Genomic DNA, 55803 nt, shown 5'->3' with positions numbered 1-55803 from the left:
GCAGCTCGCGGATTTCCTGGCGGGTGCCGCCGACACAGGAGAGATGAGGCGCCGCCTCGAAGCCGTGGTGCTGGTTGAGATGGCGCACGGTCTCGGAGGTGTAGCTCAGGGTCGAGCCACCGGCGCCGAACGTACAGGACACGTACTCGGGCGCGTAGTCCTTCAGCTTCGCCGCGGCACGGTCGAGCTGGCTGCGCTGTTCGTCGGTCTTGGGCGGATAGAACTCGAAGCTGATGGCGGTCATGGCACGGGCGATGGCGGCGGGTGCGAACCAGTATATCGCTTCATCAAGATGGATGTGCAATGAATGTGTGAAGCGCCTGCCGCGAAGGGGGAAGGGCGGGTACCCTGTGCCACTGAATTCCTGATCACGCCGCACACCATGTCCATCGTCCTTACCGATTTCGCCCGTCCCCGCCTGTTCCCGCGCGTGCCGCGCGGCAACACCATCCAGGACTGCACTGCCGAGCAGTTCGAGGCGTATCTCAACGCACACGCACCGCTGAAGGTGCTCGACGGCTACGCGCCGTTCTGCAAGCTGTTCGTCTACGAGAACTGGACCAGCACGCGCTGCCTGACCGTGCCGGTCACCGATGCCAACCGCCACCTGCTGCGCAGCGGCTACGAAGCGCGCAACCGCGATGAGCTGCCGGTGCTGGTGCGTTGGTTCGAAGGCGTCGAATCGCCGCGTGCGAACTACCTGGTGGTGATCCTGTACAGCGCCGAGCAGCTGGCCAAAGAGGGCTCACCGATCGATGCGGACTGGGGCATCGTCGGCTGCATCTACACTGCCGAACCAGAGGAGGTGCCGATGGCGCCGATCACGATGATGCGCAATGCGCTCGGTGTGGAGGAGGGGGGTTCCGGCGTGCCGCTGGACCGTGAGGCCTACCAGCGTTCGGTGGCGTTCTGGGAGAACAACGCCAACTGGCGGCCGTAAGCCCGGTCACGTGCGTCCGGCCGCGCTCAGCCGGAAAGCCATTCCCACCACGGGTAATGGTATTCGCGGTCGATTGCCTGCCAGTGCTGGCCGCAGTGTGCACAGGCGACCGTGTGGCAATCGCCCCAACCATCTTCGGCCTCCTGCAACGAGAGCAGCTGCATGTGGCCCTGTTCGAGCAGGCGCCGGGGATCGAAGAACGGGTAGGTGGGGTTGAGCGCGCACAGGCAACCCTCGCGCGCCTGCCAGTGGCGCAATCGTCGCAGCGCCGCCTTCAGGTGCGCCTGGTTGCTGACCAGCATGCCGCCGAGTTCGATGGGCTGGCAGTGTCGCTCGATCAGGTCGGCGTGCGATGCCAGAGCTTCCAGCGAGGAGGGGGTGAACAACCGTGCAACCGTACGCGCGGCGTCGGTGATGCGGCTGGCGTCGCGCGACAGCAGATCCTGCAGCAGCACGTCGGCCTGTGCATCGTCGAGCCGGGGTATCGGCGCTGCGGACCACGGCCAGCGCATCAGCGGGCCTTGCCGATGGCGGCGTAATGGCCGGCCGTAAGGCGCAGCAGGTCGGCCGGCGCCAGTTCCACTTCCAGTCCACGACGCCCGGCGCTGACATGCAGGCTGGGCAACACCTGCGCACTGGCATCCAGGAACGTGCGCAGGCGCTTCTTCTGCCCGAGCGGGCTGATGCCACCGACCACGTAGCCGGTGGCGCGCTGGGCGGCGTCGGCAGCGGCCATCTCACACTTCCGGCAGCCGGCTGCTTCCGCCAACGCCTTCAGGTCCAACTGGCCGGCCACCGGCACGATCGCCACCAGCAGCTCGTGGGTTTCGGTGCTGGCCAGCAGGGTCTTGAATACCTGTGCCGGGTTGAGGCCCAGCTTGTCGACGGCCTCGCCACCATACGATTCGGCGTGGGCATCGTGCACGTAGCTGCGTACGGTGTGGGCGATCTTCTCGCGCTTGAGCAGGGTGATGGCCGGAGTCATGGGCGCATCGTAGCGTGGGGCGACGCGGCTGCCTTGACCGAGGCTGTTGCCATGATCTGGTAGCGCCGGACCATGCCCGGTGGCGTGGAGATCGTATTGCCTGCGTGTCGATGAGCAGGCGCCCTGTACCCGCCGGGCATGGCCCGGCGCTACCGGCGTGCCGAATGCAGAACGGGCGCCCGAAGGCGCCCGTTCTTTCTGCTTCCGTTACCCCGGGCGCGGCATCAGTAGCGGTAGTGGTCCGGCTTGAACGGGCCTTCCACCGGCACGCCGATGTAGTCGGCCTGTTCCTGGGTCAGGGTGGTCAGCTTCACGCCGATCTTCTCCAGGTGCAGGCGTGCCACTTCCTCGTCCAGCTTCTTCGGCAGCAGGTAGACTTTCTTCTCGTAGCTGTCCTTGTTCGCCCACAGGTCGATCTGTGCCAGGGTCTGGTTGGCGAAGCTGTTGGACATCACGAAGCTCGGGTGGCCGGTGGCACAGCCCAGGTTCACCAGGCGGCCCTCGGCCAGCAGGAAGATCGCATTGCCGTTCGGGAAGACGTACTTGTCGACCTGCGGCTTGATGTTGACGTGCTTGATGCCCGGGTAGGACACCAGCGCATCGACCTGGATCTCGTTGTCGAAGTGGCCGATGTTGCAGACGATGGCCTGGTCCTTCATCGCGCTCAGGTGCTCGATGCGGATGATGTCCTTGTTGCCGGTGGTGGTGACGTACAGGTCGGCGCGGCCCAGGGTCGATTCGATGGTGTTGACTTCATAGCCTTCCATCGCTGCCTGCAGGGCGCAGATCGGATCGATTTCGGTCACGACCACGCGTGCGCCGTAGGCACGCAGCGAGGCGGCGCAGCCCTTGCCGACGTCACCGTAACCGCAGACCACGGCCAGCTTGCCGGCCAGCATCACGTCCATGGCACGCTTCAGGCCATCGGCCAGCGACTCGCGGCAGCCGTACAGGTTGTCGAACTTGCTCTTGGTGACCGAATCGTTGACGTTGATCGCCGGAATCAGCAGGGTGCCGGCCTGGGCCAGCTGGTACAGGCGGTGCACGCCGGTGGTGGTCTCTTCGGAGACGCCCTTCCAGTCCTTGACCACGCGGCCCCAGTAACCCGGGCGCTCCTTGGCCACGCGCTTGAGCAGGTTCTTGATGACCTGTTCCTCGTGCGAGGAGGAGGCGGTGTTGACCCAGTCACTGCCGTTTTCCAGCTCGTAGCCCTTGTGGATCAGCAGGGTGACGTCGCCACCGTCATCGACCACCAGCTCCGGACCGGTCAGGGTGCCGTCGGCCAGAGTGAAGGTCAGCGCGTCCAGGGTGCAGTCCCAGTACTCTTCCAGGGTCTCGCCCTTCCAGGCGAACACCGGGGTGCCGGTGGCGGCGATGGCCGCAGCCGCATGGTCCTGGGTCGAGAAGATGTTGCACGAGGCCCAGCGCACGTCGGCGCCGATGTCCTTCAGCGTTTCGATCAGCACCGCGGTCTGGATGGTCATGTGCAGCGAGCCGGTCACACGCACGCCCTTCAGCGGCAGCTCGGCCTGGTACTTGCGGCGGATCGACATCAGGCCCGGCATTTCATGCTCGGCGATGTCCAGTTCCTTGCGGCCCCAGTCGGCCAGGGTGATGTCGCGGATCTTGTAATCGCCTTCGGTGGAGAAGGTCTTGGCAACAGCGTTCATGCAGTAGCTCCGGTTGTGGGCGAGCGGGTGCTCGCATCTAGCCGGGCGCCGTTGTTACAGAGCCACCTCACCGAGCCTGGCCGGCCTCATGGGGGTCCGGTCGCAGCGCCCCTCGGGAGGGGAGAACGGCCATTATATCGCGCGCCCGGTGTTTCATCGGCGTGACCCAACCATCGGCAGATGGGCGCCTGTGCACGGACTGTTAAGGTCGGGTTTTAACGCACCCTCAGGTGGAACGATGAGCATGCATGTACGCCGCAACCGGCGCTTGACCGGCCTGGTCCTGTCCATGGCCCTGTTGGCGGTGGCCCCGCTGGCCTGGGCGGCAGCGCCGCAGCCTGCGGCGGCCCAGGCCCAGGGGGCAAACGGCTACGAGCTGCCCTCGGCCGAGCTGCAGGCGGTGGTCGACGCCCCGCGTGCGCCCTCGCTGTACCTGTCGCCGCGCCGCGATGTGGCCGCGCTGATGCAGATGCCGTCGCTGCCGTCGATCCAGGTGGTGGCCCAGCCGGAACTGAAGCTGGCAGGCCTGCGCATCAACCCGCGCACGTTCTCCGACAGCCGTTTCAGCTTCGGCGAGAAGCTGTGGCTGATGAGCGTGGCCGACGGCAGGGAGCGGCAGATCAGCGGCCTGCCGGGCACGCTGTCGATTGCCAGCCTGGCATGGTCGCCGGACCAGAAGTGGCTGGCCTTCAATCAGGTCGACGCCGCCAGTGGCGCCAATGAACTGTGGCTGGTGGATGTGGCCGCCGGCAGCGCCCGTCGCCTGGTCGCCGGCCTGAACACGGTGATCGGCAGCGGCTACCAGTGGCTGCCGGACAGCCGTGGTCTGGTGGTGTTCACCCGCCCGGCCAACCTCGGCGCCGCCCCGGCCGCCGACGGCATTCCCACCGGCCCCGCCGTGCAGCAGACCAGCCAGGGCGGCGGCGTGGTGTCGATCCGTACCTATCAGGACCTGCTGAAGAACGAGGCCGACGCGCGCCAGTTCGACTACTACGCCACCACCCAGCCGATGGAAGTCAGCCTGGATGGCCGCACCCGCGCGATCGGCGCGGCGGGCATCTTCATGGGCTTCTCGGTATCGCCGGATGGCCGCTTCGTGCTGCGCCAGCCGGTGCAGCGGCCTTACTCCTATGTGGTGCCGGTCAGCAGCTTCCCGCGCCGCATTGAAGTGATCGACCGTGCCAGCGGCCAACTGGTGCACACCGTGGCCGTGCGCCCGCTGGTGGAAGGCCTGCCGACCGGCAACGACGCCGAAGTGACCGGCGTACGCGACATCATCTGGCGCGGCGATGCCGATGCCACGCTGGTCTGGGCCGAGGCCCAGGACGGTGGTGATCCGAACCGCGACGCCAAGGTGCGCGACGCCGTGCTGATGCAGGCCGCCCCGTTCGACAGGCCGCCGGTGACGCTGGCCCAGCTCGGCAGCCGTCTGGCCGGCATCAGCTGGGGCCGTGGCGACCTGGCCCTGCTCACCGAGTCGTGGTGGAAGACCCGCAGGACCAAGACCTGGTTGATTGCCCCGGACAACGCCGGTACCGAGCCGCGCCTGCTGTGGGATCGTGATGCGCAGGACCGCTATTCCGATCCGGGCCGGCCCCAGCTGTCCAGCGACGATCGCGGCCGCTCGCTGCTGCAGACCAGCCCCGATGGTGGCAGCCTGTATCTGGTTGGTGCCGGTGCTTCGCCGGAAGGTGACCGTCCGTTCGTGGACCGCTTCGACATCGCCAGCGGAAAGGCCACCCGCCTGTTCCACTCGCAGGCGCCGAACTATTCGGTGCCGGTGGCATTGCTGGACAACCAGGGCAGCTCGCTGCTGCTGAGCCGTGAAAGCCCGGACGAGCCGACCAACTTCCATGTGCAGTCGCTCACCGATGCCGGCGCGGCACCGCGCGCGCTGACCCACTTCCCGCATCCGCTGCCGCAGCTCAAGGGCGTGCAGAAGGAGCAGATCCGCTACAAGCGTGCCGACGGCGTGGACCTCACGGCCACGCTGCTGCTGCCGCCGGGCTACGATCCCACCCGCGACGGCCCGCGCCCGCTGCTGATGTGGGCCTACCCGGGCGAGTTCAAGAGCGCCGCGGCCGCCAGCCAGGTCACCGATTCGCCGTACCGTTTCAACGCGATCAGCTACTGGGGGCCGCAGGCCTTCCTGGCCAAGGGCTATGTGGTGCTGGCAAGTCCTTCGATGCCGATCATCGGCGAGGGCGACAAGGAACCCAACGACACCTATATCGAACAGCTGGTGGCCAATGCCCAGGCTGCGGTGGACGAAGTGGTGCGCCGTGGCGTGACCGACCGCGACCATATCGCCATCGGCGGCCATTCCTACGGTGCGTTCATGACCGCGAACCTGCTTGCGCATACGCGCCTGTTCAAGGCCGGCATCGCCCGCAGTGGCGCCTACAACCGTACGCTGACGCCGTTCGGCTTCCAGGCCGAAGAGCGCAACTACTGGCAGGCGCAGGACGTGTATCAGAAGATGGCGCCGTTCAACTATGCGGACCGGATCAAGGATCCGATCCTGTTCATTCACGGCGTGGATGACAACAATTCCGGCACCTTCCCGATGCAGAGCGAGCGCATGTTCGCTGCGGTGAAGGGACTCGGAGGGACGGCGCGCCTGGTGATGCTGCCGAACGAATCGCACGCCTATCGTGCACGCGAATCGATCATGACCATGCTGGCCGAGAGCGAGCGCTGGCTGGAGCAGACCATCGGCCCGGCAGCCTCGGGCAAGACGAAGAAGAAGCGCTGACACGTGCATGCCGGCGGCCCCTGCGACGGGGCCGCCCCGGCCCGGTTGCCTCCCACATCGGCAGCGCTGGCGTTGCATGCAGATGAAACCATTTCTGCATCGCAGCACAGCCCCCGATCTGGGATAGGCTTGGATCCAGGATCCGTTGACCGAGGCCCGTGCGTCGCCGATGAACGAGTACCGCAGCAGCATCGAGTTTGCTTCTCCCGATCTTCCGCTCCGCGATGACGTGCGCCGGCTCGGCGCGCTGGTCGGCGACCTGCTGGTCGAGCAGGTTTCGGCAACCTTCCTCGACGATGTCGAGGATGTGCGCACGCGGGCCATCGCCCGCCGCGAAAACCAGGCGCCGCTGTCGGAGCTGGCCGATGGTCTGGCCGGTCGCACGCCGCAGCAGGCCGAGACGATGGTGCGGGCGTTCAGCACCTACTTCCAGGTGGTCAACATCGCCGAGCGCGTGCACCGCATCCGCCGCCGCCGCGACTACCAGCGTGCCGGTACTGCCGCGCCGCAGCCGGATGGCCTGCAGGATGCGCTGCAGCACCTGAAGGCGCAGGGCGTGACGCTGGATGAGTTGGCGCAGTGGCTGCCGCGCATCGATATCGAACCGGTGTTCACTGCGCATCCGACCGAAGCCGTGCGCCGCGCACTGCTGGAGAAAGAGCAGCTGATGGTGGCCAGCCTGGTCGACAACCTCGACGGCCAGCGCACGCCGGGCGAGGCGGCAGCGGATGCTGCACGCTTCCGCATGGCGCTGACCGCTTCCTGGCAGACCACCGACTCCTCGCCGGTGCGGCCGACGGTCGATGACGAGCGCGAGCATGTCGGCTTCTATCTGGTGCAGGTGCTGTACCGGGTGATACCCGTGCTGTACGAATCCCTGCAGCAGGCGCTGCGTGATACCTATGGCGAAGAACTGGCGCTGCCGCGCCTGCTGCGTTTCGGCACATGGGTGGGCGGCGACATGGACGGCAACCCGAACGTGGACGCCCGCACCATCCGCAGCACGCTCGATGCCCAGCGACAGGCCGTGCTGGGGCGCTACCAGAAGGAACTGCTGCAGCTGGCCAGCCTGCTCAGCCAGTCCACCGAGCGGGTGGGCGTGAGCGATGCGCTGCAGGCGCGCATGTCGCACTACCAGCAGCTGTTGCCGAAGGTGCAGTCGCGCCCGCGGCACGCCGACATGCCGTACCGGCTGCTCAACGACCGCATGCGTGCGCGCCTGCAGGCCACCCTGGACGATGCAGAGGGGGCCTATGCAGGTCCGGACGAGCTGATCGACGATCTGCAGCTGATCCTCGACAGCCTGCGTGCCAACCGTGGCGAGCATGCCGGCGGATTCGCCGTGCAGCGACTGTTGTGGCGGGTGAAGACGTTCGGCTTCCATCTGGCGCGGCTGGACGTGCGGCAGGAATCGAGCGTGCATGCGCGCGCGCTGGCGGCGGTGCTGGGCGGCGAAGCGGCGTGGGACGGATTGGATCCATTGGCCCGCGCCGGCCTGTTGGGGCCACACGCCAGCGGCGAGCAGCCGCTGCCGGTGGGCGATGACGAGGGCAACCAGCGACTGGATGCGGTGTTCGCGGCGCTGGCCGACGCGCGCGCGCGGCATGGCAGCGAGGCGCTGGGCAGCTACATCATCTCGATGGCACATGATCGCAGCGATGTGCTGGCCGTGCTTGCGCTGGCGCGCCGTGGCGGATTGGCTGACGAGGACGGCGCGGTGCCGTTGGACATCGCACCGCTGTTCGAGACGGTGGACGATCTCAAGCGCGGTACTGCGACGCTGCGTGACCTGCTGGCCGATCCGGTCTATCGCGCTCATCTGCGGGCACGCGGTGATGTGCAGATGGTGATGCTGGGTTACTCCGACAGCAGCAAGGACGGCGGCATCGCCGCCTCGCGCTGGGGCCTGCAGCGTGCGCAGGTGGAACTGCTGGACGTGGCGGCCGAGGCCGGCATCCGCCTGACCTTCTTCCACGGCCGTGGTGGTTCGATCAGCCGGGGCGGTGGCAAGACCACGCACGCGGTGGACGCGTCGCCACGTGGCAGCATCGATGGTCGCCTGCGCGTGACCGAGCAGGGCGAGGTGATCCACCGCAAGTACGGCATCCGCGCGCTGGCGCTGCGATCGCTGGAGCAGGCCACCGGTGCGGTGCTGCGGGCCAGTCTGCGTCCGCGTGCCGCGGAACCTCGCGAGGAGGGCTGGCGACCGGTGATGGACGTGGTCGCCGCCGCCAGCAGCGAAGTCTATCGCGCCTTCGTCGGCCAGGCCGGTTTCATGGATTACTTCCGTACGGCGACGCCGATCGATGTGATCGAGCGGATGACGCTGGGTTCACGGCCGTCGCGTCGTCTCGGCCAGGATGCGGCACTGGGCAACCTGCGTGCGATCCCGTGGGTATTCGCCTGGAGCCAGGCCCGCGCGGTGATTCCCGGCTGGTATGGCGTGGGCAGCGGCCTGCAGGCGGCGGTGGATGCCGGCCATGAACCTGTCCTGCGCGACATGGCGCGCGACTGGCCGTTCTTCCGCACCTTCCTGGACGACATCGCAATGGTGCTGTCCAAGGGCGATATCACCATCGCCGAACAGTTCTCGCGTCTCTCCGGTGACCTGCACGGGCGCTTTTTCCCGCAGATCCAGCACGAACTGGCGCTGACCCGCCGCTGGCTGCTGGCACTGATGGACCAGCAGACCTTGCTGGAGCACGATGCGCGACTGGCGCTGTCGATCCGCCTGCGCAATCCCTACGTCGATCCGATCAGCGTGCTGCAGGTGGACCTGCTGCAGCGCTGGCGCGCAAGCGGGCGGGAGGACGAAGAACTGCTGCGCGCGCTGGTGGCCTGCGTGAATGGTGTTTCGCAGGGCGTGCAGAACACCGGGTGATCCGCATCCGCCGGGCATGGCCCGGCGCTACCCGCCTCGGTGGGTGCGGAGCTTGCCCCGCACGCTCTCACTCTTCAGGCGAAGGCGGATTGGACGCCAGCAGTTCCAGGTGCCGTTGCTCCATTTCCTGCCGCAGCTGGCGCCGGATCAGCGCGGCGGCCTGCCGGCGCTTTTCGTCCGAACTGGCGGGCTGCAGCGGGGGGACAGGCGTTGGCCGCCCCTCTTCGTCCACCGCCACCATGGTGAAGAAACAACTGTTGGCGTGGCGCACGCTGCGCTTGAGGATGTCCTCGGCCACCACCTTGATGCCGATCTCCATCGACGAGGTGCCGGTGTAGTTCACCGAGGCCAGGAACGTCACCAGTTCGCCCACCGCGATCGGCTGCCGGAACATCACCTGGTCCACCGACAGGGTGACCACGTAGCTGCCGGCGTAGCGGCTGGCACAGGCGTAGGCGACCTGGTCGAGCAGGCGCAGGATGGCGCCGCCGTGGACCTTGCCGGAGAAGTTGGCCATCTCCGGCGACATCAGCACGGTCATGGACAGCTGGTGGGTTTTGAGTTCGGTCGACATGCACCGATTGTATCGGCGTGGCGCAGCTCGTGTAGAGCCGAGCCCGTGCTCGGCCGCTCTCGGCGCAGGCAAAAGAAAGCCGAGCATGGGCTCGGCTCTACAGAAAGCAGAAGGGCCGCTTGCGCGGCCCTTCGTGTTTCTTACTTCAGCTTCGCATCGGCGCGCAGGGCGGCGGCACGATCGGTCTTCTCCCAGGAGAAGGCCGTGGCGTTGACCGTCTCGCCGGCACCGTTGAGGTAGCTGAACTCCTTCGGCTTGCGGCCGAAGTGGCCGTAGGCCGCAGTCTGCTGGTACATCGGGTGGATCAGGTCCAGCATCTTGATGATGCCGTACGGGCGCAGGTCGAAGTGCTTGCGGATCAGCTTCTCGATCTTGTCGTCGCTGATTTTGCCCGTGCCGAAGGTGGTGACCGAGATCGAGGTCGGCTCGGCCACGCCGATGGCGTAGGAGACCTGCACTTCGCAGCGGTCGGCCAGGCCGGCGGCGACCACGTTCTTGGCGACGTAGCGGGCAGCGTAGGCGGCCGAGCGGTCAACCTTGGACGGATCCTTGCCGGAGAACGCGCCGCCACCGTGACGGGCCCAGCCGCCGTAGGTGTCGACGATGATCTTGCGGCCGGTCAGGCCGCAGTCGCCCACCGGGCCGCCGATCTCGAACTTGCCGGTCGGGTTGATGTGGAACTTGGTGCCCTTGTGCAGCCACTTGGCCGGCAGCACCGGCTTGATGATCTCTTCGCGGACGGCCTCGATCAGGTCCTTCTGCTTGATGCCCGGGGCGTGCTGGGTGGACAGCACCACCGCGTCGATGGCGGCCACTTCGCCGTTCTCGTAGCGCAGGGTGACCTGGCTCTTGGCGTCCGGGCGCAGCCACGACAGCGGCGAGTTCTTCTTCTTGCGGATCTTGGCCTGCTGCTCGACCAGACGGTGCGACAGGTGGATCGCGGCCGGCATGTAGCTGTCGGTCTCGTTGGTGGCGTAGCCGAACATCAGGCCCTGGTCGCCCGCGCCCATTTCTTCCGGCTTCTTGCGGTCCACGCCCTGGGCGATGTGCGGCGACTGCTTGCCGATCAGGTTCAGCACGCCGCAGGTGGCGCCGTCGAAGCCGACGTCGGAGCTGTCATAGCCGATGTCCAGGATGACCTTGCGGGTCAACGCTTCGAGGTCGATCCAGGCGCTGGTGGTGATCTCACCGGCAACAATGGCCACACCGGTCTTGACCATGGTCTCGCAGGCCACGCGGGCGCGCTGGTCCTGGGTCAGAATCGCGTCCAGCACCGCGTCGGAGATCTGGTCGGCAATCTTGTCCGGATGGCCTTCGGAGACCGATTCGGAGGTGAACAGGTAGCTGGACATCAGGCTTAATATCCCTTGATTCGGATGGAAAGATGGGCGCGCATCATACACGGGGTGCGCCGCCTGTGCATTGTGAACCCGTACGGGTTGCCGGTGGTTAAGGTGACGTGCCCTCTGGCACAAGGCCTGGCGGGCGTCTGCAGGACACGGTGCGCAGGCAGTGTTCCACTGGCGTGACCATTGCCGCAAGGCCGTGTTGCGGGGGGAAGGGGCGGTTCCGGCGTTGCCGGAGCGGGACCGGCCGTCATCGTTCTGCCCCGAAACCGCCATCTGCCTGCCGCGTGCCAGGCGCAGGCTGTCGGCCAATCCGGCCGCCGGGTATCAGTGAGCACGCCATGCAGGAACTCGAACAGCGTCTGCAGCAACGCTTTCCGGAGTGGTTCCACGGCCGCCGCGGCCAGCTCGCGCGGCCACTGCTGCGCAGTGTCGGTCGCTGGTCGCGGCTGGACCGGGTGGAGGACTTCCTGCGGCGCAACGCTGACGTGCGCGGATTCGGCTTCGTGGCCGCCGGACTGGAGTTCCTGGACGGCCAGTACCAGGTGGATCCGGCAGCCCTGGCTCGCATTCCGGCCACGGGCCGTCTGCTGATCGTGGCCAATCATCCTTCCGGTGCACTCGACGCGCTGGCGCTGCTGGACGCGGTCGGCCGCATCCGCCGCGATGTGCGGATCGTGGCCAACGATCTGCTGGGCGCCATCGGCCCCCTGCAGGACCTGCTGCTGCCGGTCCGCATCCTCGGCGGCAAGGTCCAGCGCGGCAGCCTGCAGGCGGTGGAGCAGGCGCTGGCCGCCGAGCAGTGCGTGATCGTGTTTCCGGCCGGCGAGGTATCCCGGCTGTCGTTGCGCGGCATCCGTGATGGTCGCTGGCAGCGCGGGTTCGTCAGGTTCGCCCGGGCCGCCGGCGCCCCGGTGTTGCCGGTGAGGGTGGAGGCACGCAATTCGGCCCTGTTCTACGGCGCCTCGACCCTGTTCAAGCCAGCCGGCACCGCGCTGCTGGCGCGCGAGATGTTCGCGCGGCGTGGTCGGCCGCTGCGGTTGCGCGTCGGTGAACCGATGCAGCTGGGACAGGGCGACCCGGGCGAACAGCTGCTGGCGGTACGGCGCGCGGTGTATGCGCTGGGCCGCGACCTGCGCCCCGGCGAGACTGCCGGTGCAGGCCCCGAACCACTGGCCGCACCGGTGCCGCCGTCGCAGGTGGCGGCCGCCATCGCTGGCGCTGTCCGGCTCGGACAGACCGCCGACGGCAAGCAGATCCTGCTGGCCAGCTGCAGCGCCGACTCGCCGCTGCTGCTGGAACTGGGACGCCTGCGCGAGCTGACGTTCCGCCAGGTGGGCGAGGGTACCGGCCACAGCCGCGACCTGGACGCCTTCGATCCGCAGTACGAGCACATCGTGATCTGGGACGCTGCCGCGCAGCGCATCGCGGGCGCGTACCGCATCATGCGGGGCGCGCACGCCCTGGCCCGGCGCGGACTGGCAGGGCTCTACAGCGCGTCGCTGTTCCGCTATTCCGACGATGCCATCACCCATATCGCCGAGGGGCTGGAGCTGGGCCGCAGCTTCGTGGTGCCCGATTACTGGGGCAGCCGCAGCCTGGACTACCTGTGGCAGGGAATCGGCGCCTACCTGCAGTGCCGGCCCGGCATCCGCTACCTGTTCGGTGCGGTATCGATCAGTGCGGCGCTGCCGCGCGATGCGCGCGAGCAACTGGTGGCCTACTACCAGCGCTACTACGGCGGCATCGCCGGCCTGGCCGAGTCGAACCGGCCCTTCCAGTACTTCGCGGCACCGCCCAGTTTCGGCGAACTGGATGCGGGCGCAGCCTTCGATGTCCTGAAGGCCAACCTGGCCGCACTCGGGACCGGCGTGCCGACCCTGTACCGCCAGTACACCGACCTGTGCGAGCCCGGTGGCGCGCGCTTCCTTGCGTTCGGTGTCGACCCGGCGTTCAGCGACTCGATCGACGGTCTGATCGAGGTGGACCTGTGCGCGATCCGACCGCACAAGCGCAAGCGCTACCTGCGCGATGCCGGAGCGCAGGCATGAGCGCGCTGGCGACGTTGTCGCCACACCGTCGCGCCGTGTTCGTCTCCGACGTGCATCTGGGGTCGCGTCACTGCCACGCGGCCGAACTGGCCGTGTTTCTCACCCAGCTGCGCTGTGAACGGTTGTACCTGGTCGGTGACATCATCGACCTGTGGTGGATGGCGCATCATCGCGCCAACTGGCGGCAGTCGCACAGCGACGTCATCCAGGCGCTGCATGCACTGCGTCGCAACGGTACCGAGATCATCTACATCCCCGGCAATCACGATGCCTCGCTGCGCCATGTCTGCGGGTTGATGCTGCCGGCGATGCAGGTGCGTCGTCGTGCGATCCATGTGACCGCCGATGGGCGACGGTTGCTGGTCGCCCATGGCGACGACTACGACGGTGTCACCCATTTCGGCGGCCTGCAGGAAAAGTTCGGCGACTGGCTGTACTACCGCATCCTGACCGGCAACCAGGCGCTCAACGCGGTACGCCGCCGGCTGGGCATGCGCTACTGGTCGCTGTCGGAATTCCTCAAGAAGCGCAGTGGTGCGGCCGAGCGCTACATCGAGCGCTTCGTGCAGGCCGGGCTGGACGACGTGCGCCGGCGCGGCCTGGACGGCATCATCTGCGGGCACATCCACCGTGCGGCGCTGGTCGAGCGCGACGGCCTGGTCTACGCCAACGACGGCGACTGGGTGGAGAGCCTGACCGCGCTGGCCGAAGATCATGACGGCGCGCTGCGCCTGCTCGATCACCATGGGCGGACGCTGGTGGAGCTGCCCGGCGCAGCCCGGCGCGCGGCAGCTGCCTGAGCCCAGCGGCACCGGCCACCGTCCGGGCTCTGCTGTCGCCCGGCAAAGCCGTTAGCATCGGGCCATGGATTCCTTGACCCAGATCGTTCTCGGCGGCGCCGTAGCCGCTGCCATCGCCCCGCCCGGACATCGCCGCGCGGCCCTGCTGGCCGGTGCCGCACTGGGCACCTTGCCGGATCTGGATGCCTTGTGGCTGGGCTTCACTGCCGAGGATCCCGTAGCGGTGATGGTCGACCACCGCAGCTTCAGCCATTCGCTGCTGGTGTTGCCCTGGGTGGCGGCGTTGATCTGGTGGCTGTTCAAGCGCTACGGACGGGGGCGGGTGGCGCAGTCGCCGCTGCGCTGGTTCTGGGCCATCCAGCTGGCGCTGGTCACCCATCCGCTGCTGGATGCGCTCACCGTCTACGGCACCCAGCTGTGGTGGCCACTGCGGCCACACCCGACCATGGGCTCAAGTGTTTTCATCATCGATCCGGCGTACACGGTATGGCTGCTGCTGGGCTGCGTGGTGGCGTGGTTCGGGCGCGCGCGGCCGTGGGCCGGCAAGGTGCTCGGGCTCGCCCTGGTGCTCAGTACCGGCTACCTGGGATGGGGCCTGCTGGCCAAGGCTCAGGTCGACCGTGCCGCCCAGCAGAGCCTTGCGGCCATGGGGCTGGGCGATGCACCACGATTCTCGGTGCCGATGCCGTTCAACACCCTGCTGTGGCGGGTGGTGGCGATGACCCCGAACGGTTACGTGGTCGGCGATCGCTCGCTGGTGGCCGACCGCGGCCCGATGCAGTTCGAAGGCCACCCGTCCAATGTGCAGGCCCTGCGTGAAGCGCAGTCGATTCCGGCGGTTCAACGCCTGCAGTGGTTCAACCGTGGCTTCATGCGTGCGCAGATAGTGGACGGAATGCTGGTGCTGAGTGATCTGCGCATGGGCCTGGAGCCGGATTACACCTTCAACTTCGCGGTGGCACGGCAGGTCGATGGGCGCTGGCAGGCGATCGTGCCCGAGCAGCGGCGCACGGATTACAGCAGCCCAGCGGCGCGCGCCGATGTCGGCGTCAGGCTGGCCGCGATGTGGCAGCGGATCTGGCATGCGCCGGCAGCGACGGGCGCCACCGGCGGTGGTGCCCCGGTGCACGCGGGCGATTGATCGGCAGGCGGAGATGCTGTGCCGGCGTCAGGCCGGCGGTGCTGTGCGGTTGAGCTGGATCGAGCGATGCAGGACCTGGCGCGGCGCATTGGCGATGTCGAAGCCGACGAATGCCAGCAGGAACTGCAGACCTGAAATCAGCGAAACCATGACGATCACGAGCGTACCGACCGGCGTCGCAACCTCCGCCGATGCCGATGCGATCCAGTGGTACGCGCCGAACACGCCACCGAAGGCAAGCAGTCCCAGCCCGGCGATCAGCTCCAGCGAGGCGATGGTCAGGTCGCGCAGGAAATAGTTGTAGCCGACACGCTTGAGCGTGTTGCGCACGTGCTTGAAGGCGAACTCGCCCAGTACCCGGCTGATGCGCAGGTTGCTGGTCTCGTCGGCATAGCGCGCGTCCATCGCCACGTCCTGCACCACGGCACGCACGGTGTTGAGGCGGAACAGCATGTCGGTCTCGAAGAAGTAGCGGTCGCTGATCGCATCCAGGGGCAGGTGGCTGGCAACGCGGGCGTGGATGGCGGTGTAGCCGTTGGTCGGGTCGAACACCTGCCAGTAGCCGGAAGACGCCTTGCTCATGAACGACAGCGCGAGGTTGCCGATCCGCCGCAGCAGCGGCATGCGACGGATGTGGCTGAGGTTCCAGAAGCGGTTGCCCTTGGTGTAGTCGGCGTTGCCCTCGACGATGGGAGCGACGAAGTCCATCAGCAGTGTGGGATCCATCTGGCCGTCGCCATCGACCTTCACCAGGATGTCCATGCCCTCGGCGATGGCCGCGCGGTAGCCGGTCTTGATCGCACCACCGACGCCGCGGTTCTGCGCATGGAACAGCACCCTGACCCGGGGATCGCGCGTGCTGTCCTGGACCATCCGGCCGCTGCCATCCGGGCAGGCATCATCAACGCAGTAGATCGCGGTGACCGCATCGTCGATCGCTGCGAGCACGCCGAGCACGTGGCGGGTCACCCGGTAGCAGGGAATGATGACGGCGATCTTCGGTGGCGTGGCCGGGCGCGCGTAGGCGTTCATCTGCATCGTCCTCAGGGCTGCGGCGTCGCCGGCGGCTGCGCGGGCGCGGCCAGCATCGCGGCTGCGGGCACTTCCACCAGGTCGGCGTACATCGAACGGGGTTCGGCGACGTCGCTGACCATCACATGGTGATAGCGGTTGAACGTGGTGTTGAAGCGGTCTTCGGGCATGTCCGGGAAGCGCGCGCGGAAGTACGCCAGCTGCGGGAAATACAGCGTGTGGTTGACTGCCGGGATACCGACGCCGGACAGCAGCGCACCGTAGCGCCCTTCGACCACCAGCGCTCCGTCCGCAGCCTGCCGTGCACCGCGCGCCTGCATCGACGCCAGCACGGCGCTGCGGTCCATGTCGAAGATCGGCCGGGCCGACTGCACCGGATTGAACAGCCCGTTGGTCAGCACGTTGCCGAGCGCGGCCACCGCCAGCACCAGCGCCACCGGATGCGCGGCGAACCGCGGGCGGCGCGCGGCGAAGGCCAGCACGCCCACGCACAGCAGTGGCCATGCATCGGCCGTGGCATGCAGCCGGCTGAAACTGCCCTGGCCGAAGGCGAACTTGAGCAGGCATCCCGCCAGCAGCAGGGCCGCGAGCAGCAGCAGGCGGTCGCGGCCCAGGCGCACCCCGCCGCGCACCAGCACGATCGCGCAGCCGATGTTCAGCAGCAGGCCCAATGCCAGCAACGCACGGGTGGGCGGCACCATCGACAGTCCGGTCAGCTGGCCGATCCGCAGCGGCACCGGCAGGAAGATCCAGCAGGCGACCAGCGCGATGCCGGCGGCCAGCACCGCCAGCGACAGCCGGTGGCCGCGCGCCCAGCGCAGCACCTGCGTCCAGTCGGCGAGGATGGCGGTGAACAGCGGCAGCAGGCTGCTGAACACTGCGATCTCGCAGGCGTTGGACGGCTCGAACGCAGGCAGCGGATAGAACCCGCGCGTCATCAGGTTGGGGAACCCGTGGGTGAGCAGCGCGACCGGGCTGACCCCGCCGCCGGCGCTCTCGCGCTGGCCGGGATAGACGGTGTTGCGGACGATCTCGATCGCTTCGTGGAAATAGCCCAGGAACGCCAGCAACGCCAGGCCGCCGGCGACCGCCGCGTCGAGCAGGCGTGCCACTGTCAACGCATCGCGGCGGAAGGCCAGCACCAGCACGCCCATGGCCAGCAGCGCTGAAATGATGAAGGGCGGGTAGGCCACGGCCAGCAGCCAGACCACCAGTGCGTAGGCGCTGGCGAGGGTGCGCAGCCAGCGGTTGTCGATCCGCAGCCAGGCCACGGCTACCCACGGTGCCAGCGCGAACGCGCCCCAGTTGGTCGTCCACCACACCTGCACGTAGGGCGAGAAGTACAGGGTCAGCGCGACCAGCATGGCCGCCAGCGGCGGAACCCGCAGCTGGCGCAGGAACAGTGCCCAGCCGCAAAGGAACGCCATCGCCATGAACATGAAGAAGAACGAGTAGGCGTTGGCCGGTGGCAGGATGAAGAAGGCCCAGTGGTACGGCTTGAACAGCAGGCCCCAGTCCAGCAGCGGAAGCGCCTGGAACGAGCGCAGCGTCTCGTGGTATGGCGAAAACGCGTTGGTCGCGCCGAAGTCGTTGGCCACCGCGATCTGCACGTAAGGGGTGTAGACCATCCACTCGTCCATGCGGATGCCCCGCGCCTTGCCGAGCAGGGGCTCGATCGGCGCCAGCCCCAGGTACTGGCTGGCCATCGCATAGGACGAGGGCGTCAGTGCAAATGCGACATACAGCAGGCACAGCACCGCCACGATGCCCAGGCATAGACGGGCCTGGCGGGAGTCGAGGCCATCCAGCAGGCCGCCTTCCCGCGCGGCGAGGGGCAGCGTGCTACCCGGAGTCGTTGCGCGTGCTGTCATCAGGAATCCCTTCAGGCGCGGAGCTCGGTGGTCCCGTTGCCGCGCACGCGGAAGGGGCCGGGTCCAGCGCGCGCCCGTCCTCGACGCCAGCCCGCGACGATTCTAGCGGGTTGCCAGCCATGCGGCGCGTGGCACTGCCGCAGCGCAGCGGTGCAGGCGCCGGTCAATACACCGTCGCGCGGCCCTGCACGAACGAGAAGAAGAACACGGCATTGGGATCGTTCTGCACCAACCGGAACTCGCGACGCATGCCCTCCACCGTATCCTCGTCCACGGTGCCGGCCTGCAGCAGCTGCTCGGCGGCCGACAGCAGCAGCTGCTCCCAGAACGCGATCATCGTCTTGCGCCGCGCCGGCTCGCGGTTGTCCAGGTGGATCGTCTTGATCTCGGTATGCACATCGCGGAAACCACCGGCCAGCAGCAGGTTGCCGAGCTTGGCGCCGACGAAGGGATCGCCGCCGTGGTCGTACTGGAAATCATTGAACGCCATCCAGTAACGCCAGATGTGCGGCGAATACGGATCGAGCAGGAACGATGCGTTCATCACTTCGGTGATGTAGACCGGCGATCCCGGTGCGAGTACGCGGCGCACTTCGCTGAGCACGCGGGCCGGCGAAGGTACATGCTCCAGCACCCAGCACAGGAATGCCGAATCGAAGCTGCGTGCCTCGAACGGCAGCTCGCCTGCATCGGCCTGCTGCAGGGTGTAGCGATCGCTGCACCACGGCGTGCGCGCGAGGTTCTCGCGGGCGGTCGCCAGCTGCGTTTCGCTCAGGTCCACGCCGGTCACGTGCAGGTCCGGGAAGCGGCGCAGCAGGATCTCGGTCTGCGCGCCGACGCCGCTGCCGACTTCCAGCAGGCGTCGTGCGCTGCCGTAGTCGATCTGGCCGAAGATGCTCGATTCCAGCAGGCGGGCCTGGGTCATCAGGCGCTGCTGTTCGGTGCCGGAGAACCCGTGCAGGTAGGTGGGGGAGGAAATCGGCGGTGTCATGGTCGCGGGCTCGTGGTGCGTCGTGCAGGGTCGACTGCGGGGCGTGCGGGGTCAGGCAGCCGACGGCAGCGCCGGTTGCCCGGCGATCAGTCGGTCGAAGTACTCGGTGGTCAGCGTGATCTGGCTCTGCGGATCTTCGGCGCGGTTGACCACGGCGCGGAACGCCGCATTCTCGGGCCGGTCCTTGGCGTACCAGCCCAGGTGCTTGCGCGCGATGCGCACGCCCTGCGGCTCGCCATAGAAGGCATGCAGGGCGTGCAGGTGGCCAAGCAGGATATCGCGCACTTCGGCCAGTGACGGCGGGGCCAGTTCCTCGCCGGTGGCCAGGTAGTGCGCCACCTCGCGGAAGATCCACGGCCGGCCCTGCGCCGCGCGACCGATCATCACTGCGTCCACGCCGGTCTGCTGCAGGACGAAGGCGGCCTTGCGCGGCGAATCGATGTCTCCATTGGCGATCACCGGAATGCGCAGCGCTGCCTTGATCTCGCCGATCGTGGCGTACTCGGCCTGGCCGGTGTAGTGCTGGTCGCGGGTGCGGCCGTGCACAGCCAGGGCGGCGATGCCGCTGTCCTCGGCGATGCGCGCGATCAGCGGCCCATTGCGGTGGTCGCAGTCCCAGCCGGTGCGGATCTTCAGCGTGACCGGCACATCGACCGCGTTGACCACGGCAGCAAGGATGCGCGCCACCAGCGATTCGTCACGCATCAGCGCCGAACCGGCCCAGGCATTGCAGACCTTCTTGGCCGGGCAGCCCATGTTGATGTCGATGATCTGCGCACCATGGTCGACGTTGTAACGCGCCGCCTCGGCCAGCTGCTGCGGCTCGGTGCCGGCGATCTGCACGCTGATCGGTGCCGGTTCACCCTCATGGTCCATGCGGTGGATCGACTTGCGCGTGTTCCAGAAGCGCGGGTCGCTGATGGTCATCTCGGAGGCGGCCAGGCCCGCGCCCAGCCGTTTGCACAGCAGGCGGAACGGCTTGTCGGTGACGCCGGCCATGGGCGCCAGCACGACGTTGGGAGCAATGATGTAGGGGCCGATCTGCATACGCCCATTGTAGGCCGCAGGCGGTCACATGGCCGGGTCGGCGAGGCGCCGGTTCAGGCCGATCCGGACCGACCTCATGCCGTACGGGCATCAGCAGATGCTTGACGGTTGCTTCCGCCGCCCCCAGTGGCGGGTCATGGTGGGCGGCTGGGGCAGGGCTGCGTGCCCTGCATGGGCGCAGGCAGAAAAAGGCCCGGGCACCTGCGCGCCCGGGCCGGTTCATGCAGCTGCGGCGTGGACCTACCGGATTTCCACGTCGGCCGGGGTCAGCCGTGGCATCGCCGCTGCGGCGCCTTCCTTCTCGGTCGAGCGGCCCGCGAACTGGTTGGCGAAGCGCACATGGCGTGCGAACGGCGCCTCCGGCAGCTGGGCAAGGGAGGCGGCCAGCGCGCCGTTGAAGGCGTCGCCGGCACCGGTGGTATCGATCGCCTGCACCTGCTCGGCACCCACGCGGTAGTACGGCTGGGTGTCGCCGCGCAGGTTCTCATCGGCATGCGAAACGAACACGCCCACCGAGCCCAGGGTCACCACCACGGTACCGTTGCCGACCAGCTTGCGGCACAGCGCATGCAGGCTGGCACCATCCAGCGCGGCCACGTCGTTGGCATCCACGCGCTCGCCGACATGGCGGCCCAGCAGGGCAGCGAACTCGGTCTCGTTCGGGGTGATCACATCGGCCAGCTTGAGCAGGCCGATGGTCGAGGGGGCGTCGGCCGGTGCGGTGTTGAGCACGGTGGTGACACCGGCCTCGCGGGCGGCAGCCAGTGCCGCCTCGATGGTCTGCACCGGCGACTCCAGCTGCACCAGCACCACCCGGGCACCGGTCAGCAGCGCCTGTTGCTGCTGCAGGAAATCGGTGCTCAGGGCGGCATTGGCGCCCGGGCCGATCACGATGGTGTTACGACCCCGTGCATCGACATAGATGCCGGCGGTGCCGGTCGGTTCGTTGCTGGCTTCGGCGATCAGCGCGAAACCGTCCTGGCCGGCGAGGTCGCGGGCGGTGGCACCGCCGGCGTCATCACCCAGGGCGCACACGAAGTGGGTGTCGGCGCCCGCGCGGCATGCGGCCACGGCCTGGTTGAAGCCCTTGCCACCGGGGCCGGTGCTGTAGCGGCCGGCAATGGTCGCGCCCGGTGCCGGCAGCGACTCGCACCGCCACACGTGATCGACATTGAAGGAACCGACGACAACGACACTGCTGCTCATAGGGAATCTTTTCTCGAACTAGGGTTCAACTGAAATGCGTCAGCACGCCGGCGATGGTCGCCGTCATGAAGGTGGCGATGGTACCGCCCAGTACCGCGCGCAGGCCGAACTTGGCCAGGTCGTGGCGACGTTCCGGGGCCAGGCCACCGATGCCGCCGATCTGGATTGCGATCGAGCTGAAGTTGGCGAAGCCGCACAGCGCATAGGTGGCGATCAGGCGACCTTCGTTGGACAGGGTCACGCCGGCGACCTGGCCGTTCACGATCTGCGACAGCTCGGTATAGGCGACGAACTCGTTGATCACGACCTTCTGTCCGATCAGCGACCCCACGGTGGTGGCGTCGGCCCACGGAGTGCCGATCACCCAGGCGATCGGTGCCAGCAGGTAGCCGAAGATGGTCGACAGGTTGGTCGGCTTGCCGATCTGTGCGGCCAGGCCGGTCACTTCGCCGAGCCAGGTCAGCGGGGCGTTCAGCAGGGCGATCAGGGCGATGAAGGCCAGCAGCATCGCGCCGATGTTCAGCGCCAGCTTCAGACCGTCACCGGCGCCGGCCGCCGCCGCGTCGATGATGTTGCTGGAGGTCTTCTCCACTTCCATCTTCACCGTGCCGCGGGTCAGCGGGGTGCCGGTTTCCGGGATCAGCAGCTTGGCCACCACCAGCGTGGCCGGTGCGGCCATGATGCTGGCCGCCAGCAGATGCTTGGCGTAGAACGCCTGCTGGGTCGGGTCGCCCCCGCCGAGCATGCCCACGTAGGCCGCCAGCACGCCGCCAGCGATGTGGGCCATGCCACCGATCATCATGGTCAGCAGCTCGGACTGGGTCATCTTGGCGATGTACGGGCGCACGGTCAGCGGCGCCTCGGTCTGGCCAATGAAGACGCTGGCGCAGACGCTGGTGGTTTCGGCACCGGACACGCGCATCACCTTGGTGATCGCCCACGCCATCACCCGGACGATCGCCTGCATGACGTTCAGGTGGTACATCACGCCCATCAGCGCGGAGAAGAAGATGATGGTCGGCAGCACCTGGAAGGCGAAGATGAAGCCGTAGTTCTGGACGTCCATCAGCGAGCCGAAGATGAACTTCGAGCCCTCGTTGACGAAGCTCAGGACCTTCACGAAGCCGTGGCCGAGCGCATCGAACACGTCGCGGCCGCCGGGGACCAGGATCACCAGCGCCGCAAAGGCGATCTGCAGGGTGATGCCGGTGGCGACGAGCTTCCAGTCCACCGCGCGCTTGTTGTTGGAAAACAACCAGGTGATGCCGATCAGCACCGCCAACCCGAACAGGCCGAAGCCGATCCTGCCCAAACCTTCGACCATGTGAGTGACTCCCCTGGGGCGTCGCGAAAAACGGGAAGCCTAGTGCAGGGCAGGGGCCGGGGCAAGGAAAAGCAGCGTGCGCGCGGCCATCGGCACCGATCGGGCCAGCAACGGCAAGGGGTTGCGGTCGGCACGACGGGTAGAATGGGGCTCGATTCCGGCCCGGATGCGGGCCCGCAGCAGGAGATTCGCATGCACTACCGCCGCCTGGGCTCCACCGGCCTGCCGATATCCGCCCTGTCCTTCGGCGCCTGGGTGACCTTCGGTGACCAGATTCCGCGCGACGAGGCCCGCAACCTGGTTGCCGCGGCCTGGGACCATGGCATCAACTTCTTCGACAATGCCGAGGGGTATGCCAATGGCCGCGCCGAGCAGGTGATGGGCGATGTGATCGCCGACCTGCGCCTGCCGCGCGATGGGTTCTGCGTGTCCAGCAAGGTGTTCTTCGGCAGTGCCAAGGATCCGCGACCGACCCAGCGCGGCCTGTCGCGCAAGCACGTCACCGATGCCTGCCATGCCGCGCTCAAGCGCCTGCGGGTGGACTATCTGGACCTTTATTACTGCCACCGCCCGGATCCCGACGCGCCGATCGCCGAGACCGTGCACGCGATGGATACCCTGATACGGCAGGGCAAGGTGCTCTACTGGGGCACGTCCGAGTGGTCGGCGGCACAGATCCAGCAGGCGCTGGACATTGCCGCGCGACACAACCTGCAGGGGCCATCGATGGAGCAGCCGCAGTACAACCTGCTGCACCGCGAGCGGGTGGAAACCGAGTACGCCCCGCTGTACGCGGGGGCCGGCCTGGGCACCACCATCTTCTCGCCGTTGGCGTCCGGCCTGCTCAGTGGCAAGTACGACCGTGGCATTCCGGCCGACGCCCGGCTGGGCCGCGAGGGCATGGAGTGGCTGCAGGATCTGGTTCTGGGCGCCGATGCACAGGCGCGCCTGGCCCAGGTCCGTCATTTCAGCGCGGTGGCACGCGAGCTTGGCCACGCCCCGGCCAGCGTGGCCATCGCCTGGTGCCTGCGCAATCCACAGGTGTCCAGCGTGATCCTGGGCGCCAGCCGGGTCGAGCAGCTGCTGCAGAACCTGCAGGCCCTGGAAGTGCTGGAGCAGATCGACGCCGCCGGCTGGGCCCGGATCGAAGCCGCCTTCGTCTGACCCGCAGCATTTTCCCGCCGGGGAGTTGAGCTGTGCTCGACCCCAGGGTCACCGCTGCACGCCATTTGATTCACAAAATCTATCGAATTTCGGATTTCGATCATTAATCTCATCAATCAAATTGAGAATGGTTGTTGATTGTCAACTGAGAATCATTATCATTTAACTCGTCCCTCGCACGAGTCCAGATGCTCATGAACGCTCAACCTGTACTGCTGCGCCCTGAAACACTGACCCTCCGCGATCGTCCGGTCCGCGTCGTTCCGCCGGAAGAGGTCATCGACAGCGAAGCCCTGCTCAAGGGCCGTCGTGAAATCCTGATCCAGCACGGCGATCGCTTCTATCGCCTGCGGCACACCAGCAACGACAAGCTGATCCTGACCAAGTAACGCGGCCTGGTCGCCCGCCTCCCTCCCTCCTGCCGGGCGCTGCCCGCAGGGTGGGCGACCCGACCGCTCCTGCTCTCTCCCCCTCGGTCTACCGCGTACGCTCCGGCGTGCCGGTGGCCGGGGGTTCCTCTGCCTGACCGAACGAACCCGATGACCCGCCATACCGCCCTTTGCCTTGCTGTCTGGATGGCGCTGCCGCTGTCCGCCCACGCTGCCACCGCCGCCAGCGCCGCGCCCGATGCGCGCGAAGTCGATCGCGTGCAGGTCACCGCCACGCGCACCGAACGCGCGGTCAGCGACGTCGCCGCTACGGTCGATGTGATCGACCGCGAGCAGATGGACCGGCACCTGGTGCAGGACATCAAGGATCTGCTGCGCTACGAGCCGGGCCTGTCGGTCAGCCGCAGCGCCGCGCGCTTCGGCCTGGGCAGCATCCGTATCCGTGGCCTGGACGGCAACCGTGTGCGGGTGCAGACCGATGGCATCTCGATGCCGACCAGCTTCAACATTGGTTCGTTCTCCAATGCCAACCGCAACTTCACCGATCTGGACACGCTCAAGCGCGTGGAGATCGTGCGCGGCCCGGCCAGCTCGCTGTACGGTTCCGATGCGCTGGGCGGCGTGGTCGCCTTCGTCACCAAGGATCCGGCCGATTACCTGAAGGATGGCAAGGACAGCTACGTCGGCCTGAAGTTCGGCTACGACGGTGAATGGAAGGGCCTGCTCGGCGGTGTCACCACGGCGTTCGGCGGCGAACACTGGAGCGGCATGGTCAACATCAACCATCGCCAGGGCCAGGAAACCGACAACAAGGGTGACGTGCGCAGCAACGACAACACCCGCACCGCCCCCAACCCGCAGGACCGCGACGGTCGCAGCGGTCTGGCCAAGCTGGTCTATGCACCGAGCGAGGACCAGCGCTTCCGCCTGACCGTGGAAGGCAACGAAGACAAGACCGAGACCAACGTGCTGTCTTCGATCGACCGTACCACCACCACCGGCATGAAGGCGCGCGACAAGCAGAACCGCACCCGCGTGTCGTTCGCGCATGAAATGGATGCGCTGGACAAAGGCTTCGCCGACAGCCTGCACTGGCAGCTGTATACCCAGCACAGCGAAACCACCCAGATCACCGATGAGGACCGTGCCAACCGCAGCCGTCGCCACCGCGAGTTCAACTTCGACCAGCGTGTGTACGGCCTGCAGGCGCAGTTCAACAAGGCCTTCAGCACCGGCAGCGTCGAGCACGCGCTGACCTATGGCTTCGAGGGTGCACGCACCGAGATCCGCCAGAAGCGCGATGGTTTTCAGGTACTGGCCAACGGCCAGACCAGCACCACCATCCTGCCCGATGCGTTCCCGGTACGCGACTTCCCGATCAGCAAGACCACCGAGCTGGGCCTGTATGCGCAGGATGAAATGCGCATGGCTGGCGGCAAGCTGTCGCTGGTGCCGGGCGTGCGCGTGGACCGCTACGAGCTGAAGCCGGAAGTGGACAACATCTTCGCCGAGGACAATCCCGGCGTGGCGGTGGCGAAGCTGACCAAGACCAGCGTCTCGCCCAAGCTTGGCATGGTCTATCGCTTCACCGACGAATGGTCGCTGTTTGCCGGTTACTCGCACGGCTTCCGCTCGCCGCCGTACAACGACGTCAATCTCGGCTTCACCAACTTCGCCTTCGGCTACACGGCCATTCCCAATCCGGACCTGAAGCCGGAAACCAGTGATGGCATGGAACTGGGCCTGCGCTTCCTGTCGCCGGCTGCCTACGTCAGCGTCAGCGGCTACTACAACGAGTACAAGGACTTCATCGAGTCGCAGTCGCTGGTCGGCACCAATGCGCAGGGCCTGATGGTGTTCCAGTCGCGCAACATCGCCGACGCCCGCATCTACGGCGCTGAACTGAAGGCCGGCGTCGACTTCGGCCAGATCAGCCCGACCCTGCAGGGCTGGGCACTGCGCAGTTCCGTGGCCTGGTCGCGCGGCGACAACAAGACCGAGGACACCCCGCTGGATTCGGTCGACCCGCTGCGCGGCACCGTCGGCCTGATGTACGACACCGATGCCTGGGGTGTCGAACTGGCCGGCACGTTCGTCAAGCGCAAGGACCGCGTCGCCTCGGCCACGGTGTACCGCCCGGCCGGCTATGGCGTGGCCGACCTGATGGCACATTGGAACTTCGCCCCGGGTGCGACCTTCAACGTAGGCGTGTTCAACCTGGGCGACAAACGCTACATCGATTGGTCCAACGTGGGTACGACGCTGTCGCCGACCAGCCGCGTGCTGGATCGCTACACCAGCCCGGGCCGCACCCTCTCCGCCAGCCTTGCCGTTTCCTGGTGACATCATGAGCCGAGCCTTGTCCGCACGCAGGAATGACTCCATCGCCGCGCCGCACCGCGCGGCATGGCCGACCCCGGCACAGCTGGCCACGCTTGGCACCGTGTTGTGTCTCTACCACGCCGACGGCAACGAGCTTGGCGGCTGGCGTCAGGCGGTGCGCGTGCATGCCTGCCAGGGCGTGGACAGCGAGGGCCTGCGCGAAAGCCTGTGCTTCCTTGACGGCCGTGGCCGCTGCGTGTGGCGCCTGTACCTGCTGCCGGACAGCGATTTCCTGGCCTGGGACCGGTTGGTGGCCGCGCTGCCGCCGGGCCCACAGCACGACAGCGACGGCAGTGTCGGTGAACGCCTGTGGCGGCGCCTGGCCGGTCATCTCGGCGGCCAGCGTTGGCGCCTGTGTGCGCTGCGCCTGCATGCCGCCGATGATGGCCGCACCCTGGCGGCCAGCCTGTCGACGCTGTCGACGCTGGGCGCGGCCACCGCACGCCGCATCGCGCGCCTGGAAGGCGCCGAGGGCGAGCTGGCCATCGACGACTGCTGCTGTGCCGACGCCGCGCGCCGGCCGGCACCACGGATTCCCGGCGACCTGCCGCTGATCCGCCTCTGATCTGTTCCGGATGGAACGCCCGACGGCCACGGATGGCCTCTCAACGAACCTGCAACCCCGAAGGAAGATCCCGATGAAATTCCAGACAGCCAGCGTCCTGCTGTTGCTCGCCGGCAGCGGCGTGGCCAGCGCGCAGCCCTCCGACATCGCCCGCGACCACGACAGCATCCTGGCCATGCAGGGCGAGTACACCGTGGATTTCGCCTTCGACGAAACCGTGCTGCTGAAGCCGGGCTACGAGCGCGCGCCGGCGATGCGCAGCGGCGGCAATGAAATGGTCATCGTGGTCGAGGACACCCCGAAGCGCATCGTGCTGCAACACCTGCTGCTGGACGAGAAGAGCGGCCACATCACCAAGCACTGGCGCCAGGACTGGGTCTACGAGGCCCCGAACCGCTTCGAGTTCAGTGCCGACCAGACCTGGCGGGTACGCAGCATCCCGGCGGCGGTGAACCAGGGCGCCTGGACCCAGTGCGTGTATGAAGTGAGCGATGCACCGCGCTACTGCGGCACCGGCAAATGGACCTACACCAACAACGTGCCGAGCTGGACCAGCGACCTGAGCTGGCGCCCGCTGCCGCGCCGTGAGTACACCAAGCGCAGCGACTACAACGCGCTGGCGGTGGTCAACCGCCACACGCTCACCCCGAACGGCTGGACCCACGAGCAGTTCAACACCAAGGTGCAGCGCAACACCGACGGCAGCCAGATGGAGATAGCGCGCGAGTTCGGCTTCAACGACTACGTGAAGACCACCGAGATCGACTTCACCCCGGCGCGCGACTACTGGAAGGCCACCGCCGGCTACTGGGCCAAGGTGCGCCAGCGCTGGGACGGTTTCCTGACCCAGGCTCCGGGCGTGCACCTGAAGACCAAGCTGGATGGGATGGCGATGATCATTCCGCTGTTCACCCAGGCGCAGGACCTGCAGGACGGCAAGCAGGTGAAGGACGCGCAGATCGACGAAGTGTTCGCCAGGTACGTGGAAAAGGCCCAGTAGGGTCGAGCCCTGCTCGAGGCCACAGCCGGATCCACGCATGGCGTGGATCTACCGCAAGGAAGGGTGCCGGGCTTGCCCGGCGCGCCTTCCGGGGCGCGCCTGCGTCAGGTTTCGCGCAGGGCCAGGGCGGGCGGGGTATGCAGGATGCGCCGGGTGCCCCACCAGCCCGCCAGCAGGCTCAGCCCGATGCCGACCACGCCGCCCAGCAGCAGGCCCGGCCACGGCGGCAGCAGCGGCAGCTCGAACACCTTCTGCGACACCACCAGCCCGATCACGGCCGTGGCGCCCACCGCCAGCAGCGCGGCGAGCGTGCCCAGTGCCCCGAACTCGACCAGTACCGCACCGCGCAGCTGGCGCCGGGTCGCGCCCAGCGTGCGCAGTACCGCGCTGTCGTAGCGGCGCTCGCCGGCCGTGGCCTGCAGGGCAGCCAGCAGGACCAGCACGCCGGCCAGCAGGCTGAACACCATCACCAGCTGCACCGCCTGCGCCACCCGTTCCATCACGTCGCGCACCTGCGAGATCACCGCATCCACGTCCAGCAACGACAGGTTCGGCTGTGCACGCACCAGTTCGCCCAGCCCGGCTGCCTGGCCGGCCGGCAGATGGAACGCCGACAGCAGGTTGTGCGGGGTGTCGCCCACGGCGTTCGGATTCAACAGCACGAAGAAGTTCGGTCGGAACGTGTTCCAGTCCGCCTTGCGCACGCTGGTCACGGTGAACTCGCGCTGCTGCTCGCCCACGGAAATGCCGATACGGTCGCCGGTCGAGACGCCGTAGCGTTTGGCCCAGCCGGTTTCCACCGAGGCTTCGGGCGCAGTGCTGTCCGCCTTCCAGAAGTGGCCCTCAAGCAGCGTATTGGCCGGCGGGAAGGTGCTGCGCCAGCTGAAGTTCAGTGGCCGGTTCTCGTCGTCGTCCTCGCGCGGGCCGTTTTCCCGCCCCTGGCCGTCCTGCGCCTGGTCCACGCGCACCGGCGGCTTGCCGTTGATCGCGATCAGGCGGCCGGTGGCCATCGGTTCGATGCTGGCATCGGCAGCACCCAGCGCGCGCAGTGCCCCCAGCACGCCGTCGCGCTGTTCGGGCTGGATGTTGATCAGGAAGTAGTTCGGCGTGTCCTCCGGCAGGCGCTCGCGCCACTGCTGCAGCAGCCCCGGCCCGGTCACGGCCAGCAGCAGCAGTGCGCACAGCGACAGCGACAGGCCCACCAGCTGCATCACCGCCAGCATCCGGCGGCGGGTCAGGGCGGCCAGGCCCAGCCGCCAGTTGCCGTGCAGGCGGTGCTGCAGGCTGCGCAGCACCTGCAGCAGCACGAAGCCGCCCAGGCCCGCCGCTGCGGCGAGAGCGGCCAGGCCACCCAGCACCCACAGGGCCAGCTTCAGGTCGCCGGTCACCTGCACGGCCAGCACCAGGCTGGCCAGCAGGGCGGCGACGTAGGCCAGCAGCGAGGCGGGCGGCAGTGCAGCGAAGGAGCGGTTGAGTACGCGCATCGGCGGCACTCCGCGCAGGCGCAGCAGCGGCGGCAGGCCGAAGCCGAACAGCAGCAACAGACCGATGCCTGCACCGGTCAGCGCCGGTGTTGCCTGTGGCAGCGGCAGGCGCTGCGGTATCAGGCTGCCCAGCACCTGTACCAGGCTTTCCTGCGCGGCCATGCCCAGTCCAATGCCGAGCAGGCAGGCCGGAACGGCCAGCATCAGCAGCTGCAGTGCCAGGCCCAGCAGGATGTCGCGCTGGCGTGCTCCCAGGCAGCGCAGGATCGCCACCTGGTCGATGCGGCGCAGGGCGAAGCGGTTGGCGGCCAGCGCGGTGGCAACGCCGGCCAGCAGCACCGCCAGCAGCGCGCTCAGGCCGAGGAAGCGCCCGGCCAGATCGAAGGCCTGGCGCACGCCGCGCTGGGTGTCATCCACGCTGAGCAGGCGCATGCCCTTCACCTGTGGCTGCAGCCATTGCCGGAACGCAGCGATCCGGTCGGCCGGCCCGGCGAACATCAGCCGGTAGCTGATGCGGCTGCCGGGACCGAGCAGGCCGGTGCCGTCGACATCGGCGCGATTGACCAGCAACGTCGGCGACAGCGTCAGCAGGTCGCCGCCGGCATCCGGTTCGGCCTCGATGATGCCGGCGATGCGCAGCGTACCGGCGCCGAACTCGAGGTCATCGCCGGCCTTCAACCCCAGCGCCTGCAGCAGGCGGGGATCGGCATAGGCCTGGCCCTGCGGCGGCATGCCGGCATCGTCGATCAGCGCACCACCGGGCGTGCTGCGTACCCGCAGCGTCCCCCGCAGCGGATAGCCGGCCTGTACCGCCTTGATGCTGGCCATCTGGCTGGCATCGCCCTGGAACAGCACGGTGCCGAAACTGGCCATGCGGGTGGATGCCAGTCCCCGCTGCCTGGCCTCTTCGGCGAACGCGGCCGGCGGGTCGTCACGCCCGGCGACGCCGAGGTCGCCGCCGAGCATCTCCGCAGCGCTGCTGGTGAGTGCCAGGTTGACCCGGTTCACCAGCGTGCCGACCGCGGTCATCACCGCCACGCCCAGTACCAGCGCGGCGAACACGGTCAGCAGGTCGCCGGCCAGGGCTTCGCGGCGCAGCGCGCGCCACGCATGCCGCAGCAGGTTCATGCGCGGGCCTCGTGCGCGACCGCCTGCAGGCGGCCGTTGTCGATGCGGTGGATGTGCTGGCAGCGCTGAGCCAGGCGCAGATCGTGGGTGACCAGCACCAGCGTGGTGCCGCTGCCGGCGTTGAGCTCGAACAGCAGGTCGCTGATGTGCTGGCCGGTGCTCTGGTCCAGCGAGCCGGTCGGCTCGTCGGCGAACAGGATGCGCGGCCGGGTGACGAAGGCACGCGCCAATGCCACGCGCTGCTGTTCGCCGCCGGACAGCTGGCGCGGGTAATGGCGGGCGCGATGGGCCAGCCCGACCTGGTCCAGCACGGCGTCCACCCGCGCGCGATCCTCGCGCCCGCCCAGCTCCAGCGGCAGGGCGACGTTCTCGGCGGCGGTCAGCGCCGGCAGCAGGTGGAAGCTCTGGAAGACGAAGCCGACCTCGCGAGCACGCAGCTGCGCGCGGGCTTCCTCATCCAGGCTGGACAGTTCGTGCCCGGCCAGAGCGATGCGACCGCGGCTGGGCAGGTCCAGCCCGGCGAGCAGGCCGAGCAGGGTGGTTTTGCCGGAGCCGGAGGCGCCGACGATGGCCACGCTGGTGCCTTCATGGACCGTCAAAGTGATGTTGTCCAGTATGTGGACTTCACCCTCCGGGCCATGCACGGATTTGCCGACCTGGTCGACGGCGATGGCGACGGGCGCGCTGCGGGGGGACAGGCTGTCGATGAGGAGACTCCAATGCGCAAGACGGGATGGAGCCGGCGAGCCGGCATGATGATGGTGCTGTTGCTAGGGTTCCTGCTGTTGCCCGGGCTGGCCTGTGCCAAAGGTCCGGCCGGTACCGTCCTGGTGCTCGGCGACAGCCTCAGTGCTGCCCACAATATCCCTGCCGATGCCGGCTGGGTCAGCCTGCTGCAGCAGCGGGTCAGGCAGCAGTCGAAAACGCCGGCGCGGATCGTCAACGCCAGCATGAGCGGCGAGACCACCGCCGGCGCCCTGACCCGGCTGCCGGGCCTGCTGGCGAAGGAGAAGCCGGACGTGGTGGTGATCGCTCTGGGGGGCAACGACGCCCTGCGCGGGCTGACCCCGGCGCAGGTGCAGGGCAATCTGGAAAAGATGGTGCAGGCCAGCCAGAAGGCGGGCGCCAAGGTGCTGCTGCTGGGCATCGATGTGCCACCGAATTACGGCCCGGCGTACCGCCAGCGGCTGGCGGCCGCCTACCGCGCGCTGGCGGACCGCTACGCTGTGCCGCTGCTGCCGTTCCTGCTGGAGGGGGTGGCCCTGCAGCCGGGGATGATGCAGGCCGACGGCCTGCACCCCACCGCCCAGGCCCAGCCGAAGGTGCTCGACAACGTCTGGCCCCTGCTCAAGCCGCTGCTCTGAGCAGCGGATCGGACCTCTTGACGGAACTTCACATTGCCTCCACCGTCGATCCGGCATGTTTCACAAAGCTGAAGTTAGAGGGAATCACATGCGTCAGACGAAGGAGACTTCCGGCTTGGTGCTGGTGGTCGAAGACAACCGCAACATCTCCGAGATGATCGGCGAATACCTGGAAGGTCGTGGCTTCGAAGTCGACTATGCACAGGATGGCCTGGACGGCTACCGGCTTGCGGCGGAGAACAGCTATGACGTGGTGGTGCTGGACCTGATGCTGCCGCGGCTGGATGGCATCGAAGTCTGCCGGCGGCTGCGCAACGATGCGCGCAAATCGACGCCGGTGCTGATGCTGACCGCGCGCGATACGCTGGACGACAAGCTCACCGGCCTGGGTTTCGGTGCCGATGACTACCTGACCAAGCCGTTCGCGATCCAGGAACTGGAAGCACGCCTGCGCGCGCTGATCCGCCGCGAACGCCGCCAGGTGGGTTCGGAAGTGCTCAAGGTCGCCGACCTGGTGCTCGATCCGGTCAGCATGCGCGCCACCCGCGCCGGCACCGAACTGCAGCTGTCGCCGATCGGCCTGCGTCTGTTGACGATTCTGATGCGCGAATCGCCGCGGGTGGTCACCCGCCAGGAAATCGAGCGCGAGATCTGGGGCAACGGGTTGCCGGATTCGGACACCCTGCGCAGCCATCTGTACAACCTGCGCAAGATCATCGACAAGCCGTTCGATCGCCCGCTGCTGCATACCGTGCAGAGCGCCGGCTATCGCATTGCCGACATCGCCCAGCCGATGGCCTGAGCAGGGACCGTGCCGGTGCAGCTGCAGGCCCGGTGCGGTAGCGGACGGGCAACAGGGCAGGGGATGACCGACCGGCAGTGTCGGCGGTCATCATCCCTGCACGACCACGGCGCGGTGCGCTGCCTATAATCGCAGCGCTCTGACCGGGACCCCGCAATGCCGCACGGCCTGCCGCGCAAGATCCGTATCGCCTTCATCCTGCAGGCAGTGCTGGCCAGCCTGGGCATCCTGCTGGGCGCATGGCTGGTGTCGCTGGTCATCAAGCACAGCCTGGTCGGTGCAGCGCTGCGCGAGGAAGCGGCGTATTACTGGACGCTGCACGACGCGTCCCCCGCACAGCCTCCCCCCAATACGCAGAACATCCGCGGCTACCTGCTGGAAAGCGGCCAGTCCGCGTTGTCGCTGCCGGCCAACCTGCGCGACCTGGAGCCCGGTTTCCACGAACTGCCGGCGGATGACCAGCTTGTCCTGGTCGATGTGCGGCCGGCCGGCCGCCTGTATCTGGTATTCCTGCGCTCACGCGCGGAAATGCTGGCGTTCTGGTTCGGCATCGTGCCGGTGCTGCTGACCCTGCTGGCGGTGTATGGCGCCAGCTGGATCACCTATCGCGCGTCCAAGCGTCTGGTATCGCCGGTGAACTGGCTGGCGCGGCGCGTGTCGCGCTGGGATCCCGGTCACCCCGAGGCAGCCGATCTGGAACCGAACAAACTGCCGGCGGACATGCAGGGCGAGACCCGGCAGCTCGCCGCGGCCCTGCATTCGCTGGCCAACCGGGTCAGCGCGCATGTCGCCCGCGAACGCAACTTCACCCGCGATGCCAGCCATGAACTGCGCACGCCGTTGACGGTGATCCGCGTGGCCAGCGACATGGCGCTGGGGGATGATTCCCTGCAGCCGCGCCTGCGCCGCAGCCTGCAGCGCATCCAGCGTGCCGGGCGTGACATGGAAGCGGTGATCGACGCCTTCCTGATCCTTGCCCGCGAGGCGGATGTCGAGCCGCAGGTCGAGCTGTTCGATGTCAACGACATCGTCCGTCACGAGGTGGACAACGCCAACGAACTGCTGGGTACGCGCCCGGTCGTGGTGCACCTGCACAGCGACGGACCGGTGAATCTGCATGCGCCGCCGCGGGTGCTGCAGGTGGTGGTCAGCAACCTGGTGCGCAACGCCTGCAGCTATACCGACGAAGGCCGCATCGACGTGCATGTGCGCGACGACCGGGTGGTGGTGCGCGACACCGGCATCGGCATGTCTGCCGAAGCGCTGTCGCGCGCGTTCGAGCCGTTCTACCGCGCCGAACCCAGTCGCCCGCAGGGCACCGGACTGGGCCTGTCGATCGTGCGCCGGCTGTGCGATCGCTTCGGCTGGAAGGTCAGCCTCTCCAGCGAACCCGGGCAGGGAACCGAAGCCACCGTGATTTTCCGCTAGAGGGCTTTTGCCGGGTCAGAAGCGGGCATTCCGCGGAATGGCAGGGGTAGCGCCGGGCCATGCCCGGCGTGCGCAGTGTCTCAGTCGCAGGTCACCTTCGGTGCCAGCGCGCGGGTCCAGATGGCATATCCGGCGGGCGTCATGTGCAGCATGTCCTCACGGAACAGCGCGCGATCAGGCTGGCCGTCGGCGCCCAGCATCGGCGTGTAGATGTCGGTGAAGCCGGTGTTGGGCAGCCTGGCCAGCGCCGCCTTGACCAGCGTGTTGGCCTCGTTGATCGCCGGCAGCAGGTGCGCCCGTGACGGGCTGGGCTTGATCGACACGTATTCCACCCGGGTCTTGGGCAGGTCGCGATGCACGCGCTGCACGAAGGCGACCACATCGTCGCGCACCTGCACGGCGCTGCGGCCGCTGTTGAGGTCGTTGTCGCCGGCGTACAGGAAGACCTTGCACGGCGCGTACGGGATCACGATCTGTCCGGCATACCAGGTGCTGTCCCGGACTTCCGAGCCGCCGAAGCCCCGGTTGAACACCGGCTGGCCGGCGAAATCGGCCGCCAGGCTGTCCCACATCCGGAATGACGAACTGCCAATGAACTCGATGCCACCACGAGGCGGCGGGGCGACCTTGTCGGCGGCGGCGAAGGCGGCCATGTCGGCGGCCCAGGCCACGTTGGAGACCTGCTCGGGAACGCGGGGCGACGGCGAGGGAACGCGTGCCGGCGCCAGCGGCGCAAGGGTCAGCAGGCCCAGCATCAGCAGAGCGGGACGGCGGTGGGACATCGTGCACTCCAGGCAGGAAGGAGGGAGCCATCATAGGAGGCGGGCGCGGCCCGCGCTTGTCCCCGGCAGGCCATTCGGCCCGGCCGCGCGGAGTATGGCCGGCGGCCTTGTGGCAAAATGGCGACTGTCTGCCCATCCCTGTGCACCCATGATTCCCTGCCGTGCGTCTGAGCGGTCGCTGCGCCGCGCCCCCGTTGCTGGATGCTCCACCCGTGGCTGACCAGTTCGGCCACATGCCGCGCGGCCCGCGCCGCATCTTCCAGGCCGCGCGCTGGTCCTGGCAGGGCCTGCGGGCTGCCTGGCTGCATGAGTCCTCGTTCCGGCTGGAGGTCTACCTGCTGGTCCTGCTGACCCCGGTGGCGATCTGGCTCGGCCAGACCCCGGTGGAGCGCGCGCTGCTGATCGGCTCGATGCTGCTGGTGCTGGCGATGGAACTGGCCAACTCCGCCATCGAGGCCGTGATCGAGCGCTACGGCAGCGAGATCCACGAGCTGGCCGGGCGCGCCAAGGACATGGGTTCGGCCGCCGTGTTCGTGCTGATGATGAACGTACTGCTGTGCTGGGCCCTGGTCGTGGTCCCGCATGCGCTGGCCGGCCGCTACGGCTGAACCCCCATTCCCCCCACTGCCTTGAAGAGTTTCCATGTCCTTTGAGTTCCTCGCCGACCCCAACGCCTGGGTGACCCTGTTCACCCTGAGCGCGCTGGAAATCGTGCTCGGCATCGACAATCTGGTGTTCATCTCCATCGCGGTCAGCAAGCTGCCGGAAGAGCGCCGTCCCTTTGCGCGCAAGCTCGGCATCGCCGTGGCCTGCATCACCCGTATCGCACTGCTGGTGTCGCTGGCCTACCTGGCCCACATGTCCGCCAACCTGTTCACCGTGGCCGGCATGGGCATCTCGATCCGCGACCTGGTGCTGATCGTGGGTGGCCTGTTCCTGATCATCAAGGGTTACATGGAGATCAAGGAACTGATCACCGGTGGCGAAGACGAGAATCCGGCGACCAGCAAGGCGTCGGGCGTGTTCGGCATGGTCATCCTGCAGATCGCCATCATCGATATCGTGTTCTCGCTGGACTCGGTGATCACGGCCGTCGGCATCGCCGACCACATCCCGGTGATGGTCGCTGCCATCCTGCTGTCGGTGCTGGTCATGCTGCTGGCGGCCAATCCGCTGGGGCGCTTCATCGACGCCAACCCGACGGTGAAGATGCTGGCGCTGGCCTTCATCCTGCTGATCGGCGCGGTGCTGATCCTGGACGGCCTCGACGTGCATGTGCCCAAGCCGTACATCTACGCCGCGATGGGCTTCTCGGTGCTGGTGGAATGGTTGAACCTGCTGATGCGCCGTCGCGCGCGCGACCACCAAGTGCCGGGCGCCGGCGACTGGTAAAGCGTATGACTTCGAACCCCCGGCCCGGCCGGGGGTTCTGCTTTGCGGGCTACCGCGTCCGCCGGGCATGGCCCGGCGCTAACGGGGTACGCCACGTCTCGGACAACGCCGGGCCATGCCCGGCGGGGGCTTTTGCCTGCAATGCCGGCGTACACCTTCACTTGTGAACCCGCATCAACAGTGTTTTCCCCGGGCGAGGCTTAATCCGGTGCGGCAAAGCGCGCAGGCTACGCGCTCCCGATTCCCGCCCCCAGGAAGTCCCCCATGAAGTCCAGAGCCGCATTGCTGGCGCTTGCCGTCGGCGCCTTCGCCATCGGCACCACCGAGTTCGCCCCGATGGGCCTGCTGCCGGTCATCGCCGACGGCGTAGGGGTTGGCATTCCCACCGCCGGCATGCTGATCACGGCCTACGCCATGGGCGTGATGCTGGGCGCGCCGGTGATGACGCTGCTGATGGGGCGCTTCGGCAAGCGCACCGCGCTGATGCTGCTGATGTCGATCTTCGTGGTCGGCAACCTGCTGTCGGCGCTGGCGCCGAACTATGGCCTGCTGCTGTTGTCGCGGCTGGTCACCAGCCTCAACCACGGTGCCTTCTTCGGTATCGGTGCGGTGGTCGCCGCCAGCCTGGTACCGAAGGACAAGCAGGCGGCGGCGGTGGCCACGATGTTCATGGGCCTGACCATCGCCAACATCGGCGGCGTGCCGCTGGCAACCTGGGTCGGCCAGCAGCTGGGCTGGCGCCTGTCCTTCGCCGGCACCGCAGTGCTGGGCGTGGTGGCGATCATCGCGCTCGGCCTGGCCCTGCCGGCCTCGGCACCGGGTCCGCGCCCGGACGTGCGCCGTGAACTGAAGGCGATCCTGCAGCCGCAGGTGCTGCTGGCCATGGCCACCACGGTGCTGGGCGCCGGTGCGATGTTCACCCTGTACACCTACGTGGCGCCGGTGCTGACCGAGCTGACCGGTGCCTCCAATGCCTTCATCGCGATGTCACTGGCGCTGATCGGTATCGGTTTCACCATCGGCAATGGCATCGGCGGGCGCATGGCCGACTGGTCGCTGGATGGCGCTACGCGGATCCTGCTGGCGGCGCTGGCGGTGTTGATGTTCGTGCTGCCGCTGGCCTTCATGAATCCCGTGACCGCAGCGCTGGGTGTACTGCTGTTCGGCGCGGCGACTTTCGCCATCGTGCCGCCGCTGCAGATCCGGGTGATGGAAGCGGCCACCGAGGCACCGGGCCTGGCGTCGTCGATCAACGTGGGCGCGTTCAACCTCGGCAATGCCGTGGGTGCGGCGCTCGGCGGTGCGGTGATCAGCTCGGGCCTGGGCTACGCCGCGATCCCGGTGGCCGGTGGCCTGCTGGCGGCATCGGGCCTGCTGCTGGCATGGCTGGGGCGACCCCGCACTGCGGTGGCCGAAGCCTGCTGAGGGTGAGGCGGTGAAACGGCGTAGACGCTCCGACACCGGCACAACCTGCAACGCCCTGTTCGCCTTGCCGGCCCTGCAGAGACGACTGCGCGGATAGCCCTGACCAACTAGTGTTTTTTCAACAGCGCCTCGTCAGGGCTCCAGTTGTCGTCTGCACGGTCCTGCAGTGATTCCGGCACTGTCCAGATAAGTACGCCGGAGTTCCCGTCGGCGAGTTGATGTGCATGGACCCAGAGCTCCGTCCCGGCTCGATTGAATGCGAGGGATCTCAATGCGATTCCCTCTGGAACGGTGAGGCGTGAGACGTGCTTGCCGGAATCCATCCGCCAGACATCGACGTAATGGCCCGGTGAAGCGCCTGTAGCCGCCATCGCGAGCAGCCTTCCACGAGCCGTGCGTGCCAGTGCTTGAGTACCGGTTTTTCGTTTCACCTCAAATGCCGCTTCCCCGGTGGAAAGACGATGAATGCGAAAAACCTTCCTCTGATCTGTTGGATCACGGGCCTCTTCGGCAACCCAGTCGCCCGCGGTGCTCCCCAATACCAAGCGTCCAGTGCCTCCGGACCTCAGTGGAAAGCTCCTGACCACATCGCCTGACGCAGGTGCAACACCGACCAGGCCACAACTTGTGAACCAGAAAAGTCCGTCACCCAGATCCGGTGCCGGACCTGAGGAGCAGGACTGCATGTAGCCAAAGACGCGCTGTCGCAAACGGGTTCTGTCGATCCAAAGCTCCTTCATCTCAATGGCTTGTCCTGATCCTGTGTCCATGATCCGCTCGGGGAAACGGTCCTCCGTCGCCATATGGGACTCCGAGTAAAGATAGGAATTGCCATCGCGATCGAGGTGCCATCGCTGATCCACGGTGCTCTGCATGCAATGGTCGCTTCGGATCGACCCGGTCGCGTTAACGCTGATCCGTATAGGACAGGAGGTGAGAATCTGTCGCGTCAGGCTTGGCTCGAGTGCTGTCAGAGCCCATAACCGCCCCTTTCGGTCGACCTTCGTCTCGATGACCTGCTGGCCTTCGCCCATCTGCCAGGCCGCGACGCCCTCGCCCTTCTTCGCGGCGATATAGCCGTATGAACTGTCGCTGCCTGACGGGATATGGAACTGATCATTGGACAGCGAACGAATCTGGCCAGAGTCGCTGCCGGGTTGAATCCCCTGGATTGGGAGCCATCGAAGCATCATCGTCGCGCCATCCTCGGGTGCGCGGGGGGCGATGTGCTGCACCGGTGGCTCGTCGCTTGAGTTGAACAGATTCGAGATGACATCCAGTGACGCTTCGGGGCCAGCGGGGAAGGTCGACACCAGCGCCCGCACCTGGGCTGAGAATTCCTGGCTGGCGCCGTTCTCTGTGATCAGCTGGGTTTCCCAGTGTGGGCGGGGGACAGCGGTGACCCCGGGAATGGATGCAAAGGCTTTCCATTTGACACGGCGTTGCTCCTGGCGCCGTTCTGCATACCAGAGCAGCGTCTGCGAAGGAGCGCCTGTCAGGTCCGTCAGGTCGATCAGAACAACGTGCTTATCGCCTGAACTGCTTCGCACAGCGTCAAAATTGGAACTGGAGAACGTCCGCCGATCCACAGTCAGATCAGTGAACGCGGCGCCTTTGGGATCGAGATCAGATGGAGACAGCTGTTCCAAGTAAGTACGCCAGCGCGATTGCTCTTCGGGCGAGATGATCCCCACCGATGCCGCCGCGTCAATGGCAGCAAGGTTCTGTGCAAAAGCGATTGCACTCTTCTCAGGGTGGAAGTGTCCGTAGACCTTCATCCAGTCCCGCTCCAGGTCCCCCAGGATAGGTTGAGTGTCATCCATCAGGCGGAATGAGCTGGAAAAATAGCTTCGCGTGCGTAGCGCGCTGCTGACCTCGTGCGTCGGCGCTGACACGATGTAGGCCTTGCCCATGAAGCTGTCACGCCCTACGTGAAGCAGCATGTCCCGAGCCTGGGTATCGTCTGGCGCGATGAGGACAGGCGCGGGCGTCGGAGTGACCCCCGTGGGGTCCCGGGTTGGCGGGGCGCAAGCCGTTGGCATGAGCAGAGCGATGATCGCTGCTGTTGGAAGGATTCTGTGCATGATTGAGGTCGATGTCCCCTCCCGACCGATGGCTGCTGAATCTGAGCGGGGCGGGCGGTTCAAGTGCAGGATCCGTGTACTATCTGATGCAGAATCTGCGTTGGGCCATGCAACAAGTACGAAATGGGCCCTTAATTGACCTGCGCGGGGAACCTTGCCGGCCGAACGCGGGAGCCAACGGCAGAGCAGCTCGCAGTCCCGGCGCTGGCGCGCTGCCCCGGACCAGGCAATGCGTCAGACCCTTGGCATCGGCGGCCTGCTGGTCTGGAGCCGTTGGCCCTGCCGGAGTGCTGTTCATCTCCACACGCTCGTTAACACTGGTCATGGCATGCTCGGCGCCAAGCCCACCCGGAACCTCCGCCATGCGCCTGTTCACCCGTGTCCTGCCCCTGATGCTGCTGGCCTCCCTGCTGTCGGGCTGCGGCTACAACGCGATCCAGCAGAAGGATGAAGCGGTCAAGGCCAGCTGGGCCGAAGTGCTCAACCAGTACAAGCGCCGCGCCGACCTCGTACCCAACCTGGTACAGACCGTGAAGGGCTTCGCCAGCCAGGAAGAGCGCGTGCTGACCGAAGTCACCAATGCCCGTTCGCGCGTTGGCCAGATCAACGTCAATGCGGACGACGAAGCGTCGCTGAAGCAGTTCCAGCAGGCCCAGGGCGAACTCGGCAGCGCGCTGTCGCGGCTGCTGGTCGTCACCGAGAACTACCCGGTGCTGAAGTCCGACCAGAACTTCCGTGACCTGCAGGCCCAGCTGGAAGGCACCGAGAACCGCATCACCGTCGCCCGTGGCCGCTACATCCAGCAGGTGCAGGACTACAACACCTACATCCGCTCGTTCCCGCAGGTGATCACCGCCAAGCTGTTCGGCTACAAGACCAAGCCGAACTTCACCGTAGACAACGAAGCGCAGATCTCCAACGCACCGGCCGTCGATTTCGGCAACGCGCCGCAGCAGCCGGCGCCGCAGCCGGGCCACTGACCGATGCGCCTGGCCACTGCGCTGCTGGCCCTGCTGCTGTGGCTGCCGCTGGCGTCGCTGGCGCAGCAGCTGGCGCCGATTCCGGCGCTGGACTCGCCGGTGGTCGACACCACCGGCACGCTGGACGCCGCGCAGAAGCAGGCGCTGGTGCAGCAGGCGCTGGACCTGCAACAGCGCAAGGGCAGCCAGCTGCAGGTGCTGGTGGTGCCCACCACCCAGCCCGAGGACATCGCCCAGTACACCACCCGCGTGTTCGACCAGTGGCAGATCGGACGCAAAGGGGTCGATGACGGTGTGCTGCTGGTGGTGGCCAAGGAGGACCGGCGCGTGCGCATCGAGCCGGGCTATGGTCTTGAAGGCGCCATCCCCGATGCCATCGCCAACCGCGTCATCCAGGAATATCTGGTGCCACGCTTCCGCAGTGGCGACTACGCCGGCGGCATCACCGATGCCACCGCCGTACTGGTCGGGCTGATCGACGGCGAGTCGCTGCCGGCGCCGGTCAGTGGCCAGCGCGGGCGGGAGGCCGACGGCGGTGGCGATACCTGGATCCTGGCGTTGTTCATCGGCGTGTTCGCAGGCACGGTGCTGCGGGGCGTGTTCTCGCGGGTGCCGCGGCCGGTGCGCGGGCTGCTCGGAGGTGCGGGTGCGGCGGTTGCTGCCTTCCTGTTCACCTCCACCCTGCTGGCCAGTGGCCTGGCCGGCGTTGTCGGGCTGGTGGTGGCGATGCTGTCCGGCCATCCCGGCCGCTTTGCCGGTGGCGGCGGCTGGGGTGGTGGCAGCTGGGGCGGCGGTGGTGGTTTCGGGGGCGGCGGCGGTTTCGGCGGTGGTGGCGGCTGGGGCGGCGGCGGCGGCCGTTCCGGCGGCGGTGGTGCTTCGGGAGGTTGGTGATGATCCGTCGTCTTTGCCGTCATCTGTTCTCGCCCTCGGTACGACGGGCGTTTCCCCCCGCCACGCTGCAGGCGATCACCGCGGCCATCGCTGCCGGTGAGCAGCGCCACGGCGGCCAGGTGATGTTCGCTGTCGAAGCCGACCTGCCGCTGCACGCGGTCTGGCGCGGAATCACGCCGCGCCAGGCGGCGGAGCAGGCGTTCGCCCACCTGCGCACCTGGGATACCCGGCACAACAACGGCGTACTGATCTACCTGCTGTTGGCCGACCATGCCATCGAGATCGTCGCCGACCGGGGCCTGAGCGACCGGGTCAGCGCGGCGCAGTGGCAGCGGGTGTGCACCCACCTGCGCGAAGGCCTGCGCGGCGCCAGTCCGGTGGATGCGCTGCGCGATGCGATCGACGAAGTGTCCAGCCTGGTGGAAGGGCACTTTCCGGCCTCGACGCGGTCGGAGGATGACGCGCTCCCGAATGCGCCGCAGATCCTGGGCTGAGCCCCGGTCCCGGGCCGGGTCGGGGCGCTAAAATACCCGTACTCCTGCCAGGCGTCTTCCATGATCTATTTCCACGACATCGACCCCATCGCCCTCTCGCTGGGGCCGATCAAGGTGCATTGGTACGGCATCATGTACCTGCTGGGTTTCACCGCCGCCTGGCTGCTCGGTCGTCGCCGGATCGCCGCCGGGCGCCTGCCCGGCGTCGATGCCAACGGATTCTCCGACCTGCTGTTCTACGCCATGCTGGGCGTCGTGCTGGGCGGGCGCATCGGTTACATGCTGTTCTACGCGCTGGGCGATTTCCTGCACAACCCGCTGCTGCTGTTCAAGGTATGGGACGGCGGCATGAGCTTCCACGGCGGCTTGCTGGGCGTGCTGGGCGCCTGCTGGTGGTGGTCGCGCAAGCACGCGCTGCACTTCTTCGACACCATGGATTTCATGGCGCCGCTGGTGCCGCTGGGCCTGGGCTTCGGCCGCATCGGCAACTTCATCGGCGCCGAGCTGTGGGGCAAGTACACCGACGGCACCTGGGGCGTGGTGTTCCCGTCCGGCCTGCCGGCGCCGCTGAACCAGCTGGACCACGCGACCCTGCAGGCGCAGTTCGCGACCGGCGCGCTGAACCAGTACGCACGCCACCCCTCGCAGCTGTATGAAGCCTTCCTGGAGGGGCTGGTGATGTTCGTGGTGCTGTGGGCGGTGTCGGCCAAGCCACGCCATCGCTATCTGGTGGGGGGGCTGTTCGCGCTGATGTACGGTGTCTTCCGCTTCGCGGTGGAATTCGTGCGCATGCCCGACAACGGCATCTACGTAGCGTTCGACTGGCTCACCCGCGGCCAGATCCTCAGCCTGCCGCTGATCGCGCTGGGCCTGGTGCTGCTGGCGATGTCGCGCCGCGCACCGGTACTGCAGCCGCAGCCGCTGGCGGTGGAGGGCAAGGCATGAAGGCCTACCTGGACCTGCTCTCGCACGTGCTGGAGCACGGGACGGAGAAGAGCGACCGCACCGGTACCGGCACCCGCAGCGTGTTCGGCTGGCAGATGCGCTTCGACCTCAACGAAGGTTTCCCGCTGGTCACCACCAAGAAACTGCACCTGCGCTCGATCATCCACGAGCTGCTGTGGTTCCTGAAAGGCGATACCAACATCGGCTACCTGAAGGACAACCAGGTACGGATCTGGGACGAATGGGCCGACGGCAACGGTGATCTTGGCCCGGTGTACGGCAAGCAGTGGCGCAGCTGGGCCACCGCCGATGGTCGCGAGATCGACCAGATGCAGTGGCTGGTGGACGAGATCAGGCGCAATCCCGATTCGCGGCGGCTGGTGGTCAGCGCCTGGAACGTGGGCGAGCTCTCGCAGATGGCGCTGATGCCCTGCCACAACCTGTTCCAGTTCTACGTGGCCGATGGCAGGCTCAGTTGCCAGTTGTACCAGCGCAGCGGCGACATCTTCCTCGGCGTGCCGTTCAACATCGCCAGCTATGCGCTGCTGACCCACATGGTTGCGCAGGCGACCGGCCTGGGCGTCGGCGATTTCGTGCACACGCTGGGCGATGCGCACCTGTATTCGAACCATTTCGAGCAGGCCCGCGAGCAGCTCTCGCGCTCGCCGCGAGCGCTGCCGAAGCTGTGGTTGAACCCGGAGGTGACCGATCTGTTCGGCTTCCAGTTCGACGACATCCGCATCGACGGATACGATCCACATCCGGCGATCAAGGCGCCGGTGGCGGTGTGAGCGCGATGAAGCTTTCGATGGTCGTGGCGCTGGATCGCAACCGTGGCATTGGCCAGGGCAATGCCATGCCCTGGCACCTGCCGGATGACTTCAAGCACTTCAAGGCGCTCACCCTGGGCAAGCCGATCCTGATGGGGCGCAGGACGGCCGAGTCGATCGGCCGCGTGCTGCCGGGGCGGACCAACCTGGTGCTGACCCGCAGCGGTCAGGTGCCGTTCGAGGGCATGCGCGCGGTGGCCTCGCTGGACGAAGCGAAGGCGATCGCCGAAGGCGAGGGGGCCAGTGAGCTGTGTGTCATCGGAGGCGGCGAGATCTTCCGCCAGCTGCTGGACCAGGCCAGTGACCTGTACCTGACCTGGGTCGATGCCGAAGTGCCGGCCGACACCCATTTCCCGCAGGTGGACCCGCAGCTGTGGCGGGAAACAAGCAGTGAGCCGCATCCGGCCGACGAACGCCACGTCTATGCGTTCCGCTTCGTGCATTACGTGCGCCGCTGATCCCCGCACCTGTAGAGCCGAGCCATGCTCGGCTCCCTGAGGGCTCAGCCCTGCGGCGGTGTGCCGGTGCTGTTGCCGCCACCCGTACCGCCACCACCACCACCACCGCGCCGACGGCGGCGACGTGGGCCGCGGTTGCCCGGGTTGGCAGCGGTGTTTCCGCCGCCCTGTTCCTTGCCCTGTGCCGCAGCGGTAGACCGCTCGTGGGCCGGTCGCGCCGGCGGCCGGGCATTCGGAACCGGAGCAGGTACATCGCGGCCGGGCACCTGCACCACGCGCAGCTCATCGGTATCGAGCTGGATCGCGGTCAGCTTGCCGCCCCATACCGCGCCGGTATCGATCGCGTGCACGCCCTGGGTGATGGTCAGGCCCAGCGCCGACCAATGGCCGCATACGACCTTCAGGTCGCGCTCGACCCGGCCGGGCACTTCAAACCACGGATACAGTCCCTGTTCCTGCGTGCCCGGCGTGCCCTTGTCCTCGATGCCGATGCGTCCGCGCGGAGTGCAGTAGCGCATGCGGGTGAGCACGTTGATGATCGCCCGCGAACGGTCGTAGCCGGACAGGTTCGGTGCCCAGCTTGGCTTGTCGCCATACATGTTGCGGAACAGCTTGCGGTAGCTCGCGCCGTGCAGTTGCACTTCGACTTCGGCCGCATGCTTTTCGGCCATCTGCGTGGTCCATTTCGGCGCAAGGCCGGCGTGCACCATCATCCAGCCCATCTCGCGGTCCACATGCACCAGCTTCTGCAGGCGCAGCCAGTCCAGCAGTTCGTCGCGGTCCTCGGCCTGCACGATGCGCAGCAGGTCCGGATTGACCTTGCGCTGCTCTTCCTCGGTGCGTGCACCGACCGCCAGCAGCGAAAGATCGTGATTGCCCAGCACGACCACGCTGTGCTGGCGCAGCGAATGCACCAGCCGCAGCGTTTCCAGGGATTGACCACCGCGGTTGACCAGGTCGCCGCAGAACCACAGGGTGTCCTGCGCGGGGTCGAAGCGGAGTTTCTCCAGCAGTCGCTGGGTCACGTCATAGCAGCCCTGCAGGTCGCCGATCGCCCACACACTCATCGTCCGGCCTCCGTGTCAGTGCAGGGTACGTGGAATGGCCAGCACGAACGGTGCGACCGGGGCGGCGAATTCGGTGCCGTCATCGGCGACCATGTCGTAGTGGCCCTGCATGGTCCCGTGATCGGTCGCCAGCATGACACCGGACGTGTAGTGGAAGTCTTCACCGGGACGCAGCCGCGGCTGCTCACCGATCACGCCTTCGCCATCGACGTGCTCGACGCGGCCGTTGGCATCGGTGATGCGCCAGTGGCGCGCGACCAGCCGCGCGGCCACCCGGCCCTGGTTGTGGATGCGGATCGTATAGGCGAACGCATAGCGGCCGTCTTCCGGCACGGACTGGTCATCGAGGAATCGCGGTGCGACCTCGACGGAAATGGCGTAAACGTCAGCGTCTTCCATACCGGCAGTGTAATCAGGAGGCATTGGCCAAGGCGATGAATTCGGCCACGTCCAGCTGTTCGGCACGGGCATCGGGGCGCACGCCGGCAGCGGCGAACTGGTCGGCCGACACCACGTTTTTCAGTGCGTTGCGCAGGGTCTTGCGGCGCTGGCCGAAGGCGGCCTTGACCACTTCGGCGAAGCGGGCGTGGTCACGGATGCCGACCGTGGCCGGATCATGCGGCACCAGCCGCACCACGGCCGAATCGACCTTCGGCGGTGGCCGGAACGCACCCGGCGGCACCACGAACAGCGAGGTGACGGTGCAGTAGGCCTGCAGCATCACGCTGAGGCGGCCGTAGACCTTGCTGCCGGGGCCGGCTGCCATGCGGTCGACCACTTCCTTCTGCAGCATGAAGTGCATGTCGCGGACCACGGCGGCATGCTCGAGCGCATGGAACAGGATAGGCGAGGAGATGTTGTACGGCAGGTTGCCGACCAGACGGATCGGCTGTCCGGCCGCCAGTTCGGTGAAGTCCACGCGCAGCACGTCGCGGTGGACGATGGTCAGCTCGCCCAGCGGCTCGGCGGCGGCGGTCAGCGGCGCGATCAGGTCGCGGTCGAACTCGATCACCGTCAGTGCCGGATGCACGCGCAGCAGCGGCAGCGTGATCGCTCCCTGGCCGGGGCCGATTTCGACCAGGCGGTCACCGTCCTTGGGATTGACCGCCATCACGATCTTGTCGATGTAGTGGCGATCGGCCAGGAAATGCTGGCCAAGCTGCTTCTTGGCCGGGGCGGTGAACACCGGGCCGGAGGGGGAATGCGGGGAATTCATGCGCTCAGTGTACGTTGCCGCGCAAGCTGCGCACACAGCGTCGTTGCCGCCTGCAGGCTGGATGGATCGGCAATGCCGCGGCCGGCCAGGTCCAGCGCGGTACCGTGATCGACAGCGACGCGCGGGTAGGGCAGGCCCAGGGTCAGGTTCACGGCCTGCTCGAAGCCGGAGTACTTCAGCACCGGCAGGCCCTGGTCGTGGTACATGGCCAGGACCGTATCGAAACCTGCCAGCTTGCCTGGCAGGAACGCGGTGTCGGCCGGCAGCGGCCCGACCAGATCCATGCCTTCAGCGCGCAGGCGCTGCAGCAGCGGGATGACCAGATCCAGTTCCTCGCGGCCGAGGTGACCGTCTTCACCGGCGTGCGGGTTCAGGCCGAGCACGGCGATGCGCGGCGATGCCAGCCCGAACTCGCGGCGCAGCGCGGCGTGCACGGTGCGCAGGGTGTGCTCCAGGCCGGGTGCGGTGATCGCATCGGCGACCTCACGCAGCGGCAGGTGGGTGGTGGCCAGGGCCACGCGCACGATGTGATTGGCCAGCATCATCACCACCTTCACCCCGGCCTGGTCGGCCAGCAGTTCGGTGGTGCCGCTGTAGGCGATGCCGCCCTCGTTGATGACCGCCTTGTGCACCGGGCCGGTGACCACGCCGTGCAGTTCGCCCGACAGGCAGGCCTGGCCGGCGCCGAGCAGGGCGCCGATGACCGCGCCGGCATTGGCCGGATCGGCGTGGCCGAAGCGGCTCGGGACGGCATTGGCCACGACGCGCAGACGCAGGTCGCCCGGGAAGCGGGCTTCTGCCTCCTCGGGCAGCAGTTGCAGGGGCAGGTCCAGCGCGGCGGCGGCGGCGCGCAGGGTATCCGGGTCGGCGAAAGCCAGCAGCCGGCAATCATCGCGCGGCTGCTGGATCAGGCGGATGCACAGCTCCGGGCCGATCCCGGCGGGCTCGCCCGGTACCAGAGCGAGCTCGGGGCGCATCGGTCAGGACTGCGGCGGCGTCGCGGTGTTTTCCGCGCGGTCACCGCTGCGGAAGCTGACGTAGGCTTCGCCACGCAGCTCCTGCAGGAAACGGTTGTATTCGTCTTCCAGCTTGCGGCGGCCGATGGTTTCGCGGACCTGCGCACGCTGGTTGTCGTTGGTCACGTCGGTCTGGCGGGTCGCCACGCGCTGCACGATGTGCCAACCGGCGTCGGTGCGGAACGGCTGGCTGACACCGCCGTCCTGCACGCTCTGGACCTGCTGGCCGAAGGCCGGACCGAACGCATCGGCCGGGAACCAGCCCAGATCGCCGCCCTGGCCCTTGCTGTTGTTGTCCTCGGACGACTCCCTGGCCACCGTCTGGAAGTCGGCGCCGCCGGCAATGCGGGCACGCAGGGTGTCGATCTTGGCCTTGGCGGCCGCATCGGTCTGGTTGTCGTCCACGCGCACCAGGATGTGGCGGCCGTGGAACTCGGTGACGGTATGGGTGCCGGCGGCGGCGCTGGAATCGCGCACTTCCACCAGCTTCAGCAGCTGGAAGCCGCTCGGACCACGGATCGGGCCAACCACGTCACCGGCATTCATCTTTTCCATCAGCTGCGCGAACGCGGCCGGGATCTCGTCCATGCTGCGCCAGCCCAGGTCGCCGCCTTCCAGTGCATTGGGGCTGTCCGAGTAACGTACGGCGGCGGCATTGAAGTCCAGCTCACCCTTGTCCAGCAGGGCCTTCACGCCGTCGGCCTTCTTCTGGCCGGTGGCGATCTGCTCGGCATTGGCGCCGTCGGGCAGGGCGATCAGGATGTGCGCCAGGTGGTACTGGTTGCCGGCGGTGGCCTGCTGCTTCAACGCGGCATCGACTTCGCCCTCGCTGACGCTGATGCGGCTCTGCGCGAAGCTCTGGCGCAGGCGCTGCACGGTGATCTCGTCACGCACCGAGGCGCGGAAGTCGTTGAAATCGATGCCGTCACTTGCCAGGCGTTGGCGCAGCGCGTCCAGATTGGAACCATTCTGCTGGGCGATGGCATTCATCGCCTGGTTCAGCTCCTGGTCGCTGACGCGGATGCCGCTGCCCTGCGCACGGGCCACCTGCAGCTTGACCAGCACCAGGCGCTCGAGCACCTGCCGGCTGAGTACGTCATCCGGCGGCAGCTGGGCCTCGCGGCCGGCGTACTGCGCCTTGATGTTGGCGATGGCGCGCTGGAGTTCGCTCTGCAGGATCACGTCCTCATCGACGACAGCGGCGATGCGGTCCAGCGGCTGCGCCTCCTGGGCAAGTACCTGCAGGGGGGCGGACACGCTGGACACCGCCAGCAGCGAGGCGAGAAGAACGGGGAAGCGCTTGGTCATGGGATCAGATTCGGATCGTAGTCGTCCCGGGTCGTCCCGGTATTGCTGGGGGGCACGAGATAGAGGTCGTCGCGGTTGTAGCCGAGGATAGCACGGCGCAGGGTGCGGTCCGTGTCCTGGCCCAGGGAGCTGAGGCCCTTCAGCACGAACTCCAGCTGGATGGAATTGTTCAGCTCGCCCTCGCGGTTGCGCACGTAGCGGCGGGCCACCGCGCGCACGGCCAGACAGCAGCTGTCCCACTGGACGCCACCGATGATTTCCAGCGGCTTCTTGTCTTCCAGCGAGTAGTAGTAGCGGCCGACCAGGCTCCAGCGGGGGTTCAGCGGGTACAGGAACGACAGGTCGGCCTGCTTCAGCAGGTCGGTGCCGTCCGGGTTGATGCGGTGGCGGTAGGTCAGGTTGACCACGCCATCGTTGGGCATCAGGTAACGGGCGCGGAAGCTGGCCAGGTCCTCACGCTTGTATTTGGGGTCCCACTGGTAGGTCGCGCTGAGGGTCCAGCGGTCGTTGACCATGTAGTTGGCATCGGCGATCCAGGCCGACTTGCCCTTTTCCACCGGCGGGCCACCCGGCACGGCGGTCACCCGCGATTCGTCGAAGTACTGGATCTGGCCGATGGCCGCCGAGAACCGCTCGCGGCCGGTGGTCTGGTCGATGAAGCGGGTGCCCAGCGCCATGGTCAGCTGGTTGGCGTCGTTCTGGCGGTCGGCGCCGGTATAGCGCGAGTCGCGGAACAGCTGGCCCCAGCTGAAGGTGAAGTCGCGGGTATCGAAGATCGGCAGCTCGTCCTGGTTGCGGTAGGGCGTGCGCAGGTAGAACAGGCGCGGTTCCAGGGTATGCAGGAACGAGCGGCCGCCGATGGTGGTCTCGCGGTCGAAGAACAGGCCGGCATCGATGCTGCCGATCGGCAGGCTGCGGCTGGGCGAGGTGTTGCCGCGCAGCTGCTCGGGGGTAGCGGTGGCCGGATCAACGCCCTGCGAAACCAGCACGTTGCGGCGGATGCTGTCGGCCAGCTGCCGGTCCAGGTCGTAGGCGGTGTAGCGGTAGGCCAGGGTCGGGGTCACGTACCAGGCCGCACCGCTGAACGGCAGCGACACATAGGGTTTCAGGTCCAGGCGTGCGCCGCCGTACATCCGCTGGGTCTGGCCGGTACGGGTGTACTCAAGGTCCGGTCCGGCCTCGGGGCCGTACTTGAAGTTGATGTCTTCATGGGTGAAGCGCACGGCTTCGGCGTACACGCCGGTTTCCAGCCACGACAGGACCGGCTTGTCCCAGTTGAAGTACAGGCGCGGCTGGCGGTTGTAGGCCAGCGCGCTCTCGTTGAGCGTGTAGTCGGTCAGCTGCCAGCGGTCGGCCATGATTCCGGCCGTCCAGTTCTGGCCGGTACCGTACAGGCCAACGGTGCTCTGCAGGTTCGAGGCGGTCACGCCCACCAGGCGGTTGGCGAAGTCCTCGACGTAGCGCTCGTCGCTGACCCAGGCCAGGTTGGCACGCGCCTGCCAGTGGCTGTCCACGTTGTGGTAGCCGCTGAACATGACGCGGCCACGGTCGCGGTCGCGCAGCTTGTCGTTGGGGATGTAGGCGGTCAGCAGTTCGCCGCGGCCGCCGTTGTAGAGGTAGCGGAACTCGTTGTCGAGCATCAGGCCGCGCCGGCTCATGTAGCGCGGCATCAGCGTGTCGTCGTAGTTCGGTGCCAGGTTCAGGTAGATCGGCTGGGTGTAGTCGAACCCGTTGCGCCCGGACATGCCCAGCTGCGGGAACAGCAGGCCGGTCTTGCGCCGGTCGTCGATCGGGAACTTGAAGTACGGTGCCCACAGCACCGGCACCTTGCCGATGCGCAGCACGGCATTGCGCGCCGTGCCGAAGCCCTCGTCGTTGTCCACTTCGATCTGCGGCGCCGACAGCTTCCACACCGGTTGCGACGGGTCGCAGGTGGTGTAGGTGGAGCGGTGCATCTGCCCGACCGCGCCCTGCAGGTCGACCGATTCGGCGTCGCCGTTGCCACGGCGGGACACCAGCTGGTACTGGATGTCGGTGATCTTGTGGGTGTCGCTTTCCTGGTTGCCCTCGGCGCGCTTGGCGACCATGCGGATCGACGCGTCCTGGTAGCGGACATTGCCATCGGCGATGTAGTTGCCGGACTCGGTGTCGAAGCTGAGCTTGTCGGTGCCGACGAACTGGTCGCCGCGGCGCAGGGCGACGTTGCCCTCGTACTGCGGCACCGTGGTGGTACCCAGCAGCTGATCGCCCTCGATATCGGTCGGCTGCTGCTCGCGCGCGGCGCTGGCGGCGGCCTTGTCCTGGCCCGGAACCGGGGTCGGGGCGTCGGTGAACGCGGGAATGACGTCGGTTGCCGGGCACAGGCCCCAGTTGAGCGGCTTATCATCGGCCATCGCCGGCAGGCAGACGGCGATGCTCAGAGGCAGGGGAAGCAGGCGGAGGGCTCGGCGCACGCGGTTCGGATTCGGGCGAAAACGGACGGTAGCTTGCCCCATCCCTTGCATAGGGGCAATGAAGGCGGCCCGGTCGCACCGGTTCGGGTTCATCCAGCCGGGGGGGACGCCGCCGGCGACATCAGGGCCTGCACGTGGGCCACGCTGCATTCGGCCAGGGCCTGCAGGTCGTAGCCGCCCTCCAGCATCGACACCACCCGGCCGGCCGCATGGCGACGCGCCAGCGCATGCAGTTCGCGGGTGATCCAGGCGAAATCCTCGGTCTCCAGCATCAGATCCGCCTGCGGGTCGCGCAGATGGGCGTCGAAGCCTGCCGAGATCAGCATCAGCTGCGGGCGGAAGTCGTCGATGGCCGGCAGCATCTCGTCGGCCCACACATTGCGGAAGCGGAATCCGCCACTGCCCGGCGGCAGCAGGATGTTCATCAGATTGCCCGCGCCACGGTCACGGCGCAGGCCGGAGTTGGGGAACAGGCCGGCCTGGTGGGTGCTGTAATACGACACCCGTGCGTCGTGCTGGAAGATGTCCTGGGTGCCGTTGCCATGGTGGACGTCGAAGTCGACCACCGCGATCCGCTCCAGCCCGTGGCGGTCGCGCGCGTAGGCTGCGGCGATGGCGATGTTGTTGAGCAGGCAGAAGCCCATGGCCGTGCTGCTGGTGGCATGGTGACCCGGCGGGCGCACCGCGCAGAACGCCAGCGGGTCCGCGCCCAGCATCACCGCATCCACCGCGGCCACACCGGCACCGGCAGCATGCACCGCCGCGCTGGCCGAGCCGGGCGAGGTCCAGGTGTCCATGTCCAGCTGGCGCAGGGGCACGGTCTGCGGTTGCAGCACGAAGTCGAGCAGAGCGCTATCGTGGACCCGGCTCAACTCGCCGAACTTGGCGGGTGGGGCCTCGCGCCAGTCCAGCTGGCCGGGGAATGCGCCGCGCAGGGCGTCGAGCACGCCCTGCAGCCGTTGCGGGCATTCGGGATGGCCCGGACCGGGATCGTGCAGCAGGCAGGACGGATGGGTGAAGACCAGCATCGTACGGACTCAGCCCTGCCGGTGCTGGGGCTGCCAGAGCGCCTCGCCCTGCCCATCGGCGCGGGCCAGCACCCGGGCCAGCACGAACAGCAGGTCCGACAGCCGGTTGAGATACTGCAGCGCTTCGCTGCGCACGTTCTCATGGCGGGACAGCGTCACCGTCTCGCGCTCGGCGCGGCGGACGATGGTCCGTGCCAGGTGGCAGCGTGCGGCAGCTTCGCCACCGGCGGGCAGGATGAACTCCTTCAGCATCGGCAGCGTGGCGTTGTAGTGGTCCAGCTGCTGTTCCAGCGCCGAGACATCGGCGGCATGGATCGCGGCATGGCCGGGGATGCACAGCTCGGCGCCCAGGTCGAACAGCTGGTGCTGCAGATGGACCACCAGCGCGCGCACGTCGTCCGGAAGCGGTGCGGCCAGCAGCAGGCCCAGCGCCGCGTTGGCTTCGTCGACGGTGCCATAGGAGGCGACGCGGGCATCGTCCTTGGCTACACGCTGGCCATCGCCCAGTCCGGTGCTGCCGTCGTCACCGGTGCGGGTGTAGATGCGCGAGAGGCGATGGCCCATGGCGCAGCTCAGTGCCGGATGTCGCGACGGGCCTGCTGGAGCTTGAGCACCTGCTCCACGGCCAGTTGCAGGGCGGCGGCCAGCGCCACGTAGATCGCCGTGGTCCGCAGGTAGGGGCCGAACCACTGTGCGTAGTTCTGCGCCCAGCCCGCCAGCGTCGGCTCGGCAACGTTGCGGGTGGTCCAGTAGAAGCCCCCCTGCGCAAGCAGGTGGCACAGCGCCACCGAGGCCACCAGCAGGAGCGCACCCTTGGCCAGCACCGGCCAGCGCGCGCCGCGGTAGTTGTGGCCCAGCAGCATGCCGCCGGCCCACAGCGAGAAGTACGCCGGCAGCAGCAGCCAGTAGCCGGGCGACACGCAGTAGTGCTGCCAGAAATCCAGCCCCGCGCTGCGGATCACGATCCAGTCGACCAGCACCGCGAACAGCATCAGCAGCGGAAAGGCCCAGCGCGTCCAGCGCGCCAGGTAGAAACCGCCGATGAAGAACACCGCCCAGGAGGCATCGGGGATCGCCGCGAAGTGGTTGACCCGGGTCGCCGCCAGCAACAGCACGAGCACGGACAGGACGAAGGCACGATTGGCGGTGTCGGACATGGCGGCGGGCCCGGAGCGGATTCAGCTTTCATTCTAGCCCGCCGCGCGGGTTGGCGCAGGCAGCGTCGCGTTCGGTGTACAGCCGGGGCGAGCGCGTATCATGAACGCCATGAGTGAACGACATGACGTGCTGATCGTCGGCGGCGGACTGGTGGGTGCCAGCCTCGCCATCGCCCTGGACCGCCTGGGCCGCGACGTGGGCCTGATCGAGGCCAGCCCTGCCGGTGGACTGCCGGCGGTGTTCGACCAGCGCAACCTCAGTTTCGCCGCCGCCACCGTCAACGCGCTGACCGCGCTGGGGGTAATGCAGAAGCTGGCGATGGCGCCGGGACCGATCCGTCGCATCCATGTCAGCCGCGCCGGTGACTTTGGCCGGGTGCAGCTCGATGCGGCCGATTACAACCGGCCGTGGTTCGGCCAGGTGGTGGTCGCACGTGACTTCGGTCATGCGCTTGAGGCACGCCTGCAGGAACTGCCGCGGCTGCGGCGTTACCGGCCGATGCGTTTCCTCGGCCTGGGCGGGGTGGTGGAGGGCTGTCGCCAGGTGCATGTGGCCGACGACGCCGGCGAGCGCACGCTGCTGGCACGGCTGGTGGTCGGTGCCGATGGCACGGCCAGTGCGGTGCGGGAGGCGCTGGGCATCGAGGTCGACCGCCACGATTTCCAGCAGACCCTGTTCGTGGCCCGCGTGCGCAGCCAGCGCGCGCCCGACGGCACGGCCTGGGAGCGCTTCACCGATACCGGTCCGACGGCCCTGCTGCCGCGTGGCGACCGCCATTTCGGCACGGTGCATGGGGTGGCGCGCGAAGACGCCGACGCGGTGATGGCGCTGGACGACGCAGCGTGGCTGCAGCGCCTGCAGCATGCCATCGGCTGGCGTGCCGGGCGTCTGCTGGAGTCGGGTCCGCGCAGTGCCTACCCGCTGATCCAGGTGCTGGCGCGCGCCCTGGCAGGCGAGCGCGCGGTGCTGCTCGGCAATGCCGCACAGACCATCCATCCGTTGGGCGCGCAAGGCTTCAACCTGGGCCTGCGCGATGCGCTGACCCTGGCCGAACTGCTGGAAGACGATGCAGGCGATGCCGGCAGTGATGCGCTGCTGCGTGCGTATGTGGCCCGTCGGGAAGAGGATCGCCAGCAGACGGTGGCGTTCTCCGGAGGACTGGCGCGCCTGACCAGCAATCCTGCGCCGTTGATGCGCCCGTTGCGCAGTCTCGGCCTGGTGGCCGCGCAGCGCGGTTCGGTGCAGTCGATGCTGGTCGGCGGGGCGATGGGTTTCCGTGGCGTCGTGCCGCGACTGTGCCGCGGAGAAGCCGCATGAACCGCCGCGCGCGCCTGGACGTGGTCATCGTGGGAGGCGGCGTGGTCGGTGCCGCGTGTGCACTGGCGCTGGCCGATGCGGGGCTGGCCGTCGCCCTGGTGGAGGGCCGTGAGCCCGCGCCCTGGCAGGCATCGCAGCCGGACCTGCGCGTGTTCGCCTTCGCGGCTGACAACGTGCAGCTGCTGGACCGTCTCGGCGTGTGGCCTGCGATCGTACAGGCGCGGGCCTGGCCGTATCGCCGCATGCAGGTATGGGATGCCGCGGGAGGCGAGGACCTGCTGTTCGATGCCGACCGCCTGGGGCGTCGCGAGCTGGGCTTCATCGTCGAGAACGGGCTGTTGCAGGATCGCCTGTGGGCGGCACTGCCGGCGGCCGGGGTGCAGCTGCATTGCCCGGCACGGGTGGAGGCGCTGGAGCAGGACGAGGAAGGGGTGCGACTGCGCCTGGATGACGGACGCAGGCTGGAAGCGGCCCTCGCCGTGGCCGCCGATGGTGCCGAGTCGACGCTGCGCGAGCTGGCGGGCATCGACGTGGTGCGCCACGACTATCACCAACGTGGCGTGGTGGCCTACGTCGACAGCGAGCTGCCCAACCAGGCTACGGCCTGGCAGCGTTTCCTGCCGACCGGTCCGCTGGCGC

Annotated in this window: 50 protein-coding genes and 1 riboswitch (2 of these 51 running past the window's edge); of the genes, 25 read left to right on the top strand and 25 right to left on the bottom strand. The window is 67.6% G+C overall.

All coding sequences use genetic code 11. The features are described from left to right. Positions 1-244: the beginning of a methylenetetrahydrofolate reductase [NAD(P)H] gene (metF, locus tag AC5P76_RS17135; RefSeq protein ID WP_053516480.1), read on the bottom strand. It extends 584 nt beyond the left edge of the window; only the first 244 of its 828 coding nucleotides appear in the window; the start codon lies at positions 242-244; its stop codon lies beyond the left edge, outside the window. A gap of 138 nt (positions 245-382) precedes the next feature. On the opposite strand from metF, the gene AC5P76_RS17130 reads away from it, so the two are divergent. Then, entirely contained in the window at positions 383-940 is a 558-nt protein-coding gene (locus AC5P76_RS17130) for a DUF3228 family protein (RefSeq protein WP_065175850.1), read from the top strand. Between the two features lie 26 nt (positions 941-966). On the opposite strand, the gene AC5P76_RS17125 is transcribed toward AC5P76_RS17130, so the two are convergent. The 3 genes from AC5P76_RS17125 to ahcY all read right to left on the bottom strand — a co-directional run bounded on the left by AC5P76_RS17125 (position 967) and on the right by ahcY (position 3595). Next, positions 967-1452 (bottom strand): hypothetical protein, encoded by a 486-nt coding sequence (locus AC5P76_RS17125; RefSeq protein WP_253119397.1) that lies wholly within the window; start codon positions 1450-1452, stop codon positions 967-969. After that, positions 1452-1925 (bottom strand): Cys-tRNA(Pro) deacylase, encoded by a 474-nt coding sequence (gene ybaK / locus AC5P76_RS17120; protein WP_180875710.1) that lies wholly within the window; start codon positions 1923-1925, stop codon positions 1452-1454. The genes AC5P76_RS17125 and ybaK overlap by 1 nt, the downstream gene beginning before the upstream one ends. Before the next feature lie 224 nt (positions 1926-2149). Further along, on the bottom strand, positions 2150-3595 hold the full coding sequence (gene ahcY, locus AC5P76_RS17115; protein ID WP_065182797.1) for an adenosylhomocysteinase: 1446 nt from the start codon (positions 3593-3595) through the stop codon (positions 2150-2152). Between the two features lie 36 nt (positions 3596-3631). Then, positions 3632-3715, bottom strand: a riboswitch (S-adenosyl-L-homocysteine riboswitch). 118 nt (positions 3716-3833) lie between these two features. Between ahcY and AC5P76_RS17110 the strand changes: the two genes are divergently transcribed. Then, entirely contained in the window at positions 3834-6350 is a 2517-nt protein-coding gene (locus AC5P76_RS17110; RefSeq protein WP_253119394.1) for a S9 family peptidase, read from the top strand. Positions 6351-6519: 169 nt separating this feature from the next. Further along, positions 6520-9231, top strand: a complete 2712-nt coding sequence (ppc, locus tag AC5P76_RS17105) for a phosphoenolpyruvate carboxylase (protein WP_495222797.1) — start codon at positions 6520-6522, stop codon at positions 9229-9231. Positions 9232-9298: 67 nt separating this feature from the next. Here the strand turns inward: ppc and AC5P76_RS17100 are convergent, their stop codons facing one another. Next, positions 9299-9805, bottom strand: a complete 507-nt coding sequence (locus AC5P76_RS17100) for an acyl-CoA thioesterase (RefSeq protein WP_053516435.1) — start codon at positions 9803-9805, stop codon at positions 9299-9301. A gap of 140 nt (positions 9806-9945) precedes the next feature. Then, positions 9946-11157, bottom strand: a complete 1212-nt coding sequence (gene metK / locus AC5P76_RS17095) for a methionine adenosyltransferase (protein ID WP_053516433.1) — start codon at positions 11155-11157, stop codon at positions 9946-9948. 335 nt (positions 11158-11492) lie between these two features. On the opposite strand from metK, the gene olsF reads away from it, so the two are divergent. The 3 genes from olsF to AC5P76_RS17080 all read left to right on the top strand — a co-directional run bounded on the left by olsF (position 11493) and on the right by AC5P76_RS17080 (position 15143). After that, complete coding sequence (gene olsF, locus AC5P76_RS17090) at positions 11493-13202, top strand: bifunctional ornithine lipid synthase OlsF (protein WP_253119391.1); 1710 nt, start codon at positions 11493-11495, stop codon at positions 13200-13202. After that, positions 13199-14002 (top strand): UDP-2,3-diacylglucosamine diphosphatase, encoded by an 804-nt coding sequence (locus AC5P76_RS17085; RefSeq protein WP_053516431.1) that lies wholly within the window; start codon positions 13199-13201, stop codon positions 14000-14002. Before olsF ends, AC5P76_RS17085 begins: the two co-directional genes overlap by 4 nt. A 64-nt stretch (positions 14003-14066) precedes the next feature. Then, positions 14067-15143 (top strand): metal-dependent hydrolase, encoded by a 1077-nt coding sequence (locus tag AC5P76_RS17080; protein WP_164151660.1) that lies wholly within the window; start codon positions 14067-14069, stop codon positions 15141-15143. Between the two features lie 27 nt (positions 15144-15170). On the opposite strand, the gene AC5P76_RS17075 is transcribed toward AC5P76_RS17080, so the two are convergent. From AC5P76_RS17075 to AC5P76_RS17050, 6 genes are all read right to left on the bottom strand, one after another. Then, on the bottom strand, positions 15171-16175 hold the full coding sequence (locus AC5P76_RS17075; RefSeq protein WP_253119389.1) for a glycosyltransferase: 1005 nt from the start codon (positions 16173-16175) through the stop codon (positions 15171-15173). An 11-nt stretch (positions 16176-16186) separates the two neighbouring features. Beyond that, positions 16187-18046: a DUF7657 domain-containing protein gene (locus tag AC5P76_RS17070; protein ID WP_495222793.1), complete on the bottom strand. Its 1860-nt coding sequence runs from the start codon at positions 18044-18046 to the stop codon at positions 16187-16189. Between the two features lie 163 nt (positions 18047-18209). Then, positions 18210-19037, bottom strand: coding sequence for a methyltransferase domain-containing protein (locus AC5P76_RS17065; RefSeq protein WP_053516428.1), 828 nt, complete (start codon positions 19035-19037; stop codon positions 18210-18212). 51 nt (positions 19038-19088) lie between these two features. After that, positions 19089-20084 (bottom strand): tRNA dihydrouridine synthase DusB, encoded by a 996-nt coding sequence (gene dusB / locus AC5P76_RS17060; protein WP_253119383.1) that lies wholly within the window; start codon positions 20082-20084, stop codon positions 19089-19091. A gap of 240 nt (positions 20085-20324) precedes the next feature. Continuing rightward, positions 20325-21290: a ribokinase gene (locus AC5P76_RS17055; RefSeq protein WP_065175800.1), complete on the bottom strand. Its 966-nt coding sequence runs from the start codon at positions 21288-21290 to the stop codon at positions 20325-20327. Positions 21291-21315: 25 nt separating this feature from the next. After that, the gene (locus tag AC5P76_RS17050; RefSeq protein ID WP_053516424.1) at positions 21316-22614 is read right to left on the bottom strand and encodes a NupC/NupG family nucleoside CNT transporter; all 1299 of its coding nucleotides are present in this window, start codon (positions 22612-22614) and stop codon (positions 21316-21318) included. A 192-nt stretch (positions 22615-22806) separates the two neighbouring features. Between AC5P76_RS17050 and AC5P76_RS17045 the strand changes: the two genes are divergently transcribed. The 5 genes from AC5P76_RS17045 to AC5P76_RS17025 all read left to right on the top strand — a co-directional run bounded on the left by AC5P76_RS17045 (position 22807) and on the right by AC5P76_RS17025 (position 28114). Then, positions 22807-23778, top strand: a complete 972-nt coding sequence (locus AC5P76_RS17045; protein WP_053516475.1) for a potassium channel beta subunit family protein — start codon at positions 22807-22809, stop codon at positions 23776-23778. A gap of 194 nt (positions 23779-23972) precedes the next feature. Then, complete coding sequence (hemP, locus tag AC5P76_RS17040; RefSeq protein WP_005412278.1) at positions 23973-24167, top strand: hemin uptake protein HemP; 195 nt, start codon at positions 23973-23975, stop codon at positions 24165-24167. A 150-nt stretch (positions 24168-24317) separates the two neighbouring features. Beyond that, positions 24318-26510 carry a TonB-dependent hemoglobin/transferrin/lactoferrin family receptor gene (locus AC5P76_RS17035; protein WP_429000970.1) on the top strand — a complete coding sequence of 731 codons (2193 nt, stop codon included), beginning with the start codon at positions 24318-24320 and terminating at the stop codon, positions 26508-26510. 4 nt (positions 26511-26514) lie between these two features. Then, positions 26515-27114, top strand: coding sequence for a ChuX/HutX family heme-like substrate-binding protein (locus AC5P76_RS17030; RefSeq protein WP_253119380.1), 600 nt, complete (start codon positions 26515-26517; stop codon positions 27112-27114). Positions 27115-27187: 73 nt separating this feature from the next. Next, positions 27188-28114, top strand: a complete 927-nt coding sequence (locus AC5P76_RS17025; protein ID WP_253119377.1) for a DUF6607 family protein — start codon at positions 27188-27190, stop codon at positions 28112-28114. A 104-nt stretch (positions 28115-28218) separates the two neighbouring features. On the opposite strand, the gene AC5P76_RS17020 is transcribed toward AC5P76_RS17025, so the two are convergent. Next, positions 28219-30726, bottom strand: coding sequence for an ABC transporter permease (locus AC5P76_RS17020; protein WP_197600885.1), 2508 nt, complete (start codon positions 30724-30726; stop codon positions 28219-28221). Beyond that, positions 30723-31370, bottom strand: coding sequence for an ABC transporter ATP-binding protein (locus AC5P76_RS17015; protein WP_080375229.1), 648 nt, complete (start codon positions 31368-31370; stop codon positions 30723-30725). The genes AC5P76_RS17020 and AC5P76_RS17015 overlap by 4 nt, the downstream gene beginning before the upstream one ends. 75 nt (positions 31371-31445) lie before the next feature. On the opposite strand from AC5P76_RS17015, the gene AC5P76_RS17010 reads away from it, so the two are divergent. The 3 genes from AC5P76_RS17010 (at position 31446) to AC5P76_RS17000 (ending at position 34320) form a co-directional block, all read left to right on the top strand. Continuing rightward, on the top strand, positions 31446-32090 hold the full coding sequence (locus AC5P76_RS17010; protein WP_053516417.1) for an arylesterase: 645 nt from the start codon (positions 31446-31448) through the stop codon (positions 32088-32090). Between the two features lie 88 nt (positions 32091-32178). Then, positions 32179-32892: a response regulator transcription factor gene (locus tag AC5P76_RS17005; RefSeq protein ID WP_002811889.1), complete on the top strand. Its 714-nt coding sequence runs from the start codon at positions 32179-32181 to the stop codon at positions 32890-32892. Between the two features lie 156 nt (positions 32893-33048). Further along, on the top strand, positions 33049-34320 hold the full coding sequence (locus AC5P76_RS17000) for a sensor histidine kinase (RefSeq protein ID WP_053516416.1): 1272 nt from the start codon (positions 33049-33051) through the stop codon (positions 34318-34320). A gap of 80 nt (positions 34321-34400) precedes the next feature. Here the strand turns inward: AC5P76_RS17000 and AC5P76_RS16995 are convergent, their stop codons facing one another. Continuing rightward, positions 34401-35102 carry an SGNH/GDSL hydrolase family protein gene (locus AC5P76_RS16995; protein ID WP_253119373.1) on the bottom strand — a complete coding sequence of 234 codons (702 nt, stop codon included), beginning with the start codon at positions 35100-35102 and terminating at the stop codon, positions 34401-34403. Between the two features lie 212 nt (positions 35103-35314). Between AC5P76_RS16995 and AC5P76_RS16990 the strand changes: the two genes are divergently transcribed. The 3 genes from AC5P76_RS16990 (at position 35315) to AC5P76_RS16980 (ending at position 37919) form a co-directional block, all read left to right on the top strand. Then, positions 35315-35710 (top strand): diacylglycerol kinase, encoded by a 396-nt coding sequence (locus AC5P76_RS16990; RefSeq protein ID WP_053516413.1) that lies wholly within the window; start codon positions 35315-35317, stop codon positions 35708-35710. Positions 35711-35744: 34 nt separating this feature from the next. Continuing rightward, a complete protein-coding gene (locus AC5P76_RS16985; RefSeq protein WP_253119370.1) occupies positions 35745-36494 on the top strand; it encodes a TerC family protein in 750 nt (249 codons plus the stop codon). Between the two features lie 264 nt (positions 36495-36758). Beyond that, positions 36759-37919 (top strand): MFS transporter, encoded by a 1161-nt coding sequence (locus AC5P76_RS16980; protein ID WP_053516410.1) that lies wholly within the window; start codon positions 36759-36761, stop codon positions 37917-37919. Between the two features lie 107 nt (positions 37920-38026). On the opposite strand, the gene AC5P76_RS16975 is transcribed toward AC5P76_RS16980, so the two are convergent. Beyond that, positions 38027-39862, bottom strand: a complete 1836-nt coding sequence (locus AC5P76_RS16975; protein WP_253119367.1) for a hypothetical protein — start codon at positions 39860-39862, stop codon at positions 38027-38029. Between the two features lie 503 nt (positions 39863-40365). Between AC5P76_RS16975 and AC5P76_RS16970 the strand changes: the two genes are divergently transcribed. From AC5P76_RS16970 to AC5P76_RS16945, 6 genes are read left to right on the top strand one after another with little or no spacing between them, the layout of a single operon-like run. Continuing rightward, positions 40366-40983, top strand: a complete 618-nt coding sequence (locus AC5P76_RS16970; RefSeq protein WP_253119365.1) for a LemA family protein — start codon at positions 40366-40368, stop codon at positions 40981-40983. A gap of 3 nt (positions 40984-40986) precedes the next feature. Beyond that, the gene (locus AC5P76_RS16965) at positions 40987-41874 is read left to right on the top strand and encodes a TPM domain-containing protein (RefSeq protein WP_253119363.1); all 888 of its coding nucleotides are present in this window, start codon (positions 40987-40989) and stop codon (positions 41872-41874) included. Beyond that, positions 41874-42368 carry a TPM domain-containing protein gene (locus tag AC5P76_RS16960; protein WP_065182836.1) on the top strand — a complete coding sequence of 165 codons (495 nt, stop codon included), beginning with the start codon at positions 41874-41876 and terminating at the stop codon, positions 42366-42368. The genes AC5P76_RS16965 and AC5P76_RS16960 overlap by 1 nt, the downstream gene beginning before the upstream one ends. 60 nt (positions 42369-42428) lie before the next feature. After that, on the top strand, positions 42429-43313 hold the full coding sequence (lgt, locus tag AC5P76_RS16955; RefSeq protein ID WP_053519680.1) for a prolipoprotein diacylglyceryl transferase: 885 nt from the start codon (positions 42429-42431) through the stop codon (positions 43311-43313). Continuing rightward, positions 43310-44104 carry a thymidylate synthase gene (locus tag AC5P76_RS16950; protein ID WP_253119360.1) on the top strand — a complete coding sequence of 265 codons (795 nt, stop codon included), beginning with the start codon at positions 43310-43312 and terminating at the stop codon, positions 44102-44104. Before lgt ends, AC5P76_RS16950 begins: the two co-directional genes overlap by 4 nt. A gap of 5 nt (positions 44105-44109) precedes the next feature. After that, on the top strand, positions 44110-44601 hold the full coding sequence (locus AC5P76_RS16945; RefSeq protein ID WP_053519678.1) for a dihydrofolate reductase: 492 nt from the start codon (positions 44110-44112) through the stop codon (positions 44599-44601). Between the two features lie 44 nt (positions 44602-44645). Here the strand turns inward: AC5P76_RS16945 and AC5P76_RS16940 are convergent, their stop codons facing one another. The 9 genes from AC5P76_RS16940 to AC5P76_RS16900 form a co-directional block, all read right to left on the bottom strand. Further along, positions 44646-45668, bottom strand: a complete 1023-nt coding sequence (locus AC5P76_RS16940) for a symmetrical bis(5'-nucleosyl)-tetraphosphatase (RefSeq protein ID WP_253119357.1) — start codon at positions 45666-45668, stop codon at positions 44646-44648. 15 nt (positions 45669-45683) lie between these two features. Continuing rightward, positions 45684-46067, bottom strand: coding sequence for a Co2+/Mg2+ efflux facilitator ApaG/CorD (gene apaG, locus AC5P76_RS16935; RefSeq protein WP_053519676.1), 384 nt, complete (start codon positions 46065-46067; stop codon positions 45684-45686). A 13-nt stretch (positions 46068-46080) separates the two neighbouring features. Beyond that, positions 46081-46884, bottom strand: a complete 804-nt coding sequence (gene rsmA / locus AC5P76_RS16930; RefSeq protein WP_253119355.1) for a 16S rRNA (adenine(1518)-N(6)/adenine(1519)-N(6))-dimethyltransferase RsmA — start codon at positions 46882-46884, stop codon at positions 46081-46083. Then, positions 46881-47861 (bottom strand): 4-hydroxythreonine-4-phosphate dehydrogenase PdxA, encoded by a 981-nt coding sequence (gene pdxA, locus AC5P76_RS16925; protein WP_253119352.1) that lies wholly within the window; start codon positions 47859-47861, stop codon positions 46881-46883. Before pdxA ends, rsmA begins: the two co-directional genes overlap by 4 nt. 3 nt (positions 47862-47864) lie before the next feature. Then, complete coding sequence (locus AC5P76_RS16920) at positions 47865-49208, bottom strand: peptidylprolyl isomerase (RefSeq protein WP_053519673.1); 1344 nt, start codon at positions 49206-49208, stop codon at positions 47865-47867. Further along, positions 49205-51661, bottom strand: coding sequence for an LPS-assembly protein LptD (lptD, locus tag AC5P76_RS16915; protein ID WP_080375337.1), 2457 nt, complete (start codon positions 51659-51661; stop codon positions 49205-49207). The genes AC5P76_RS16920 and lptD overlap by 4 nt, the downstream gene beginning before the upstream one ends. Positions 51662-51750: 89 nt before the next feature. Then, positions 51751-52689, bottom strand: coding sequence for a histone deacetylase family protein (locus AC5P76_RS16910; RefSeq protein ID WP_065176230.1), 939 nt, complete (start codon positions 52687-52689; stop codon positions 51751-51753). A gap of 9 nt (positions 52690-52698) precedes the next feature. Then, positions 52699-53253, bottom strand: a complete 555-nt coding sequence (locus AC5P76_RS16905) for a cob(I)yrinic acid a,c-diamide adenosyltransferase (protein ID WP_065176231.1) — start codon at positions 53251-53253, stop codon at positions 52699-52701. A gap of 8 nt (positions 53254-53261) precedes the next feature. Continuing rightward, positions 53262-53846 (bottom strand): hypothetical protein, encoded by a 585-nt coding sequence (locus AC5P76_RS16900; RefSeq protein ID WP_053519669.1) that lies wholly within the window; start codon positions 53844-53846, stop codon positions 53262-53264. A 109-nt stretch (positions 53847-53955) separates the two neighbouring features. On the opposite strand from AC5P76_RS16900, the gene ubiH reads away from it, so the two are divergent. Further along, positions 53956-55164: a 2-octaprenyl-6-methoxyphenyl hydroxylase gene (ubiH, locus tag AC5P76_RS16895; RefSeq protein WP_065176232.1), complete on the top strand. Its 1209-nt coding sequence runs from the start codon at positions 53956-53958 to the stop codon at positions 55162-55164. Continuing rightward, positions 55161-55803, top strand: partial view of a UbiH/UbiF family hydroxylase gene (locus AC5P76_RS16890; RefSeq protein WP_065176233.1) — the 5' portion only. It continues 539 nt past the right edge of the window; the window shows 643 of its 1182 coding nt (coding positions 1-643); it begins with the start codon at positions 55161-55163; its stop codon lies beyond the right edge, outside the window. Before ubiH ends, AC5P76_RS16890 begins: the two co-directional genes overlap by 4 nt.

It is taken from the genome of Stenotrophomonas sp. YJH_SMC_36 (genome assembly GCF_059369935.1).
The sequence above is the reverse complement of the archived record's forward strand: the minus strand, read 5'-3'. Positions and strand labels throughout refer to the sequence as shown.

Bases quoted from the DNA above. Each gene is read 5' to 3' on its own strand.
- AC5P76_RS17000 (WP_053516416.1), top strand. From the start codon at position 33,049: ATGCCGCACGGCCTGCCGCGCAAGATCCGTATCGCCTTCATCCTGCAG.
- AC5P76_RS17130 (WP_065175850.1), top strand. From the start codon at position 383: ATGTCCATCGTCCTTACCGATTTCGCCCGTCCCCGCCTGTTCCCGCGC.
- AC5P76_RS17005 (WP_002811889.1), top strand. From the start codon at position 32,179: ATGCGTCAGACGAAGGAGACTTCCGGCTTGGTGCTGGTGGTCGAAGAC.
- AC5P76_RS16965 (WP_253119363.1), top strand. From the start codon at position 40,987: ATGCGCCTGGCCACTGCGCTGCTGGCCCTGCTGCTGTGGCTGCCGCTG.
- AC5P76_RS16975 (WP_253119367.1), bottom strand. From the start codon at position 39,862: ATGCTGCTTCACGTAGGGCGTGACAGCTTCATGGGCAAGGCCTACATC.
- AC5P76_RS17100 (WP_053516435.1), bottom strand. From the start codon at position 9,805: ATGTCGACCGAACTCAAAACCCACCAGCTGTCCATGACCGTGCTGATG.
- AC5P76_RS17045 (WP_053516475.1), top strand. From the start codon at position 22,807: ATGCACTACCGCCGCCTGGGCTCCACCGGCCTGCCGATATCCGCCCTG.
- olsF (WP_253119391.1), top strand. From the start codon at position 11,493: ATGCAGGAACTCGAACAGCGTCTGCAGCAACGCTTTCCGGAGTGGTTC.
- AC5P76_RS17035 (WP_429000970.1), top strand. From the start codon at position 24,318: ATGACCCGCCATACCGCCCTTTGCCTTGCTGTCTGGATGGCGCTGCCG.
- dusB (WP_253119383.1), bottom strand. From the start codon at position 20,084: ATGCAGATCGGCCCCTACATCATTGCTCCCAACGTCGTGCTGGCGCCC.
- AC5P76_RS17030 (WP_253119380.1), top strand. From the start codon at position 26,515: ATGAGCCGAGCCTTGTCCGCACGCAGGAATGACTCCATCGCCGCGCCG.
- AC5P76_RS16910 (WP_065176230.1), bottom strand. From the start codon at position 52,689: ATGCTGGTCTTCACCCATCCGTCCTGCCTGCTGCACGATCCCGGTCCG.
- ybaK (WP_180875710.1), bottom strand. From the start codon at position 1,925: ATGACTCCGGCCATCACCCTGCTCAAGCGCGAGAAGATCGCCCACACC.
- AC5P76_RS16995 (WP_253119373.1), bottom strand. From the start codon at position 35,102: ATGTCCCACCGCCGTCCCGCTCTGCTGATGCTGGGCCTGCTGACCCTT.
- AC5P76_RS17020 (WP_197600885.1), bottom strand. From the start codon at position 30,726: ATGAACCTGCTGCGGCATGCGTGGCGCGCGCTGCGCCGCGAAGCCCTG.
- ahcY (WP_065182797.1), bottom strand. From the start codon at position 3,595: ATGAACGCTGTTGCCAAGACCTTCTCCACCGAAGGCGATTACAAGATC.
- AC5P76_RS17075 (WP_253119389.1), bottom strand. From the start codon at position 16,175: ATGAACGCCTACGCGCGCCCGGCCACGCCACCGAAGATCGCCGTCATC.
- AC5P76_RS16945 (WP_053519678.1), top strand. From the start codon at position 44,110: ATGAAGCTTTCGATGGTCGTGGCGCTGGATCGCAACCGTGGCATTGGC.
- hemP (WP_005412278.1), top strand. From the start codon at position 23,973: ATGAACGCTCAACCTGTACTGCTGCGCCCTGAAACACTGACCCTCCGC.
- AC5P76_RS17010 (WP_053516417.1), top strand. From the start codon at position 31,446: ATGCGCAAGACGGGATGGAGCCGGCGAGCCGGCATGATGATGGTGCTG.
- metK (WP_053516433.1), bottom strand. From the start codon at position 11,157: ATGTCCAGCTACCTGTTCACCTCCGAATCGGTCTCCGAAGGCCATCCG.
- AC5P76_RS17065 (WP_053516428.1), bottom strand. From the start codon at position 19,037: ATGACACCGCCGATTTCCTCCCCCACCTACCTGCACGGGTTCTCCGGC.
- pdxA (WP_253119352.1), bottom strand. From the start codon at position 47,861: ATGCGCCCCGAGCTCGCTCTGGTACCGGGCGAGCCCGCCGGGATCGGC.
- ppc (WP_495222797.1), top strand. From the start codon at position 6,520: ATGAACGAGTACCGCAGCAGCATCGAGTTTGCTTCTCCCGATCTTCCG.
- AC5P76_RS17050 (WP_053516424.1), bottom strand. From the start codon at position 22,614: ATGGTCGAAGGTTTGGGCAGGATCGGCTTCGGCCTGTTCGGGTTGGCG.
- AC5P76_RS17055 (WP_065175800.1), bottom strand. From the start codon at position 21,290: ATGAGCAGCAGTGTCGTTGTCGTCGGTTCCTTCAATGTCGATCACGTG.
- AC5P76_RS17025 (WP_253119377.1), top strand. From the start codon at position 27,188: ATGAAATTCCAGACAGCCAGCGTCCTGCTGTTGCTCGCCGGCAGCGGC.
- AC5P76_RS17110 (WP_253119394.1), top strand. From the start codon at position 3,834: ATGAGCATGCATGTACGCCGCAACCGGCGCTTGACCGGCCTGGTCCTG.
- AC5P76_RS16940 (WP_253119357.1), bottom strand. From the start codon at position 45,668: ATGAGTGTGTGGGCGATCGGCGACCTGCAGGGCTGCTATGACGTGACC.
- AC5P76_RS16960 (WP_065182836.1), top strand. From the start codon at position 41,874: ATGATCCGTCGTCTTTGCCGTCATCTGTTCTCGCCCTCGGTACGACGG.
- AC5P76_RS16920 (WP_053519673.1), bottom strand. From the start codon at position 49,208: ATGACCAAGCGCTTCCCCGTTCTTCTCGCCTCGCTGCTGGCGGTGTCC.
- AC5P76_RS16900 (WP_053519669.1), bottom strand. From the start codon at position 53,846: ATGTCCGACACCGCCAATCGTGCCTTCGTCCTGTCCGTGCTCGTGCTG.
- AC5P76_RS17125 (WP_253119397.1), bottom strand. From the start codon at position 1,452: ATGCGCTGGCCGTGGTCCGCAGCGCCGATACCCCGGCTCGACGATGCA.
- AC5P76_RS16950 (WP_253119360.1), top strand. From the start codon at position 43,310: ATGAAGGCCTACCTGGACCTGCTCTCGCACGTGCTGGAGCACGGGACG.
- lgt (WP_053519680.1), top strand. From the start codon at position 42,429: ATGATCTATTTCCACGACATCGACCCCATCGCCCTCTCGCTGGGGCCG.
- AC5P76_RS16980 (WP_053516410.1), top strand. From the start codon at position 36,759: ATGAAGTCCAGAGCCGCATTGCTGGCGCTTGCCGTCGGCGCCTTCGCC.
- AC5P76_RS17070 (WP_495222793.1), bottom strand. From the start codon at position 18,046: ATGACAGCACGCGCAACGACTCCGGGTAGCACGCTGCCCCTCGCCGCG.
- ubiH (WP_065176232.1), top strand. From the start codon at position 53,956: ATGAGTGAACGACATGACGTGCTGATCGTCGGCGGCGGACTGGTGGGT.
- rsmA (WP_253119355.1), bottom strand. From the start codon at position 46,884: ATGAATTCCCCGCATTCCCCCTCCGGCCCGGTGTTCACCGCCCCGGCC.
- apaG (WP_053519676.1), bottom strand. From the start codon at position 46,067: ATGGAAGACGCTGACGTTTACGCCATTTCCGTCGAGGTCGCACCGCGA.
- AC5P76_RS17080 (WP_164151660.1), top strand. From the start codon at position 14,067: ATGGATTCCTTGACCCAGATCGTTCTCGGCGGCGCCGTAGCCGCTGCC.
- AC5P76_RS16985 (WP_253119370.1), top strand. From the start codon at position 35,745: ATGTCCTTTGAGTTCCTCGCCGACCCCAACGCCTGGGTGACCCTGTTC.
- AC5P76_RS17085 (WP_053516431.1), top strand. From the start codon at position 13,199: ATGAGCGCGCTGGCGACGTTGTCGCCACACCGTCGCGCCGTGTTCGTC.
- AC5P76_RS16905 (WP_065176231.1), bottom strand. From the start codon at position 53,253: ATGGGCCATCGCCTCTCGCGCATCTACACCCGCACCGGTGACGACGGC.
- AC5P76_RS16970 (WP_253119365.1), top strand. From the start codon at position 40,366: ATGCGCCTGTTCACCCGTGTCCTGCCCCTGATGCTGCTGGCCTCCCTG.